46 protein-coding genes (1 of these 46 only partly in view) are annotated in these 57,671 nt (G+C 46.7%); 35 read left to right on the top strand and 11 right to left on the bottom strand.

The window, feature by feature from the left end:
• Positions 1–99 precede the first annotated feature (99 nt).
• The 7 genes from J2T16_RS24590 to J2T16_RS24560 all read left to right on the top strand — a co-directional run bounded on the left by J2T16_RS24590 (position 100) and on the right by J2T16_RS24560 (position 10,255).
• A complete protein-coding gene (locus tag J2T16_RS24590; protein ID WP_154984848.1) occupies positions 100–969 on the top strand; it encodes a carbohydrate ABC transporter permease in 870 nt (289 codons plus the stop codon).
• Positions 970–984: 15 nt separating this feature from the next.
• Positions 985–1,866, top strand: a complete 882-nt coding sequence (locus J2T16_RS24585; RefSeq protein ID WP_222592195.1) for a carbohydrate ABC transporter permease — start codon at positions 985–987, stop codon at positions 1,864–1,866.
• Between the two features lie 158 nt (positions 1,867–2,024).
• A complete protein-coding gene (locus tag J2T16_RS24580; protein ID WP_418792701.1) occupies positions 2,025–2,642 on the top strand; it encodes a polysaccharide deacetylase family protein in 618 nt (205 codons plus the stop codon).
• 165 nt (positions 2,643–2,807) lie between these two features.
• Positions 2,808–5,624, top strand: a complete 2,817-nt coding sequence (locus J2T16_RS24575) for an AAA domain-containing protein (protein WP_336121372.1) — start codon at positions 2,808–2,810, stop codon at positions 5,622–5,624.
• Between the two features lie 115 nt (positions 5,625–5,739).
• A complete protein-coding gene (locus J2T16_RS24570) occupies positions 5,740–6,993 on the top strand; it encodes a mechanosensitive ion channel family protein (RefSeq protein ID WP_090924269.1) in 1,254 nt (417 codons plus the stop codon).
• Positions 6,994–7,335: 342 nt separating this feature from the next.
• The gene (locus J2T16_RS24565; protein ID WP_499019431.1) at positions 7,336–9,282 is read left to right on the top strand and encodes an AraC family transcriptional regulator; all 1,947 of its coding nucleotides are present in this window, start codon (positions 7,336–7,338) and stop codon (positions 9,280–9,282) included.
• Positions 9,283–9,403: 121 nt separating this feature from the next.
• A complete protein-coding gene (locus J2T16_RS24560) occupies positions 9,404–10,255 on the top strand; it encodes an aldo/keto reductase (RefSeq protein ID WP_499019430.1) in 852 nt (283 codons plus the stop codon).
• A gap of 198 nt (positions 10,256–10,453) precedes the next feature.
• Here the strand turns inward: J2T16_RS24560 and J2T16_RS24555 are convergent, their stop codons facing one another.
• Positions 10,454–13,627, bottom strand: coding sequence for an alpha-mannosidase (locus tag J2T16_RS24555; RefSeq protein WP_499019429.1), 3,174 nt, complete (start codon positions 13,625–13,627; stop codon positions 10,454–10,456).
• A 373-nt stretch (positions 13,628–14,000) separates the two neighbouring features.
• Here J2T16_RS24555 and J2T16_RS24550 point away from each other — a divergent pair, with 373 nt between their 5' ends.
• Both J2T16_RS24550 and J2T16_RS24545 read left to right on the top strand, forming a co-directional pair.
• Positions 14,001–14,933, top strand: coding sequence for a helix-turn-helix domain-containing protein (locus J2T16_RS24550; protein WP_336121368.1), 933 nt, complete (start codon positions 14,001–14,003; stop codon positions 14,931–14,933).
• Positions 14,934–15,301: 368 nt separating this feature from the next.
• The gene (locus J2T16_RS24545) at positions 15,302–15,550 is read left to right on the top strand and encodes a galactose oxidase (protein WP_499019428.1); all 249 of its coding nucleotides are present in this window, start codon (positions 15,302–15,304) and stop codon (positions 15,548–15,550) included.
• 93 nt (positions 15,551–15,643) lie between these two features.
• Here J2T16_RS24545 and J2T16_RS24540 read toward each other — a convergent pair whose 3' ends face one another.
• The 4 genes from J2T16_RS24540 to J2T16_RS24525 form a co-directional block, all read right to left on the bottom strand.
• Positions 15,644–16,330 carry an ABC transporter ATP-binding protein gene (locus J2T16_RS24540; protein ID WP_336121367.1) on the bottom strand — a complete coding sequence of 229 codons (687 nt, stop codon included), beginning with the start codon at positions 16,328–16,330 and terminating at the stop codon, positions 15,644–15,646.
• Positions 16,330–17,451 (bottom strand): ABC transporter permease, encoded by a 1,122-nt coding sequence (locus J2T16_RS24535; protein WP_499019427.1) that lies wholly within the window; start codon positions 17,449–17,451, stop codon positions 16,330–16,332. Before J2T16_RS24535 ends, J2T16_RS24540 begins: the two co-directional genes overlap by 1 nt.
• 113 nt (positions 17,452–17,564) lie before the next feature.
• The gene (locus J2T16_RS24530; RefSeq protein WP_499019426.1) at positions 17,565–18,131 is read right to left on the bottom strand and encodes a TetR/AcrR family transcriptional regulator; all 567 of its coding nucleotides are present in this window, start codon (positions 18,129–18,131) and stop codon (positions 17,565–17,567) included.
• A gap of 186 nt (positions 18,132–18,317) precedes the next feature.
• Entirely contained in the window at positions 18,318–18,653 is a 336-nt protein-coding gene (locus J2T16_RS24525; protein WP_499019425.1) for a winged helix-turn-helix transcriptional regulator, read from the bottom strand.
• Positions 18,654–18,758: 105 nt separating this feature from the next.
• Here J2T16_RS24525 and J2T16_RS24520 point away from each other — a divergent pair, with 105 nt between their 5' ends.
• The 3 genes from J2T16_RS24520 (at position 18,759) to J2T16_RS24510 (ending at position 19,929) form a co-directional block, all read left to right on the top strand.
• Positions 18,759–19,145 carry a RidA family protein gene (locus tag J2T16_RS24520; RefSeq protein WP_499019424.1) on the top strand — a complete coding sequence of 129 codons (387 nt, stop codon included), beginning with the start codon at positions 18,759–18,761 and terminating at the stop codon, positions 19,143–19,145.
• A gap of 220 nt (positions 19,146–19,365) precedes the next feature.
• Entirely contained in the window at positions 19,366–19,605 is a 240-nt protein-coding gene (locus J2T16_RS24515) for an AbrB/MazE/SpoVT family DNA-binding domain-containing protein (protein WP_240037094.1), read from the top strand.
• Positions 19,606–19,929, top strand: coding sequence for a type II toxin-antitoxin system PemK/MazF family toxin (locus J2T16_RS24510; RefSeq protein WP_445647553.1), 324 nt, complete (start codon positions 19,606–19,608; stop codon positions 19,927–19,929). It begins immediately after the preceding gene.
• A gap of 112 nt (positions 19,930–20,041) precedes the next feature.
• Here J2T16_RS24510 and pdxA read toward each other — a convergent pair whose 3' ends face one another.
• The 4 genes from pdxA to J2T16_RS24490 form a co-directional block, all read right to left on the bottom strand.
• Positions 20,042–21,043 carry a 4-hydroxythreonine-4-phosphate dehydrogenase PdxA gene (gene pdxA / locus J2T16_RS24505; protein ID WP_221790122.1) on the bottom strand — a complete coding sequence of 334 codons (1,002 nt, stop codon included), beginning with the start codon at positions 21,041–21,043 and terminating at the stop codon, positions 20,042–20,044.
• The gene (locus tag J2T16_RS24500) at positions 21,040–22,335 is read right to left on the bottom strand and encodes a four-carbon acid sugar kinase family protein (protein ID WP_221790124.1); all 1,296 of its coding nucleotides are present in this window, start codon (positions 22,333–22,335) and stop codon (positions 21,040–21,042) included. The genes pdxA and J2T16_RS24500 overlap by 4 nt, the downstream gene beginning before the upstream one ends.
• 273 nt (positions 22,336–22,608) lie before the next feature.
• Positions 22,609–23,595, bottom strand: a complete 987-nt coding sequence (locus J2T16_RS24495) for a 2-keto-3-deoxygluconate permease (protein ID WP_221790126.1) — start codon at positions 23,593–23,595, stop codon at positions 22,609–22,611.
• A 236-nt stretch (positions 23,596–23,831) separates the two neighbouring features.
• The gene (locus tag J2T16_RS24490) at positions 23,832–25,520 is read right to left on the bottom strand and encodes a PrpR N-terminal domain-containing protein (protein WP_221790128.1); all 1,689 of its coding nucleotides are present in this window, start codon (positions 25,518–25,520) and stop codon (positions 23,832–23,834) included.
• A gap of 230 nt (positions 25,521–25,750) precedes the next feature.
• On the opposite strand from J2T16_RS24490, the gene J2T16_RS24485 reads away from it, so the two are divergent.
• From J2T16_RS24485 to J2T16_RS24440, 10 genes are all read left to right on the top strand, one after another.
• Entirely contained in the window at positions 25,751–25,969 is a 219-nt protein-coding gene (locus tag J2T16_RS24485) for a hypothetical protein (protein ID WP_090924252.1), read from the top strand.
• A gap of 87 nt (positions 25,970–26,056) precedes the next feature.
• Positions 26,057–26,764 carry a PspA/IM30 family protein gene (locus tag J2T16_RS24480; RefSeq protein ID WP_221790190.1) on the top strand — a complete coding sequence of 236 codons (708 nt, stop codon included), beginning with the start codon at positions 26,057–26,059 and terminating at the stop codon, positions 26,762–26,764.
• A gap of 30 nt (positions 26,765–26,794) precedes the next feature.
• Entirely contained in the window at positions 26,795–27,826 is a 1,032-nt protein-coding gene (locus J2T16_RS24475) for a TFIIB-type zinc ribbon-containing protein (protein ID WP_154891530.1), read from the top strand.
• Between the two features lie 23 nt (positions 27,827–27,849).
• On the top strand, positions 27,850–28,623 hold the full coding sequence (locus tag J2T16_RS24470; protein WP_154891589.1) for a TPM domain-containing protein: 774 nt from the start codon (positions 27,850–27,852) through the stop codon (positions 28,621–28,623).
• 94 nt (positions 28,624–28,717) lie between these two features.
• Positions 28,718–29,764: an SPFH domain-containing protein gene (locus J2T16_RS24465; RefSeq protein WP_154891529.1), complete on the top strand. Its 1,047-nt coding sequence runs from the start codon at positions 28,718–28,720 to the stop codon at positions 29,762–29,764.
• Between the two features lie 349 nt (positions 29,765–30,113).
• The gene (locus J2T16_RS24460; RefSeq protein ID WP_090924289.1) at positions 30,114–30,341 is read left to right on the top strand and encodes a DUF896 domain-containing protein; all 228 of its coding nucleotides are present in this window, start codon (positions 30,114–30,116) and stop codon (positions 30,339–30,341) included.
• A gap of 179 nt (positions 30,342–30,520) precedes the next feature.
• Positions 30,521–31,480 carry a ring-cleaving dioxygenase gene (locus tag J2T16_RS24455; RefSeq protein ID WP_499019423.1) on the top strand — a complete coding sequence of 320 codons (960 nt, stop codon included), beginning with the start codon at positions 30,521–30,523 and terminating at the stop codon, positions 31,478–31,480.
• Between the two features lie 27 nt (positions 31,481–31,507).
• The gene (locus J2T16_RS24450) at positions 31,508–32,596 is read left to right on the top strand and encodes a low temperature requirement protein A (protein ID WP_154891527.1); all 1,089 of its coding nucleotides are present in this window, start codon (positions 31,508–31,510) and stop codon (positions 32,594–32,596) included.
• Between the two features lie 303 nt (positions 32,597–32,899).
• Entirely contained in the window at positions 32,900–35,683 is a 2,784-nt protein-coding gene (locus J2T16_RS24445; RefSeq protein WP_499019422.1) for a glycoside hydrolase family 3 C-terminal domain-containing protein, read from the top strand.
• Between the two features lie 241 nt (positions 35,684–35,924).
• Entirely contained in the window at positions 35,925–36,116 is a 192-nt protein-coding gene (locus J2T16_RS24440) for a hypothetical protein (RefSeq protein WP_090924244.1), read from the top strand.
• A gap of 328 nt (positions 36,117–36,444) precedes the next feature.
• Here the strand turns inward: J2T16_RS24440 and J2T16_RS24435 are convergent, their stop codons facing one another.
• Positions 36,445–36,645, bottom strand: a complete 201-nt coding sequence (locus tag J2T16_RS24435; RefSeq protein ID WP_221790134.1) for a hypothetical protein — start codon at positions 36,643–36,645, stop codon at positions 36,445–36,447.
• Between the two features lie 9 nt (positions 36,646–36,654).
• On the bottom strand, positions 36,655–37,359 hold the full coding sequence (locus tag J2T16_RS24430) for a hypothetical protein (protein WP_221790135.1): 705 nt from the start codon (positions 37,357–37,359) through the stop codon (positions 36,655–36,657).
• A gap of 719 nt (positions 37,360–38,078) precedes the next feature.
• On the opposite strand from J2T16_RS24430, the gene J2T16_RS24425 reads away from it, so the two are divergent.
• The 13 genes from J2T16_RS24425 to J2T16_RS24365 all read left to right on the top strand — a co-directional run.
• The gene (locus J2T16_RS24425; RefSeq protein ID WP_221790136.1) at positions 38,079–39,098 is read left to right on the top strand and encodes a sialidase family protein; all 1,020 of its coding nucleotides are present in this window, start codon (positions 38,079–38,081) and stop codon (positions 39,096–39,098) included.
• A 76-nt stretch (positions 39,099–39,174) separates the two neighbouring features.
• Positions 39,175–40,050 carry a copper homeostasis protein CutC gene (locus J2T16_RS24420; RefSeq protein WP_221790137.1) on the top strand — a complete coding sequence of 292 codons (876 nt, stop codon included), beginning with the start codon at positions 39,175–39,177 and terminating at the stop codon, positions 40,048–40,050.
• A 160-nt stretch (positions 40,051–40,210) separates the two neighbouring features.
• Complete coding sequence (locus J2T16_RS24415) at positions 40,211–41,689, top strand: alpha-L-fucosidase (protein ID WP_336121359.1); 1,479 nt, start codon at positions 40,211–40,213, stop codon at positions 41,687–41,689.
• A gap of 1 nt (position 41,690) precedes the next feature.
• The gene (locus J2T16_RS24410) at positions 41,691–43,502 is read left to right on the top strand and encodes a glycoside hydrolase family 35 protein (RefSeq protein ID WP_499019421.1); all 1,812 of its coding nucleotides are present in this window, start codon (positions 41,691–41,693) and stop codon (positions 43,500–43,502) included.
• A gap of 109 nt (positions 43,503–43,611) precedes the next feature.
• On the top strand, positions 43,612–44,478 hold the full coding sequence (locus tag J2T16_RS24405; protein WP_221790191.1) for a sugar phosphate isomerase/epimerase family protein: 867 nt from the start codon (positions 43,612–43,614) through the stop codon (positions 44,476–44,478).
• Between the two features lie 266 nt (positions 44,479–44,744).
• On the top strand, positions 44,745–45,803 hold the full coding sequence (locus J2T16_RS24400) for a Gfo/Idh/MocA family protein (protein WP_499019420.1): 1,059 nt from the start codon (positions 44,745–44,747) through the stop codon (positions 45,801–45,803).
• Between the two features lie 356 nt (positions 45,804–46,159).
• Positions 46,160–47,572 carry an alpha-L-fucosidase gene (locus tag J2T16_RS24395; protein WP_221790141.1) on the top strand — a complete coding sequence of 471 codons (1,413 nt, stop codon included), beginning with the start codon at positions 46,160–46,162 and terminating at the stop codon, positions 47,570–47,572.
• A gap of 314 nt (positions 47,573–47,886) precedes the next feature.
• Positions 47,887–48,864: an ABC transporter permease gene (locus tag J2T16_RS24390; RefSeq protein ID WP_221790144.1), complete on the top strand. Its 978-nt coding sequence runs from the start codon at positions 47,887–47,889 to the stop codon at positions 48,862–48,864.
• A 15-nt stretch (positions 48,865–48,879) separates the two neighbouring features.
• Entirely contained in the window at positions 48,880–49,788 is a 909-nt protein-coding gene (locus J2T16_RS24385; protein WP_090924237.1) for a carbohydrate ABC transporter permease, read from the top strand.
• A 102-nt stretch (positions 49,789–49,890) separates the two neighbouring features.
• Positions 49,891–51,525, top strand: a complete 1,635-nt coding sequence (locus J2T16_RS24380) for a type 2 periplasmic-binding domain-containing protein (protein ID WP_090924236.1) — start codon at positions 49,891–49,893, stop codon at positions 51,523–51,525.
• A gap of 172 nt (positions 51,526–51,697) precedes the next feature.
• Positions 51,698–53,923 carry a helix-turn-helix domain-containing protein gene (locus tag J2T16_RS24375; RefSeq protein ID WP_336121357.1) on the top strand — a complete coding sequence of 742 codons (2,226 nt, stop codon included), beginning with the start codon at positions 51,698–51,700 and terminating at the stop codon, positions 53,921–53,923.
• A gap of 43 nt (positions 53,924–53,966) precedes the next feature.
• Positions 53,967–56,294: a glycoside hydrolase family 3 N-terminal domain-containing protein gene (locus tag J2T16_RS24370; protein WP_499019419.1), complete on the top strand. Its 2,328-nt coding sequence runs from the start codon at positions 53,967–53,969 to the stop codon at positions 56,292–56,294.
• Positions 56,291–57,671, top strand: partial view of an alpha-mannosidase gene (locus J2T16_RS24365; protein ID WP_499019418.1) — the 5' portion only. Its footprint extends 1,910 nt past the window's final position; only the first 1,381 of its 3,291 coding nucleotides appear in the window; its start codon is at positions 56,291–56,293; its stop codon lies off the right edge, out of view. The genes J2T16_RS24370 and J2T16_RS24365 overlap by 4 nt, the downstream gene beginning before the upstream one ends.

The following is a 57,671-nucleotide window of genomic DNA, read 5'->3' as shown; positions in this document are numbered from 1 at the left end:
CGTAGGCTTCCCCCGTCTGCACCTGATAACCATCAAAATAATGCCCAAACGAGGCGTGATCCGGGAGTTTCCGGTCACGCCTTTGAGAGGAGAAGAGTCATGAACTCTGTATTTTCCAATAAAGGTACGATTGCCGTTTTTGTACTACCTACACTGATTTTGTTCTGCGGCATTGTACTGATTCCGATCTTTGTCTCCAGCTATTACAGTCTGCTCGATTGGAATGGCGTGGGGAAAGGCGCGTTTATCGGTCTGGACAACTATGTGGAGATGTTCAAGGATACCCGAGTGATTAACTCGATCAAAAACTCCCTGCTATTTGCAGGAGCCTCCGTATTCATTCAGTTGCCGATCTCACTGGTGCTCGCGTTGATTTTGGCATCCAACGTTAAGGGAGAGGGTTTCTACCGAACGGTGTATTTCATTCCCGTACTGATCTCTACGGTCGTTATTGCCCAGTTATGGTCGAAAATTTATAATGCCGATTACGGTCTGCTCAACGTGATGCTGCAAAACATTGGTCTATCCAGCTGGGCGCAGGATTGGCTGGGTCAGAAGGAGACGGCCCTGACGGCCTCCTTCATTCCAACGCTCTGGCAGTACATGGGATATCATATGTTGCTGATGTACGCTGGGGCAAAATCCGTTTCCCAGGATGTCTTAGAGGCGGCACGAATCGATGGTGCTTCCCGGATGCGTGTGGCGTGGTCCATTATGATCCCGTTGATGAAGCCGATTCTGAAGGTATGTCTTGTATTTTCGGTAATTGGGGCGTTTAAGGTGTTTGACCTGATCTATGTGCTGACAGGCGGCGGGCCATTTTACAGTACAGAGGTGCCGAGCACGCTGATGTACGCTACCATTTTTGACACGTTCCGGTACGGATACGGCAGTGCTATTTCTGTTTTTATCATCGTGGAATGTCTGGTGTGCACCATCCTTATTAATTCATTGTTCAAGACAGAGTAGAGGGAGGGAAGACGTATGAGTACGGTTAACAATATCATGTTGCAAAAAAAGCCCCAGCCTCGGCGCTCCCTCACCGGAGCTATCGGCAAAGTGTTATTGCAGGCGTTTCTGATCCTGATCGCCGTCATTCAGATCTACCCACTGATCTGGCTGGCACTGTTTTCCCTGAAGGATAACAGTGAAATTTTCAGCGGTGACGTGGCAGGGCTACCCAAAGCCTTTCTGTGGAGCAACTATACCAAGGCACTGTCTGATGGGCATGTCCTGAACTATTTTATGAATAGCGTGCTGGTCACGGCGGTCTCCATTATTCTGGTGCTGATCCTGTCCTCGATGACGGGATACGCGATTACAAGAATGAACTGGAAGCTCAGTGGGCTGACGATGACGTTGATTCTGCTCGGAATGATGGTGCCGATTCATGCGGCGCTCCTGCCGTTATTTATTATTTTGAAAAACCTGAGTCTGCTCAACAGCTACTGGGCCTTGATCATTCCTTATGTAGCCTTCGGCATTCCGATGGCGGTCTTCATCCTGGGTAGCTTTTTCAAAGGTATCCCGAGAGAGATGGAGGAGTCTGCCGTTATAGACGGATGCGGGATTTACCGCACGTTTTTCTCCATTATCCTGCCTCTCGTAACTCCTGCGATCTCCACGGTAGCGATATTTACATTTTTGTCGTGCTGGAATGAGCTGATGTTTGCGGTCACGTTTATTAACAATACGGCGTATCAAACGCTGACGGTGGGCATGATGTCCATGGTTGGAACGTACATTACGCAGTGGGGCATCATTGGCGCGGGTCTAATGATTACAACCGTACCGACGGTTGTGATCTATCTGCTCCTGAACAAACAGGTGCAGAAGAGTATGATTGCTGGTGCGATTAAAGGCTGACCCGTGTGGCGAGTTTGCTTCGCGGGAAAGAGGCAGAGGACTCAGTGGTATTCAGAGAACGACTCCATAAAAGTGACGACTACACTAGACCCCAGCTTCCAGCCGTGGAATAATAAGGGGGAGTTGAACTGAGCAGTCAGAGAGGGGATTGTGGTTACATGATGGCGCAGTTAGTTGAGCAGGTATCTGTACAGGAAAAGGTTGTAGCTTTTACGTTTGATGATGGCCCGCATCCGGTGTATACCCATCAAGTGCTGGACATTTTCCGCCGTGCAGGCGGGCATGCAACGTTTTTCATGATCGGCAAGGAGATGGAGGCATACCCGGACATTGCGGCACAGGTGCACCGTGAAGGCCATGAGATTGCCAATCATACATACACTCATCCGAACCTGACCGAGCTTACGCTGGATGAGGTCGGCGAAGAATTGCGGCAAGCAGAACGCCTTGTTCAAGAAGTCACGGGCAATGCTGCCCGCAGCTTCCGTCCGCCTTATTTTGGCGTGAACGGGGACATTCTAGCTCTGGCTGCGGAACGTGGTTACCGGACGATCGGTGCGGTGAACGGCGGTGCACAGGATTGGGACAATCCCGGGGTGGAACACATTTTGGAACATACCCGTTCCGTGGTAAAACCCGGTAGTGTGTTGATCTTCCATGACGGATACGGGGAACGTTCCCAGACTGTTGAGGCAGTGCGTGTGCTGGTGGAAGAACTGACGGCAGAGGGGTATCGCATGGTCACGGTGAGTGAATTGTTAAGAATGGCCGAGTGACATAATGTAGGCTGTAAAATGAAGTGTCATAAAATAGAGCAGACCCGTCATTCTATAGATTGATGGGTCTTTTTGTTAGAGAGTATTTTGAAAAAGGAATATAAGGTTGATTTGTAGAAATTTTAGATATAACTTTAGAACAACATAGAATGTAGTGAGGATATTATGAATCAGGAAAAAATCATGATTATCATTAAAGGTAAAGAAGAGACAGAGCAGGTTGCAGATTTTGAGGTAGGTCCTTCTGTAGTAAGAATAACGTTTAAAACTTCAGATAAAATTTATACATATAAAATTCAAGACGTACTCATTTTACAAGAGCCAGATGTAGTGCAGGTGGAGAACGATTCTATAATCTATCACGACAGTATTCCGTTCAATAATGTTAAACAAGTCTTGGATTTTGGTATTAAAATTCGAGTGGTATTTGAAAATGGAAGTATGCGTACCTATGACAAAGATCGAATTCGGCTGGAGCAGAGTGTTTCAGGTCGGCCGGAAGCCAAAGCTGTTTTAGAATACTGGCGTGAAATATCGAAATACGTAAAAAGTAAAAGCGAGGATGAAGAAGAGGAGCAAGAAGATGAGAATCACAAGGATAAAGAGTCATTCCTGTCCAAAGAATTCGCCAAAATGAATTATGTTGATCCGAATAGTGTTTTAGGACAGATTATTCAAAAAAATCCGATCAAGCGGGAGAGCAGATTTACGAATAATCCTATTTTCCCATTCAATTTTAATCTAAGTCAGAAGACGGCTCTTGATCATGCTTTAACAAGCAACATTAGCATTATAGAGGGTCCACCGGGTACAGGAAAAACACAAACGATCTTAAATATCATCGCTAATTTGGCAATAATGCAAGACAAAAAAGTGGCAGTGGTATCCGGTAATAATGCAGCGGTCCTAAACGTGCAGGAGAAGCTGGAACGTAAAGGATATCAATTTTTTGTAGCTAGTCTGGGGAATCAAGAGAATAAAAGGAAATTTTTTGCGAATTTGCCGAAGTTGGACATGAGCGATTGGGAGACGGATATCTCGGAGGTCGCTTGTATGGATAGGATTAAAGAGCTTGATGATCAGATACAGCGTTTGATGGAACGTGATAGAGAAAAAGCACAGTGCAAGCAGAAGCTTTCAGCGTATCTACTTGAACAGGAGCATTTTGAAAATTATTTTGCTCGACAAGATGTCTCTCTTATGGAGAAGCTGTCATTCTACAAACAAACACCTAATAAAATTTTGGAGTTTATGAAGGACAGTTTTTTGGCCGCAGAGATTAAGAAAAGCTACAAGTTGTTTTATCCATTTAAGTTATTTTTCAAGCACGGTTTTACAGATTTTAAAAGGTTGAGAAAACAAGGTATTGAGGTCATATTAAATTATCAAAGGCAATTTTATGTTCTGAGGATAGCAGAGCTTTCAAGTCAAATTCAGAAGATTGAGGAAGAACTGGAATCGCACCATTATCAGAACCTGCTGGATGAACATCAGCATTGCTCAGAGACTCTCTTTAGACTTAAATTACATAAGAAATATCATCATAGAGCTGTCATTCAGTGTGACGAAAAATCGTATACTCGATTAGACATTTTTAGAGAGTTTATTGAGTGTTACCCGGTTGTACTAAGTACGACACATTCATTGAGAAACTGTGTACCACCTAACTATATGTTTGATTATTGTATTATAGATGAGTCTTCCCAAGTGGATTTACTATCCGGAGCCCTTGCTTTGTCCTGTTGTAAACATGCCATCATTGTAGGAGATACAAAGCAGTTGCCACATATCGTTGATTTTAAAATTAAAGAGAAACTCAAAAAAGGTCCATATCCTAACATGGATAAAGCATATGATTATTTTGATCATAATGTGTTATCATCCCTGCTGGCCTTATATAGAGATGAGATTCCGAGCGTTATGCTACGAGAACATTATCGTTGTCATCCCGCAATTATCGAATTTTGTAACAGGAAATATTACGATGGGGATTTGATTACGTATACAGATACCCAAATGTCTGATTCTCCGCTGCTGATTTATAGGACAGTATTGGGAAATCATATGAGAGAGTTGACGCACGGAAAGAAGGGGAAGTTTAATTCAAGAGAACTTGAAGTTATTGAGCAGGAAGTTCTTCAGGGTATGTCAGAAATTGATAGTGTTTACCCGGATATTGGCTTCGCCACACCTTATCGCAAGCAATTGGAAAAGGCATTGGAGCATTTTACAGTGGATATTGAGAGTGACACCATTCACAAATACCAAGGTAGAGAAAAGAAGATCATGATTATGTCAACCGTTCTTGACCAGACAAAGTTGGGTAATATGGGGATGAATTTTGTTAATAATCCTAGTTTGATTAATGTTGCTGTATCACGTGCTCAACATCAATTTATTCTTGTGACTGATCACTCAGCATTTCGTAAATACGGTAATGAAGTGGGAGATCTTATGCGTTATATGGAATATAGTACGCTGGATGACAATGTTGTGGATAGTGAAATAGTATCCATTTTTGATCTTTTATATAGGGAATATTCAGATAAGCTAAGAGATTTTAGAAATCATGCTAGTAGGTTTAACAGGTCGATACACAAAAGTGAAAACTTGATGGAGGCACTACTTTCTCAAATAATGGAGAGGCCCAAGTTTAAAGGGTTCTCCTTATCAAGTGAGGTATATCTAATGAATCTCTTCACTGATATTGATCGTTTAAGCGAAGAGGAGCGAAAGTTTATTAAAAATCGTTCTTCCGTTGATTTCGTGATTTACCACAAAATGGACAAATCATTTGCGATGGCCATTGAAGTTGATGGATTTAAATTTCATGAGAATAATCCGGAGCAGATAAAAAGGGATAAGTTGAAAGAATCTATATTCAAAAAATTTGGGTATACTCTGAAAAGATTTAAGACAAATGAAAGTGGAGAAGAAGAGAAGATCATCACCTCTTTGAATGATCTTATGGATTCAAACTAAAGTTTTTTCTACTTTATCTGAATATGAGCTGGATAAACCATTTTCTGTCCTTTTGCCTCAACCTCTAATCTACTCTATAATAGTAGGCTAAACTAGACTGCGTCAGGAGGAAGTTATGGATTTTATCAAAAAACAGTTAACGGAACTCGGTATGACTGAGCCTTCCCTTGGATACTTTTCCAGTGTAATTATGATTATCTTTATTGCGCTGATCTCGATGATTGCTAATTATATCGCCAAACGACTTGTGCTTAAGGCCGTGCATCGGATTGTGAGTCATAACCGGTTCAAATGGGGGCATATCGTTGTTCAGAAAAAGCTGTTCCAGCGACTATCACACCTTGTACCGGCTATTATCATCTATTATACGGCTTACATTTTCCCGGGTTATCAGGCTTTGATTGAAAAAGCGGCCATGACCTACATGATTGTTATCATGATTACGGTGCTGAATGCATTGCTGAACGTGTTCGATGATATCTATCGTACCTATGAAGTGTCTAAAATCCGCCCGATCAAGAGTTATATTCAGGTGGCTAAAATAGTACTGTTTATCATTGGCGGTATCATTGTGATCTCCAGTCTGGTCGGACAGAATCCGTTAATCATCCTCAGTGGACTGGGGGCTTTATCAGCAGTATTGATGCTCATCTTCAAAGATTCCATTCTGGGTCTGGTTGCGGGTGTGCAACTGTCATCCAATGATATGGTGCGAGTAGGCGACTGGATTGAGATGCCGAAATACAATGCGGATGGCGACGTGATCGACATTACATTGAATACGGTGAAAGTCATGAATTTTGATAAGACGATTACCATGATTCCGAGTTATGCGCTGATCTCTGACTCATTCCGAAACTGGAGAGGCATGCAGGTTTCCGGCGGCAGACGGATTAAGCGGAGCATTTTTATTGATATTAGCAGTATCCGTTTTTGTGACGAAGAGATGGTGGCTGAGTTTGAAAAAATCCACTATCTCACCGATTATGTCACGTCGAAATTAAAAGAAATCGAAGCGTACAACGTAGAGCATCAGGTAAATCGGGAAAGCAACGTGAATGGCAGACAACTCACCAACATCGGTGTGTTCCGTGAATATATTCATCAATATTTGCGACATCATCCGAAGATCAATAAGGATATGACGATGATTGTGAGACAGCTTGCTCCGGAGGATCGCGGATTGCCTCTCGAAATTTATGCGTTCAGCAATGACACCAACTGGGCTGTGTATGAGAATGTGCAGGCAGATATCTTTGACCATATCTTTGCAGTTGCATCAACGTTTGGGCTGCGTGCCTTCCAGAATCCAACAGGGCATGACATTGTACAGCTCAAGGAAAATAAAGAATACGTGCGCGAATATTAATGGGGTATCCTATCCATCAAGCACTTTTTGGGAGTGACTCTCCAATTCTTGCATAGTTTCATGATGTAGCTATACAAATAGCTCCAGTAAGTAGCGCTAATATAGTTACACTACGTAGTTCAGAAGATATTTAGAATAGCCATGAACCTCTCCGGTTGATGGCTTTTTGTCTGTGATATAATAGGGCATATTTTAAGCACATAGTAATGAGGCGAGCATGGGAAGATGATGAGGAATGGTAACGTTTCCCCTGAAAATCGCTATTGCTTCAATACACAGGTGAAGAATAACTCACTTCATAGAATTCGAGATACAGTACACGTACAGACAGGGGGGATGTTGATGGAGAGGATAATAGATTGGAATGCTTATATCGAGCAGTGGAGTCGATCGGCAGTGCGGTTGCAAAGTATTCAGTCTTATCATGCACAACATGGGGCAGTTCCGGATCTGTCCGAGTTTGAAGCACATACTGGGTTTTTCTTTATTCTTACGCATGGAGAGATTGGAGTGAGGGTGTCCGGTGAATTTGTTCATTGCCGCTCACCTTACATTTTCTATGGAGGAGAGAACAAGAACACGATTTTTGAAGTGCCGGGTCACGATCAGGAATGGGCCGGATATCTGGTTTTATATACATTTTTACCTGTATCATCAGAGGGTCAGGAGAGGTTAACCCATTCTTATGGGTTTACACCAAACGCAATGCTGCCAATTCAGGAAAAATGTGAAGCGATGGAACGTCACTGGAATAGCAATGAGCTTTTAGATCGGCTACAAGCCCAATCACTCTTTTTACCGATGGTATACGAGGTTTTGAGCCAAAACCTCCAGACACTTGCACATACAGAGAGTGCTAAAATCAACATCGTGACCGACGCTATCAAATATATTAAAGCGAACTATATGGAGTCCATTACAGCGGAGAAACTGGCGGGCAGATATGATTGCAGCACGAGTTATTTATCGCGTTTATTCCGCAATCAGATCGGACTAGGGCCAATCGAATATCTGATTCATGAGCGTATTCACCGTGCCAAACAGCTGCTTCTGAAGTCGGATGCACGAATCCAGGACGTTGCCAGCAAGGTGGGTTATGCAGATGTATATTATTTCAGTCGATTGTTTAAAAAACACACTGGTCGTTCCCCACTTCAGTTCCGCGCAGAATATCAACAAGCAGCTCAGGTTCAGAATAATCCATTACATGGGTTGGAATCGTCCATTGTCTCCCCTCCTTTTGATTCCCATAATGAGAATGAGTCTTATTATCAATTGAGTGAGGAAGGGGATACATCCATGTTTCGATTTTCAAGGCCTGCTTTTGGAGCCATGATGGTATTATGTACATCGTTGATTCTTAGTGCATGTCAGGCAAGCAATTCCACAGGAGGGGCTGCGGCAGCTCAAGAGCCTGCAAGCCAAACAGCAACGGCGACCGCATCAGACAGTACTGCTGCGGAAACGAGAGTTTATAAACACTTAAAAGGCGAAACAGCCATCCCTGTGCACCCACAGCGTGTTGTTAGTTTCTTTCATCTGGGTGAGCTGATCGCACTTGGCGTGAAACCGGTGGGCACAACGACATATGTTCTGGACAACCCGCATATTAGCGACAAAACAGGCATTACCGATATTGGCATACCGCCAGATGCGGAGAAGATTCTGTCCCTGCAACCAGACTTGATTGTAACAACACCTGCATTAGCCGAGATTGTGGAGGGTGGGTATGATGCACTGAGCAAGATTGCCCCAACCATTGTGATCGAGCAGAATAATGAACCCATCAAAGATATAGAGATGTTTGGGGATATTCTCGGTAAACAGGAAGAAGCGAAGCAGTGGAATGAGAAGTTTACAGCCAAAATCGCAGAATACAAAGCAAAAATCAGCCCTTATGTTCGTGCGGATGAAACGTTCTCTATACTAAACGTACGTCCAGATGCCCTTTTTGTATACGGAGATACGAATATGGGGGGCAATATTATTTATAAATATCTTGGATTGAAGCCGGCAGCCAAGGTAGAGTCGGACGTCATTCATGGCGAAACATGGGAGGTATCCAGCGAGGTGATTCCCGAGTTTATCGGTGACCGTCTGTTCCTGGCTGTGAATAAGGGAGCGGAGGACAAGCTTAAAGACGTACAGAAGCTGGTCGATGCTTCACCAGCGGGGAAATCAGGCCATGTGTACTCTATTGATTTTGATCAGTTCCTTCCGAGTGACCCTATTGCGGTAGAGAAACAACTGGACATCATTACAGATCTAATTATAGGAGATGGCAGATAGAACGGGAGTTGCCTGAATTGATTCAAGCCGGCGTGAAGGGGTAGAATAACGAGAGAATGCTTTATATTTCCAGTGCTGTTCAGGAAAGATCATACCACCTTTTACAAAGGAGAGTTCTCGAATGAATCATATCCCGGAATACACGTTGAATGATGGCTTGAAAGTGCCTGCGATTGGATTTGGTACGTACAGTTTGAAAGGGGAAGCAGGGGTTCAGTCCATTGCGTCTGCGTTTGATGCAGGGTATCGCTTGATTGATACAGCGTATAACTATGAAAATGAAGCTACCGTGGGTAGAGCAATCAAACAAAGCTCCATTGCGAGAGAGGAACTGCTCATTACCTCCAAACTGCCTGGCAGATATCATGCCTATGACAAAGCGTTGGTCGCAATTCAGGAATCGCTGTATAGAGCCGATCTGGATTATTATGACCTATACTTGATCCACTGGCCTAATCCGAAGAAAGACATGTATGTGGAGGCATGGCAAGCTTTAATCGAAGCGAGAAAACGCGGATATATCCGCTCCATCGGTGTCAGCAACTTCCTGCCTGAACACAATGAGCGGCTGATTCAGGAGACGGGCGTCGCACCAAGTCTGAATCAGATCGAGCTACATCCGTTCTTCGATCAAGCGAAGCAGCGGGAGCAGGATGCGAAGCATGGCATTGTGAACGAATCCTGGAGTCCTATCGGACGTGGGAATGATGCTTTACAGGACATTTTGAAGGACGAGAATATTGTTCGCATTGCAGAAACGCATGGCAAAACGCCTACACAGATTATATTGCGCTGGCATATTCAGCTTGGCTCTATTCCGATTCCTAAGGCAGGTTCCTTAGAGCATCAGCAAGAGAACATTTATATTTTTGATTTTGAGTTGAACAAAGAGGAGATGCAGGTCATCGCTTCGTTTAATCGTCCGGATGGAAGGTTATGGAATCAAGACCCGAGTGAGTATGAGGAATTTTGAGAGACTACCGAGATTACTGAGCATTTAAAATAGAACACATAGAAAAGAGTGCCCTCGTCCATAAGGACAAGCGGCACTCTTTTACATATGGAACGATGTACCGGCCAGCATCTAACCAGATTCCCGAACAGAACACATCTATGCTTTTACATTTTTTGGCATTCACCGCTTTATGACAAGCCTGCTCAGCCAGATGCCTTATACGCGCGGAATACGGAACGTCAGAATCTCGTAAGGCTTGATATCAAAAGCAATGCGTGCATTCTCCACGCGGCACTCCGCTTCAATGTTCTCCAGCAAATCAGTTGCGTATGCTGTGACGCCTGTTCCCTCAGGCAATTGCAGGGAGGCACGGCTACGGCGGCCATGGGCTTCATAGACACGGATGATCATGTCATCATTGTCCTCGGCCTTTTTAATAACCTCTAGCACGACATTCTCCTGATCCACAGAAGCGAGCGACCATGTACCCGGCAATGTTCCAGTTTGTGAACCTACTTCCAGACCAACCAGTGGACGGTTGAGATCATAAGCTGCCTGGATAACTCGTCCCTCACGGAAATCACCCTGATGCGGATAGAGGGAGTAAGTGAACACATGCTGCTCTTTGTCGGCATTTTCGTTCGGATAGGTTGCGCTCTTGATCAGGGATAGACGCATCACCGAATTGTGAATGTCATATCCGTATTTACAGTCATTTAGCAGGGCAACGCCGTAGCCGCTCTCCGCCAGATCAGCCCACTTCTGACCACATACCTCAAAACGAGCCTGATCCCAGCTTGTATTGCGGTGTGTTGCGCGTTCTACGTTACCGTACTGGATTTCATAGACGGCTTTTTCACTCCAAATATCAAGTGGGAAAGCAGCTTTCAGCAACAAATGCTCCTGTTTCCAGTCTACGAAGGTACGGAAGTCGATCCGCCGTGTATGTGCGTAGAAAATGATAGTTTGTTCAACGACAGAGTCCAGGAATTGTCTTTTCACTTGAAGCACGGAACGTACCGGGCCGCTCTCTACCCATTCCATCGACTCTAGATCATTGATCTCCCACATATGTTGTTCGTAAAAATCATCAATGTTCCATGCCTCATACTCCGCAGGACGATCCTCGAATACTTGCAATACATTGCCGCGCTCACCGGATTGAAGCAGTTCACGCCCCTCCAGCTTGTCCCACACGGATACAAATTCAGCACTCTCATTCAGGCGAATATCATACCAAGGGGTCTCGATGGATTGCTGCTCCGACTGCCACTGGGCAACCGATACACCTGCACTGCCAAGATCAGCGGCGGCATCCGGTATGATGCGGAACGTTTTGTATCCTGATGCAGGCACGTTTTCGGCAAGGAACACCAATCCGCCTTCTGGTGTGTACTGACTTGGTACAGGACGATCTCCATCATGTACGGTTACTTTTTTCGCAAAAGCGGGCAGTTCCACCACATCTGTCCGCGCAAAGCCGGTACTGTTAAAGACAACAATGGCTTCACCATCCGACGTAATCTGGCTTACAATGCCGTTCAAGGCGCTGCTTTTCAACTCGTCCGTGACACGCAACACCTCTTCATATTGTTCCTGCGAATCGATGTATACCTGCTCAATGGAGCTGCCTGGCAAAATATCATGGAACTGGTTCAGCATCGTCAGCTTCCATGCGTGTTCCAATGCTTCGGTTGGATAGTCGGCTTGGGCATCCGCCTGACGTTGAATCATAGAGAACAGCTCGGCATCGGACAGTGCAAATTCACTGTGACGGTTATACTTTTTATTACGAGCCATGGACGTGTACGTACCGCGGTGATATTCCAGATATAGCTCGCCCGACCAGCGCGGAACAGAACGTACGCCTTCTAAATTCTGCTCTAACTTTTCAAAAAAATCACGCACAAATGTACGTTTCACCGTGGGTACGCCGGGGAGTCCTTTTTCAAGCCGTCTGCCGTGCTCGAGCATTTCCTCCGTTGGTCCACCGCCGCCGTCTCCGAAGCCGAAGCATTGCAATACATCGGTGTTGATGGTTTTGTTCTGGTATCGTTGCCATGTGCCTTTCACTTGTGAAGCGTTAAAACGTCCGTTGTATGTGGTCTCGAAACGGTGCTTTCCAAATTCCGGATGTGGAATATAGTCTTTGGCCGTGATGAAATGTGTCAGAACCTCCGAACCGTCAATGCCTCTCCAGTACATCGTATCGTTTGGAATCTGGTTAGTGTCATTCCAGGCAATCTTGGTCGTCATAAAATAGTCGATCCCGCTCTTGCGCATAATCTGCGGCATCGCTGCGCTATAACCGAATACATCGGGCAGCCAGAGCACACGGTTCTCTACGCCGAATTCTTCCTTGAAGAAACGTTTGCCATAGATAATCTGACGGATCATCGATTCACCCGAGATCAGGTTACAATCCGCTTCCAGCCACATCGAACCTTCTGCTTCCCAGCGGCCTTCGGCCACTTTTTCTTTGATTTTCTCATATAAAGACGGGAAGTCGGCTTTCAAATATGCATAGAGCTGAGGCTGGGAGGACATGAAGGTGTACTCCGGGAATTTATCCATCAGATAAAGCACACTCGCGAAGCTGCGGATAACCTTCTCACGTGTCTGATCCAGCGTCCACAGCCATGCCACGTCAATATGAGTGTGACCAATGCAGTGAACGGTCGGGATATGATCACTGTCGGGGCGAGTTTCTCCATAGATATGGTTTTGCAGATACTTACGTGCTTTCAGTACGGATGCGTGAAAAGCTGCGCTGTTCTCTTGGCGTAAATCGAGCAAATTTACAGCTTCGTTCAGCTGTTCGATCAACTTCAGACGCTCCAGATCATCCTCGCGTAGCAGGTCTGCCGCATCCAGTGCAGCCTTCAGGTCATAATACAAATTCGAGACAGACTCATGATGCTCGGCAATATATACGTTCAGGAAAACATCGGCTGCGGACGTGCTACAGTAGGCATACAGCGCCAGCTCAAACTCTTCCCCTTTGACAGCGGATGGCGTCAGGTCAATCTCGGTATGATTCACATCCAGACCACAGATCAGTTCTCCGTTCAGGAAGGCCAGAAACTGCGGGTTATCATAGTTCCAAATATCTGTGGCACCGGTAACGATGGCGCAGACGACCTTTTTTCCCTCCAAATGGTCGGGAATGCGAATGCGGGTTTTGAAGCAGCTGTGTACATCTTTGCCGCCCCAGCCGTCGCCTTTGCGGAACACATTCCATGAGGAAGGGTCTTCATGCACGAGATCCCAGGTATGGTATCCACTCTCTTTATGATAAAGCTCGGGTATATATGTCTTTGACGTTAATCGTGCACTTTCCAAGTGTTTCACAATCGTATGGATTCGAGTAGACAAGGAATTCAATTTCATATGTGTTTCCCACCTTGGTATTTAGTAAGTACAGGCTGTAAGGGCTACTTCAACAACAATAGAAGCTTCATTATTGAAAACGCTGACATTTTAACTTTATCATATCAAACGAAAAATCCTAGAAACTACGTAATGTATGCTGGAAATGCCGTATTTTTATTGCATTTCATGCTAAAATAGACGTATGAATGATTAGGGCGTGTCTTGAAATCTACTGAAGTGCATCTTTTACCCCCTTTTCGCCCCCTGCTACGTCACTTCCCCTTGACGTGCCCCGGCACGCCTGCGGGAAACTTCCTTGCTTGGAACGAAAATTCGGCAAAATCTGCTTTCTTCAGCGTTTTCAGACACGCCCTAGGGAAGGAGCATGTCCATGACATCATCGGTTTTGACATATGAGAAGGGATATGCGATCCATGTGAACCAGCCAGGGGATTCGCTTTATTATTACCTGGATTACGACGAGCGTTCGCATGACCTCAATATGGAATTTCAGCATTTTCATGATTTTCATGAAATTTGCATTCTGCTGGATCGGACCGCTGCACATATTATTGAAGGCAGTTTATACGAGATGCAGCCCTATGATATTGTGTTGCTTCGGCCTGCTCTGCTTCATAAAACCCAATATCCGAAGGGTGTGCCACCCAAACGGTTAATGATTAATTTTGCTATGCCTCGCAGTGTGCCTGGACTTGAGAACGGTTACAGCGAGCTGTTTACGATATTTAATGCGCAGGTTCCCATTTTCCGCTTCTCGGAAGAACGGCGTAAGGAAATTCTTGCGCCCCTTAACGACATTTTTGCGATATCACAGCAGTTATCTTCTATTCAATCGGTTGCTATTCATCATAAGTTTGTCGAGTTTCTATGTGGTCTTCATCGCTATGCGGCTGAGAATAGTTATGTTCGCGAGGAAAAAGGATCATCCATGACTCAGCGGATGTATGCCATTGCTTCCTATATTCACAGTCACTATCAGCAGGAGATGTCGCTGGAGGACGTGTCCAGACGATTTTATGTCAGCGCACATCATCTATCGCGCCAGTTCAACAAAGTCACAGGCTTCACGTTTACGGAATATGTGCAGATGACCCGAATTCGAAATGCCCAACAAATGCTACTACATTCGAGTGAGAAAATTACGGATATTGCCGCCCAATGTGGCTTCACCAGCTTTTCGCAGTTCAATCGCATTTTTAATAAGCAGAATGGAATGTCGCCAAGTGCGTATCGGCGTAGCAGACCAGCACAGGATGAACGTCAGATGGTACTTGTAGGAGGAGGGAAAAGCGTAATAACCTAAGCGAGATGAAGAGAGGAATTGAATACAGAGTATCGTCTGAATTATGTGGAAGATTCGAATGAGGGGAAAATGATTAGCGTAAAAAAGGAAGAGTCAGCAAAGAGGTTATGATGCTGGCTCTTTGTTATGGAATGAAAAAGTTATACATAATCTTAATTTTATTTCACACATCAAAATTTACAATATATTCCATCTTATGTTTGGACAAAGGAGGACATGAAGGATAGTATGATGTTTATAAAAAAAATGGAGGTTTCGTAATGTTAAAGAAATTAAAAGGTTTCATTGGTCTAACGTAAGGGGCATCTTCCAATGAGGTTTCTGCCTCCCTTTTAATCATTCGAGAAAGAGCACTATTAACAATCACGTTGAACACGGGATTAGAGAAGGAATTTGATCTATCTATGCCCCAAGTAAATGCTTTTATTAATTGGTATGAAACAAAAGCTTCGGGTAATGGCCCCGTAATGTTTGCAGTCGATAAAGGCAAAAATAATATCGGGCCGTTTAAGAGTAGAAAAGACTATATCATTTTCGATAGAATCCTTACGTTTGAGGTTAATGAATATGTACCGACCCACAGAATAAATAACAATAATAAAGAGCAGCAGAACTGAAAATAGTTTCTGCTGCTTTTTATCTTGAAAATGCTAGATAGCTAAATGAAGCAGTTATCCTACTAAAATAGTAGTCATCGGTTAAAGTTCATTCTAAGACGTTGCAGCGAGCGTTAAAATTCCGTCATTCATTCGGTATACCTTATCGCAGTAGGCAAGCATACGCTCATCATGCGTGACCATAATGGCCGCTTTTTGGCGTGCTTTCACCTCTTGTGCCATGAGACTGACCACTTCATGGGCTCGCTTGGTATCCAGACTTGCGGTGGGTTCGTCTGCCAGAATCAGGTTAGGATCATTCATTAAAGCACGAGCAATGGCTGTCCGCTGTTTTTCGCCGCCTGACAATTCCTCTGGGAATTTCCGCAACTTCTGTCCGAGTCCTAGCTCTTCCAATAGCTTCATGGCAAATTGTTGATCCTCCTTACTGACGGTTCCGGACATTCGTTTTACGACAAGGAGCTGATCAAGAACATGCAGATAAGGAACTAGATTAGATGATTGCATGATAAAACCGATTTCTTTGAGTCGTATCGTGGACAACTGTTTCTCCGTAAGCGTCGAGATCAGATTTCCATTTAGTCTGACTTCTCCCTCAGATGCTTTAAGCATCGCCCCAGCGATCGACAAAAATGTACTTTTACCAGAACCGGATGGTCCAACGACAGCAGCAAATTCTCCTGGCTCTACGGATAAGGACACATGGTCAAGAGCCTTCATCTGATGACTTCCTTCACCGTAAACCATTGTGACTTCATTCATCTGCAGACCTGTAGTCATTATTCAACCCTCCCGAGCGCTTTGAGCGGATCAATCTTGGTAATTTTGCGAACAGATACCAACGAGCTTAACATTGCAATCACGAGCAGAATGATGGAATAGGTCACAACAAGACTAGTCTCCAGCTTGAATGGCATACCTTTAGGCATAATCGCAGCAGTTCCATAAGTCAGCAAAATACCGACCAGAATACTTGTTACCGACAGCACAAATACTTGCGATACGATCGTTTTACTCAGAAATTTATTGCTGGCACCTATGGCTTTCATAATGCCGAATTGATTCGTCTTTTGCATCGTGATGACATAAAAGAATACACCCAGTACAAAGGCAGATATAGCGAGCAAAAATGCTAACATCATTAGAATTGTACCGTTCTCTTCTTTATATCCTGGCATGCCTTGTACCGCTTCCGCCCGAGTAACGGTATCTGTGCCAGACAAGGTCGCATTGAGTTCAGCCTGATCGATATTTTCGCCCTGTAGCATGATGGCATTAACGGGCTCAGGCACTCCTTTATCGGAACCTGGAGCAGCAAAGGCAATCTTCCGCCATTGATCGATCGGTGTAAATACGGATGCAACGTGGTTATACGTCTCATTCTCCACAAAACCGATAATGGTTAGGGATTCGGTCGTACCATCTAATTGAAACGTATCTCCGATTTTGAAGCCCTCATCTTTAAGGGAAGTATTCACCACTACACTAGTAGGGTTATCCGAAGATAGAGGTTTACCTTCGACTACCTTCGGTTCTAGAAAACTTCCTGGAAGAATGCCTATAATCGCAATATCTACCTTATCTTCGTTCTTTGAATTTTCACCCTTCATTGCTGTCGCCATCGTGCTACCCATGGGTGCGGCAGCTTCAACATTAGGCAGCTTTTCAGCCTCCGGCACCCGTTGACCAGACAATAAAGACTTGCTCATGGAAGACTGGGAGCCTTCTTCAAAAATGACATAGTCCGCTTTCATATTCTTAAAGGTAGATGCAGCTAGCGTGGATAACCCATTGCCTAGACCGGATAAAATAAATACCAGCCAAGCGATCAATACAAAAATGATGATAATCATTAGAAATTTCAATTTACTGTGCATTAATTCTTTTACAGCTAAAAACACTCTCTCAACCCCTTTTATGACACTTGTGTCAGATTTGAAGTGTCGCGACACACGTTCTTATTTATTAAACAATATAATTGACACTTGTGTCAAATTAGTCCCAAGAAGAAAACTCATCTCTTGGCTCCTCCAATCCACGTTTGAAAAAGTAGTCTACCCCAATCAGCTGTAGGCAAATTCATCATGTTAGGTGTATTAAACAAGTTAAAAAAGACACCAATAAGTACAGGTAGAGGGATATCTTGGCGGAGAGATTTATCCTGTTGAGCACGTTCAAACAAACGTGATAATTGATGTTTGAGTGTCTGGTGCGCTTCTTCAATAAATTCAAGATCTCTTGCTGCTGCAGGAGAGTTGGAGGTATTAATTTTATTCGCATCCCCTAGAAGCTGATGGAGCGCAGCTTCTTCAACGTAAATAAGTAGCAGTTCTTCAAGCGCTTCTAATGGGTCGGACTCATCAACGGCTGATGCATGTTCCAATACATTAGCGATGACTCTTTTCATGCAAGCAGCCACAATCTCCTCTTTATTGGCGTAATACTGATAGATGGTACTCCGAGCTCCGGAGAGATGCTGCGAAAGCAGCTTGAGGTGGAAACCGTCGTACCCATGCTCAAGCACCAATTTTTTGGTCATATCCAGCAGCTCTGTTTCCGTAAACGATTGCTTTCTTCCCATGAACAATCTCTTCTTTCGTCTGATTTAAAACTAAAACGTGTCTTGTGGTACTACAATGGTGCAGCGACTGCAACACAATCTACTGAATATACTCAGTTTAGCATAAGATACCCGAATGCCGAATACAGACCATTGAAAATGACAGGGAATCCATCTTTATTCGTTGTCTCTAAAAGCTTTACCGCTTTAACGATTCTTTTCGCCCCACTCGCACAGCTGTTCCAGTACGGGTAAGAGTGTCTGTGCTTTCGATGTCAGTGAATATTCTACTTTGGGTGGAATCTGCGGAAACTCTTTGCGCTTAACTAATCCATCCGCCTCTAGTTCCTTGAGCTGTGCACTTAAAACTTTGTACGTGATCGCTCCAATCTGCCGCTGCATTTCATTGAAACGAACCGGTTGCTTGGCAGCGAGCAGATATAAAATAATCATCTTCCACTTACCACCGATGACAGACATGGTGTAGCCAAAAGGTGTATCTTGAATAGCTATATTCTCGCCGTCAAAGTCGGATATGCCCATGTTTACACTATCCTTTCAGATAGTACCTATCTTTATTGTGCGTACTATCCTAATCTTTTTGCCCAGTCTATACTAGCCTTAAATTAAAGTAAAGGGGCTAGGCATATGACCACAATTCAAACGTACAATCATAATCTCTGGGATCATGGTATCTCTCAAGGCTACCGCGTCAACAATACGCTGTACATCTCTGGACAATTTTCTCACAACGCAGAAGGCAGCTTTGTTGGGGAGGGGAATATTCAGGCACAAGTATTACAGACATTAGAGAACTTGGATATCGTATTAGCACAGTTTGGTGTAACTAAGTCTAATCTCGCCTATGTTGAAATTTACTTGACCCAGGCGCAGAAGCACGGGGAAATCGCCATCGAAATGTTTAAAGAGTATATTGGTGAGCATCGACCGGCAGGCAGTCTGATTGGGGTAAATTATCTGGCATTCCCTGAACAATGGGTGGAGATTCGAGGCGTTGCCCATGTTGGTTCATAAAAATGGGTGACAGAGGAATCGTAGCTGTTCTTTTCATTAGAGGTGTATGGATATAAAAAATAACAAGGCAAACCTTCGAATGAAGTAGGTTTGCCTTGTTTTATCTATATGATGTTTCATCTGTATCATTACCGCTTCAGGTGTATATACTATGTGTATACGGAAGGGCGGGGGGCGTGATATAATGAATCCAAAATCTCTGAATCAAGGAGGGTTTTCGATGTCGACTACTGTGCAGAAATGGGGAAATAGTTTAGGGATTCGAATTCCAAGCCATATTGCCGAAAAAATTGAGGTTTACCAAGGAACGGAAGTTGATTTAATTGTAAGTGATGATAACACACTTATCGTGGTACCTCAGAAGAAAAAGCCGACCTTGGAAGAATTGCTGGCACAGTGCAAACCAGAAAATCGCCATGATGAAATTGATTTTGGCAGAGAAGGGAAAGAATTAATCTAAATGAGTGCTGAACGAGGAGATCTGGTCTGGATCAATTTTAATCCACAAACCGGGCATGAACAGGCAGGCAGAAGGCCTGCTATTGTGCTGTCACCAGCAGCATTTAATGAAGCAACAGGATTTGTCTCGGTTTGTCCTATAACGCATACGGTAAGAGGCTGGGGGTTTGAAGTATTGCTGCCAGAAGGGTCATACTTTGATGGGGTTATTTTAACAGATCAAATTAAGAATCTGGACTGGAAAGCTCGTCAAATCGATATCGTTGCTAAGGCCTCCGATGAAGTCGTCAGAGAATGTCTGGATAAAATTCGTACGTTTTTGTAGTCATTTGAGTTATACATAGATTATATTCAGAAAAAGCAAACCCGCTAATCAACGGGTTTGCTTTTTCTAACTTACTCTGACTGTATAGGTGTACATGAAAATAGTACTCTCTTTACACCAAATCTTTCGGTGCAAGCTCAATGGCGGAACGAATGGCGGCCAGCATGCTTTTATCATCAGCGATGTTTTTGCCAGCGATATCAAAGGCAGTACCGTGGTCCACGGATGTGCGGATGATGCCGCCTTTCAGGCCTACCGTGATGTTTACGCCTTCCTCAATGCCCATCACCTTGATTGGGGCATGGCCTTGGTCGTGATAGCAGGCAACAACGATGTCGAAGTCGCCGCGGCCTGCGCGGAAGAAGAGTGTGTCCGCTGGCAGTGGACCAACGACGTTAATGCCTTCCTGCTGCGCACGCTCAATGCCGGGCTGCAACTTCTCTTCTTCTTCCCCGTTGCCGAATAGGCCGTTCTCTCCGGCATGAGGGTTAATCCCGCATACCGCGACGCGTGGATTGTCAAAGCCTGCTTTTTTCAACGTATCATGAGCCAGCTTCACAACCGTGTAGGTTCTTTCCGGGTTAATGCTCGCAATAGCATCAATCAGGCCCATATGAGTGGTCAAGTGAATGACGCGCAAGTTAGGCGTAGTGAGCATCATGGAGAAGTCCTCGGTGTCCGTCAGGTCTGCCAAAATCTCCGTATGGCCTGGATACAGATGACCTCCCAGATGCAGTGCTTCTTTGTTAAGCGGTGCTGTGCAGATCGAGTGAATCTGTTTCTTTTTCGCCAAATCAATGGCCTTCGCAAGAAACTGAAATGCCGCATCTCCCGCGACAGCTGACACTTTTCCGTACTCCAGATCAGCTGGAACAAAGTTCAGATCAATGACATCGACAGTACCGAATTTATACTTTGCTTCTTCTGGTTCCTGAATAGAATTCACTTTCAAGTTGGAGCCGATCACGGGTAGCACACGCTCCAAAATCTTTGCATCACCGATCACAAGCGGGTTGCACTGATCATATACCTCTTGATGTGCCAGTGCTTTCATAATAATCTCCGGTCCAATGCCTGCGGCATCGCCCATCGTAATACCTACTGTGGGTTTCATACGAGAATGCCCCCTTTTAATTTTTGAATCGCTCGGATAAAGACGTCCGGTTTGCCAAATCCGCCGGCTTTGGTAATCACATATAAATCTTCAATACCCATAAATCTGGAGATTGGCACGCCGATTTCGAGCTCGTCCAGCAGTTCGAATCCGCTAATATTCCATTTCAGACAAATCTGTTTGGCGGTATCACCGCCCGTCATGGATACTCCTTTGAAAAGTCCCTCTTCGAGCAATCTGGCGCATATTTCGCCTATCGCACGTACGATTTCGTTGCTGACTTGTGTGTGATTCAATCCGCGATTCTCACCTGTTGCCCGTGCCAGCTCAATATCGATGGATTCGGCAGTGGAGTAGAGCACAACATCTTCCCTCTCCAGCGCTTTGGTTCTAACCTCATCGTAGACACGTTCCATCTCCGCAGTACGATCTGCCTCTGCCGATACGGCTTTGAATGAATGAAACGATACGGACGCGATCCGAGACTGACGAAGCAAACGATACAACTGCTCACGAGAGTTTTTATTCACACTGCCCACGACGGTTAAGATGGGGCCGGTATTTTCCGGGATGGTGAGTGCGGCGGATTTGGATTCTAGCTCATAGTGAGCCGGTAGATAGTTCGCAATCCCTGCTGAACCCGCCCAAGCAAATGCATACGGCATGTCCCGTGTCATCTGCAAAATCTGCTCCAAATGTGCTTCCTCTGTGGAATCCACCAGTACATACGGAATGTTGTTTTGTTTGAACTGCTCCAGTTTGGCATGTAATTGCTTTTGTCCAGCTTCCAGATCACCAATTGTGATCTCGCCCACGCGGTATTCCGTCTGCTGTTTGAGCAGATCCGGCAGGTAAGAGAGCGTCACGGGTGTCTTCGGATCAAGAGCAATCTCTGTCTCCGCAAGTGGCACGCCGTTCAGATAATGAATACCCTCCCGAATGGTGCGGTTATTTTTCGGATATCCCGGGGCGATCATCATGAAATCAGGTTGTACAACATCATACACTGCATCGATCTCGATACCGATATTGCCTCGCATGGTGGAATCCATCTTTTTGAAAAGCGTATCGAACCCGTTCTCCGTCAGCAGCTTGGCTGCATGATACACGCGATTATAAGCTTCCTCTGCTGCAATAGAACGGCTATCCGTATCAAAAACAACGGTATCATAAGAGGCCAGTGAGGCCTCGTCCATATTAAATAGAACACTCGTCTTCAGGCCATGCCGGGCTAGCTGCACCCCGCTGTCATTGGCACCGGTCAAATCATCTGCAATAATGGCCAGTTTCATGCAGTCATCCCTCCTTTAGTTTTCGTTTGTTACATTAACCATATAAATTGAACCAAAGGTGTTTACACGGATCACTCCGATGACAGAATAACCTTCCAATCGCTGTTATCCCCAGATTTCTTGAATTCCTTTTCCAAAGGGGGAAATCCGGTGATAAAGGCGAACGCTTCGCTTCTCCAGGTTTTTTCTGTCCTCTCCGTTAATGTGTAAATAGATAGTTCAATTTATATGGTAAAAAATTCAAAAAAATTACTCAGTATTAATGCCCATTATTTATGTGGTCGGTCGTTCATTATATTTGGCGACCCCGCCTGATTTCTCCAGCCGTTTAGAGAGGAAACCGATAAAGATCGGCAACAAAATTGCCGTGGTCACAACACTTGCCGCAATCTGCACCGTAGCAATCTCCGCAATAGGGCCAAATGAAGCGTTGGCAGCTACGATGGCGGCTGGTGTACCTACCGCATTCCCTGCTGTAGAACCTTCGGATGCGCCAACAATGGGATTCCAGCCGATGGCTTTGAAGAGCAAGTATCCAACCCCGCCTGTAAGAATCACAGTCAGCACGCCGAGCAGAATTCCACCAAGTCCACCTTGGATAATGGAGGAGAAGTTGATGCCCATACCAAGTGCAAAGGCAAAAAACGGAACGAGCTTGTCACTGCCTTTGTGCAACCATTCAGCCATGTTACGATCCAGATTACCAATAATGACACCAACGATCAGTGGAAGCAATACCGCAACAAAGGACATCGGAGAGAACATACCGTTCGCAAAGCCCATCGCACCAAAGATCGAGAGCGCTACCATCGTTAGAAATGGACCGTCACTAAGTGCGAGGAACGGGTAGGCTGCTTTATCATCTTCTTTGCCATATTGACCTGCAAGTGCAATGTAGAGGCCGCCGTTGGAGTTCGTCATAGCTGCAATAATGGCAAGCGGAGCAAGTCCTAGAAATAAGCCGTTTGAGTCAGCGAGTAGAATAGCGATGAAACCAAGACCAGCACCGATTACCCACTTGAACGTAAGCAGGGTCAAACCTTTGCCGACAGAGGAACCAGCTGTTTTAAATGTGATCTGTGTACCTGCAATTAACAGGAATAATGCAATGAGTGTGCTCGCACTGTTTACAAAAAGAGCTTCTGTAAATCCACCGATGCGTAGAGCATTCGGGAAAAATGTATTGATCGTTGCACCTAGCAACAGGGGAACAACCATCATACCGCCAGGGATGCGATCGAGAGTAGCTTTAATGTTCATAGTCGTAGCTCCTTATGAAGTAATCGTTTTCTTAAGCGCTTGCAGAGACTATGTTAGCTTATGTTGTTTAAATTAGCAACAATAAATTATTGTAAATTTAAATTAAGTGCACTTATGTTTAAAAATGCAACACATTATCATACGTAGTCCAATATCCATTAAACGAGCATAAGGAGTGCTGCTTTTGAAAAAGAAACCCGCAAAAAAAGCCCATAAAAAAAGACGTAAACTTAAAGTTAATCTTTAAGTTTACGCCATAATGTGGCTCGGTTAATCCCCAGACGCTCAGCGGCTTTGGATTGATTATTATTTTCTTCCTGTAGCACTCGCTTAATGACTTCCTGCTCAATTTCTTTTAATGTGCCACCAAGCTTCATTGCACTTACATTTGCCGCAGACTGTTGATGAAGTAGACGGGTTAAAGTGCCCCTCGTAATGACATAATCCGGTTCATTCAGCGCAGCTTGTTTGATCAGATGTTTCAGTTGATTGACGTTCATCTGTGCGGCCTGATCCCGAATTATCTGTACTGCATCCTCCTTGATTCGTACAGCGGTAGTGCCGTATTTGTGATAATACCCCGTCAGGAAATGCTGCATCAACGGTTCAAGATCCTCCGTACGTTCGGCCAGGCTTGGCATCATGAGTGTGTTCAGCTTCAGCCGGAGTGTCCAATTCGGATCAGGCACTTGCTCACTTAGAATAAACAGACCGATGTTGTTTTGGAGACAGGTCTCGATGAAGGTAAGCAGCTCAGGATCGTTCAGGCGTGATTCGATCTGATTCAGCTCGACCGTTTTCACCTTGGTTAACGGGATTTTGTGCAAATGACCTGAAGGAACCTGGGAGAGATCAATTTGCAACAAAAGTCCACCGCCAGCATGTATCTGATGCATATGTTTGACCAGAAAGGATTTACCAGAGTCGGCTTCGCCCAATAAGTATATCGCTTCATTATGCGAATAGAGTGCGCGGATATTCTTTAATACAGCCTGCATGGCAGGTGATTCGGCAACGATGGGCTCCATCGAGGAATCGGTGAACGTGGTGATGCCGAATTGTGCAAATGCGTAAGGTTCTCCTTTTTCCAGCAGATACACCTTGTAGCTCTTGTTATCCAGCTTGGTTTCATAAGCCTGCACCGTCAATTGATAATCGTCTACCATAAACACGTTCTGAATTTTGGATTGATGGAACTCCAGACTTGTGTTCATTAGATACAAGTGATTTTCGGTGAGTGGATTATGATCAAAATCAGCCCAGTTTTCAAAAACTACTTCGTCCTGTTCGTCCAAAATCAGCAGATTCCGATGCTCTTGGGTCACGAGATCATGGAGTATGATGGAGACCGTCTGATTTTTGCTCAAATAACGGTAGACTAGCTGTGCATCCTCCATGGCTCTGAGAATGGATTCGGTGCCCGATTGAATCAATAAACCGTCCAGACCGTAGGCCTTTGCGGTATTCACGGTAATAACGTCACCCACAATCTGCTGGTACCCAGAGGCCTTCAACTCCAGTAGTAACCTGGCGACCTCTTCGGAGCTATGTATGGTGTAAACTTTGAGCGGCAGATCCATCAGGTCGATTATGGACTGTGCGCCAGATGTAATGTTGGAGAATCCAACGATAGCTGTATGTCCGTTAAACTGGCTTGCCAGTGTGAGAGAACGAATCATGTCATAGCCAGATAGCTGCACATCGATGACAGGAACGGCCACCGCCTGTTTAATAAGTTGCGCGGTTCCGCCGCGGCTAATAATAATTTCTGCACCGTTTTTCTCAGCTTGAATGGCCAGCTCTACCCCTTTTGCCAAGTCACCCACATCGGTCTGGATGGATAGCTCAGGATAGTGAGGTATGCATTCTTCTATAATAGGAATCATCGATTCATAAGGAGCGATGAAATGAACTCGTGTACGCATAGTTTTCCTGCCTTTTATAAAATCATTGATCCCTTTATTATAGCTAATTTGAAGAAGAAAGGCATCTTTGAAGAGGAGTGAAGCGAGGTATGAAGAACGATGTGACGAACTGCACTGAATCAAAACAACATGTATTTCAAAATTAAAGCATTGGGGAAGGGATTTACTAAGTGCATAGTTAGAGCGCGTTTGCGACATCAAAGCTAATTTATATAAAGGAGTCGAGACATATGCCCAATATACATAAAGCCGCTGATCCAGACCATATTATCCAGTGTGTGGTGGAGCGATTCCCTTGCAGAGTGCTGTGGAGCGAAGGCCGTCCGTGCCTGGAGTATCAGCGGCAAGAGGATGTGGCAGAGATTACAGAATACGTGCGGACTGCGTATGGTGTGGAGCTGCTGGATGTCTTTTTTACAGCGGTGGAGAGCCTGCCTGAGGAGATGTAGCCAGAGCTTAGAATCATTTTAATGAAACGTATGCGGTGTTATTCATGTATTATATTCATATGAACATACCCGAAGGAGGAACAAATGGTGGGAATCTTATCGAGGTTTAGAGACGTGATGAAGGCCAATGTGAATCATATGCTGAACCGGGCAGATGATCCGGAGAAAACGGTGAACGAGTACATGCGGAGCCTGAGCAGTGACTTGGGACAGGTGAAAGCGGAGACAGCCGCGGTACTGTCGGATGAAAATCGGGCCAAGCGGGCACTGGATGAGTGCCAAGCTGAGGTGAACAAGTTGCAACGTTATGCGGAGAAATCAGCGGAGTCAGGTGATGTGGACAAGGCACGCAGCTTTTTGGAGAAAAAAGTGAAGCTGGCTGACAAACGCAATGAATTACAAGCGGCATATGACCGGGCCTCCGCCAAAGCGCAGATGATGAAACACATGAACGACAAACTTGTTGCAGATTTGGGGACATTGGAGGCAAGACATGCAGAGCTGAAAGGCCGCATGGCTGATGCGAAGGCAAAGCAGCAGTTGAATGAACAAAATGCATCTGCGAGCCGTGCTGAATCTGCGTTTAAAGCGATGGAAGATCAAGCGAATCAGGCATTAAATGAAGCGGAAGCACTTGCCGAGCTTCGTGCAGGCACACAGGAAGATGATCTGGATGAACTTATTGCACAGCTGGAGCGGGATATGAACGCGGATGCGGGTAATAGGAATAGAGAGAATCCAAGTCCAAGTGCGGACGAGGAACTGGCAGCGATCCAGGAGAAACTAGGGAAGTAAGACATCCGATTTAGACACGGAGGTGAACAGATGCCGGTATTAGAGTATAAATGTCCGAATTGCGGCAGCGGCATGATTTTTGATAGTGTGTCCGGTGCATTATCTTGTCCGAGCTGCGGGCGGCAGGACAACATTGAACAGCTCCCTGATCCCTTGAAGAAGCAGGTGTTTACGGAGGGGGAAGTGAAGGAATATCACTGCAACAGCTGCGGAGCAGATATCGTGACCGAACCGGAGACAAGTGCAACGACATGCAGTTTCTGCGGTGCGGCGGTGGTGCTAAGTGATCGGCTGACGGGCAATTTGGCCCCGGCGATGGTGATTCCTTTTTCCATCAACAAAGATCAAGCGAAACAGGCGTTCAAAAAATGGTGCAGAAACGGTCTGCTCACGCCCGGTGGCTTCATGACCGCTGATCGCATCCAGAGCGTTACCGGCATATACGTGCCGTTCTGGCTTTATGATTTACATAACCGAATTGAGGTCCATGCTCAGGGTACCAAGGTACGATCCTATACGCAGGGTGACTACCATTATACGGAGACGCAGCATTTTGATATTTATCGTAAAATTCGGTTGGAATACGTGAATCTGCCCATCGACGCATCGGAAAAAATGAACGACGAGCTGATGGATAAGCTGGAGCCTTTTCCCTACAATGAGCTGAAATTGTTCAAAACCCCGTATCTGGCGGGATATATTGCGGAAAAATACAGTTATTCCGAAGATGAGCTTTTCCCACGGGCCAAGGATAAGACAAGATCCTACATTGATTCTTACATCGCCTCTACCGTATCGGGATATACAAGCGTGAGCTACACCAATAAACATATCGATACCACGCTCAAAAATGCAGACTATGTCCTGTTACCCGTATGGATGGTCAACTATGATTACAACCACAAACAGTACACCTTTGCCATGAATGGACAGACGGGTAAAGTGGTCGGCAAACCACCGATCAGTAAAGCCAAAGTGGCTGGATGGTTTACGGGTGTCGCCGCCGTTTCACTGTTGTCGCTGAAGCTGGTGTCGTGGATGATGGGAGGCGGATTCCTGTGAGCCAAAAAAGACCCGTAGTTGCGATGGCAGCGCTAATTGTACTTCTAGTGACCATGCTCGCTCCGATCTTTCCGATATCATCAGCATCCGCAGCCGAGAACAAAAACCTCATCTACGATGAGGCTAACCTGTTAAGTGAACAGGATCGAAATGAATTAAATGCACTGGCGAATCAGTATTCGGCGGAGCGTCAGACGGACTTGATCATTTACACGACTAACAACGAGGAACAGAAGGAAGATAAGCTTCTGACTCAGGAATTCTACGATAACCGAGCACCAGGGTATGATAAACCTCATGGGAACACCGTTATGCTGACATTGGATATGTACAATCGGAAGGTTTATGTGGCGGGTTTTTATAAAGGTGAAGAATACGTCGACAACGACCGAACCGCTAGAATTACAGACAAAATTTACTCGGATTTATCAGAAGGCAATTATCGGATCGCTTTTGAAAAGTTTCTGAACCTGTCTTACGAATATCTGGATCTCAAGCCTGGAGTGAACCCGGATAATATTTTATTCAAAACATGGTTTCAGCTTGCCGCATCTGTAGCGATTGGTGGTATTGTCGTTGGTGTCATGACCTATCGTTCGGGCGGACGTGTGACGGTGAACCGCGCTACTTATGAGGATTCGGATAACTCTCATGTGATTGATCGTCAGGATCGATATATTCGCACAACGGTCACGAAGACCAAAATTGAGAAAAACAATAACAACAGCGGAGGCGGCGGTGGTGGAGGTACGACCGCAGGTGGACATTCGCACAGTGGTAGTAGCCGATCGTTCTAACCGCAATAACCAGACATATCGTCAACATTTATTGAATGATGGCACAACGTAGATGAAGCTTGATAGGGTTACTATAGAAGGGACGGGATCGAACATGGGATTTTTCAGAAATCAGTTCTCCAACGTAGTGGAATGGGAAGAATTCAGAGATGATATGATCTTCTGGAAGTGGAACAACCGAGAGATTAAAAAGGGCAGTAAGCTGATTATCCGCTCGGGACAGGATGCGATTTTCCTGAATAACGGTAAGGTGGAAGGTATTTTTGAGGACGAAGGTTCGTTTAATATCGACTCGGAGATTATTCCGTTTCTGTCCACGCTAAAAGGATTCAAGTTCGGATTCAACAGCGGTATGCGGGTTGAGGTTTTGTTTGTAAATACAAAGGAGTTCACCGTCCGCTGGGGTACGCAAAGTCCGGTACTGATTCCGACACCGCAGCTTCCCGGCGGTATGCCGATTCGGGCGAACGGAACGTTTAACTTTAAGGTTAGTGACCATGTCACCCTGATCGATAAAATCGCAGGCATCAAACAGAGTTACCTGGTGGAGGATGTCAAAATCCGCATCACGTCTGTGCTGGATCAGCTACTGATGAAGTGGATTAGCCGTGAGGGCAAGGACATGTTCAATCTACAAGCGAATGCATCGGATATTGCACGCGGTATTCAAGAGGATCTGGATATGCAGATGATGGATATCGGGATTGGCATAACCGGCTTCCAGGTGATGAGCTTTAACTATCCGCAGGAAATTCAGGATATGATCACCAAAACGGCCTCCCACGAGATGATCGGCAATCTGCAAAAGTACCAGCAGGTGAGTATGACCGACGGGATCTCTTCCGGTAAAGTACAGGGCGGCGGTGCAGCTTCCGATATGGCAGGTATGATGATGGGTATGAACATGGCGAATGAAATGCTGAAAAACATGAACCAGAACAATCAGAACTCCAATCATCAAAATTCAAATAACCAAGGGAATAACCAAAGCAACCAGAATCAAAGTCAACAGCAGAATAATAATGCGGGTGCGCCTTCGTCTTCTGGTGAGGATGGCAAAAAGCCAAACTTCTGTCCGAACTGTGGTGCCAAAAATGAAGGAGCCAACTTCTGTCCGAACTGCGGACAAAAGCTGGCCTGATCGCTTGCTAAATCCGGATTCCCGAAGTAACGGGATACCTGAGGTTCAACTTCAATTTAAGCTTATCTAACTGTATGCTAAGCATAACTTCGAATAAAAGGTTAGTTCTACAGGAGATCATATCCGTAGGGCTAACCTTTTATTGATTTTAATTATATAGGAGCGATACGTTTGAATGCGAAGCAAACCCGCTTGATTTTTCATAAAAACAAAGTGTTGACAACCAAAACAAAATCAATTATCTTTATATTAAGATATTTAATTTGAATGAAAGTGACAGCAAGATTAACACAAGAATATACTCAAATAAATATCTTCAAATGATTGAACAGGAGGAGAGATCCAGATGATGATTCCAACATTGACGCGAATTAATGAACTCGCGAGAAAAGCCAAAGCAGGTGGGTTGACGGAGATGGAACAGGCTGAACAGACTCGCCTTCGCCAGGAATATTTGCAGACTTTCCGTGGTTCAGTCAACGACATTTTGCTGAATGCCACCATCTACGATCCAAACGGCGATGACGTGACTCCAGATAAATTGAAACAAGAACAGGCTTCCAGACAGAATCCATAGATTTTGTTGCAGAAGCAGAGGGGCACTAAACGTTCCCTGATTAGGGAGTTCACGATAAACTGTGCTACTCGTGCGGATGTTAGTCTCAATCCGGCACTAGTAGCACAGACCATATATCTTAATTTAAAGATAGTATGATTCCACTATAAATAAGCATACAAACCAAGGAGGAAATAATCATGAATATTCAAACGACAGGCATCCACCACATTACCGCTTTTGCTGGAGATCCGCAGGCTAACGTTGATTTTTACGCCGGAGTTCTGGGACTTCGTCTAGTGAAAAAAACAGTAAACTTCGATGCACCGGATGTATACCATCTGTACTTCGGAGATGAGCACGGCAGTCCAGGAACCATTATTACCTTCTTCCCGGCGGCTGGTTCACCACGAGGCCAGATTGGCGGCGGTCAGGTAGGCATCACTTCATATGTCATTCCACCGGGTTCTATGGACTTCTGGCAAAATCGTCTGGAAAGTTTTAATATCGAATTAACTCGCACTAACCGCTTTGATGAGGAATTGCTGCAATTCGAAGATAGCGAAGGCTTGCGTCTGGAGCTTGTTGAGCGGGAAGAAGGAGCGGCAAATACTTGGGTGCAGGAAGGTATTCCTGCTGAACATGCAATCAAAGGGTTCGGTGGAGCCGTACTGTTCAGTGTGAATCCGCAGCGTACGATGGATGCACTTGAGCGTATTCTCGGATTTGTGAAAGTGGGCGAAAATGAAGAATATGCCCGCTTCCGTTCCATCGGTGACATTGGCAATATCGTGGATGTGCCTGTTACCCGCGTGCCACTTGGTATGGGCGGCGCAGGAACGGTGCACCATATCGCATGGCGTGCAGTCGATGATGCACAGCACGCGCAGTGGAGCGAAGCCGTGCGCGAGTATGGCTACCAGCCGACTCCGGTACGGGATCGTCAGTATTTTAACGCGATTTACTTCAGAGAAGCTGGCGGCATCCTGTTTGAGATTGCGACCGATCCTCCAGGCTTTGCCAAAGACGAACCCGCCGAAGCGCTTGGACAGAAACTGATGTTGCCAGAGTGGTTTGAACAATACCGGACTCAGATCGAGGATAATCTGCAGCCGATTCAAGTCAGAACACTTACGCCTGTCACAGCTGTGACAGAGTGACTTAGAGAGATAAAGGAGCATTGAGGGATGATGGAGAAAAAGGTCACCTGGCTGGAGCTGTTCTATGATTTACTTTTTGTCGCGGCAGTCTCCAAAGCAGGCCATGTCTTGTTACATGCCGAGCATGGCGTCATTACATGGGAATATTTATTAAAGTTTGTGTTAATCTTCATCCCGGTATGGTGGGCGTGGGTAGGCCAGACCTTATTCATCAACCGTTATGGTCAGGATATTCTGAGCCATCGGATTTTCCTCATCCTTCAACTGCTGTCCGTACTCATTATGACGGCGAGTCTTTCGACTCATTTTGACGAACACTATCTGTCTTTCTTCGTAGGTTACATTGGTTCCAGAGCATTTACCGCGATTCAGTACCTGACGATCCACAAATCGAAAAGCGAGCATCAGCAGCAGGCCGCCCGTTTCCTGGGCCTCTCGTTTATCATTGGCATCGTGATCTCATCGGGTTCGCTGTTCTTTGATTCTTGGGTGCGGTATGTGATTTTGTATGCCGGAATTGCCGTGGATATTATTTTACCGCTGCTTGGTCGTAAAAATCTGGTGAAGGTGCCTGTGCAGACCCATCATCTGCTGGAACGTTTTGCTCTCTTTACGCTCATTCTGCTAGGTGAATCCGTTGTCAGCATTATCGCGGTATTGTCGGCCGACCACTGGGATTGGAAATCGATCTTGTTTGCTGTTTTTACGTCCCTGTTTGTCATCGCCATGTGGTGGCAGTACTTCGATAACGTGGAGAAAAAAGTGAGCAAAGAGATGCAAACCGCCGGGCAGGCAATTATCTACGGGCATCTATTTATCTACATCTCCCTGAGTATGATCGCTGCATCGATCCAACTGCTGTACCAGAACCTGCTGAGTTATGAGTTTATGCTTGCGTTTGTATTTGGCTCGGTGTTGTTGTATTTCCTGTCGACAACCCTTGTGTTTCATCGCTACAGACATCCGCATCTCCGTCTCCGTCCGACTCATATGGTGGTCATGGTGGGGCTGTTAGTGGCCTTTGTGGTGGTGGATCTAATCTACCGCGTTCCCGGATATGTCATCATGGGTGAGGATATGTTGTTCTTTTTGGTATATGCGAAGCTGACGACATGATCTACGTTTATATAAAAAAGAAGCGAGAGCCACGGACGACTTTGTTCGTGGCTTTCATTTTTGCTATAAGAACATAAATATTTCTCATATATTTTCATGTACGCAATCTGTTAAGATGGGACTAGGTACAAGTAAATCTGCCATATCCATGAAGTTCGTTCTATTTTTTAAATGAGCTTAGCTTGGGCAAGAGTAATTTTTAGATTATTTTTTCCATCGCAGAGAATTGGAGTACGATCTAATCTTGTTTATAAATAGCCGTTTCACACAGATATGGAGATAACATTTCAGGAGGGAAATCATTTGAGTACAAATCTAATTGGTGTTCCATTGGAAGGGTTTGCAGAGTTCAGCCGTACAGTGGCTGCCGAAGGAGCCGTTTTGCTTAAAAATGAAGGACAGGTGCTTCCACTTGGCCATTCCGAAAACGTTTCAATTTTTGGCCGGATTCAAGTGAATTATTATCGCAGCGGCACAGGTTCAGGGGGTAGTGTACATGTAGCGTATACAACGAACCTGCTGGACGGACTGCGCAGCAAAAAGAACATTACAGTCAACGAGGAACTGGCAGCGGTTTATGAGAAATGGATCGAGGAAAATCCGTTTGACGATGGCGGCAAAGTATGGGCGGCCGAGCCGTGGAATCAGAAGGAAATGCCGCTTACAGACGAGCTGGTCGCACAAGCTAGAAGTAAATCGAGTAAAGCCATTGTGGTCATTGGGCGTACCGCAGGGGAAGATCAGGATAATGCAGATGCACCCGGAAGTTATCGTCTGACAGACGATGAGAAGGCGATGCTGAAGCATGTGACGAACCATTTTGAACATACAATTGTAGTACTTAATGTCTCCAATATTATGGATATGAGCTGGCTGAACGAAACGGTTCTACATCCGGTTCAAGGTGTGATCTACTCCTGGCACGGGGGCATGGAAGGCGGTAACGCGATCGCGGACGTATTGGCTGGAGACGTGACACCAAGCGGTAAACTGACGGATACGATTGCCTACTCTATTGAAGATTACCCATCCACAAGCAACTACGGAAATGAGTTCAAGAACCTGTATCAGGAAGATATTTATGTGGGGTATCGTTTTTTCGAAACGTTTCGACCTGAAAAAGTACAATTTGAGTTCGGTTATGGCTTGTCTTACACCACTTTTGCCACACAAATCGAGGAAGCTCGCACGGTGACCGAGAACGGTGAGACATCGATCGAGGTTCGTGTGAACGTGACCAACTCCGGTACAACCTATGCAGGTAAAGAGGTCGTTCAGGTGTATTATGAAGCACCGCAAGGGGAACTGGGACAACCGGTGAAAGCACTTGCCGCTTTTGGCAAAACAGGACTATTGCAGCCCGGCGATTCCGAGCTGTTAACGATCCGTTTCCCGGTAAATCACATGGCTTCGTATGATGATGCGGGTGTAACGGGATATGCTTCCGCATACGTGCTTGAAGCTGGAACGTACCGTCTACATGTGGGTACGAGTGTGAAGCAGGTAGAGCATGTTGGCGTCGACGGCCAAGATGGCTACGTTGTGGACACGGTTCAACTGGTGGAGCAATTGCAGGAAGCGATGGCGCCAACGGAAGATTTTACACGGTTGAAACCGGGCATTCGCAAGGCAGATGGATCATACGAGTTGACTTATGTAGATGTTCCAAAGCGCAAAGTGTCTATCGCGGATCGCATCAAGCAGAACTTGCCGCAAACGTTGGAGCAGACGGGAAATCAGGGTTACAAGCTGAGTGACGTGAAGGCGGGTAAAGTGAGTCTGGAGGCCTTTGTAGCTCAACTGAGCGATCAGGATTTGGCAGCAATTGTACGCGGTGAAGGCATGAGCAGTCCGCTGGTTACTTCGGGAACGGCATCGGCTTTCGGTGGTGTGAGTGACAGCCTATTTAACTATGGCATTCCTGTTGCCTGTACGGCAGATGGCCCGTCCGGTATCCGTATGGATAGTGGGGAAAAAGCAACACAAGTATCTATCGGAACGCTGCTAGCGGCAACGTGGAATGCAGACTTGGTAGAAGAACTGTATGTGATGGAAGGACAAGAGCTACTTCGCAATCAGGTGGACACCTTACTCGGACCTGGACTCAATATCCGCCGCAGTCCGCTGAATGGTCGTAACTTCGAGTACTTCTCGGAAGATCCGCTGATCTCGGGTGTATTTGCCGTTGCTTGTACGAAAGGTATTATGAAGGGCGGATCTAACGCCACACTGAAACACTTTGCCTGCAACAACCAGGAGAAACACCGTAGCAAAGTCGATGCTGTTGTATCCGAACGTGCGCTACGCGAAATTTATCTGAAAGGGTTCGAGATTGCGGTGAAAGAGGGTGGAGCGAACTCCATCATGACCTCTTACAATCCGATTAACGGACACTGGGCTGCATCCAACTACGATCTGAACACAACGATTCTGCGTGGAGAGTGGAACTTCGACGGCATTGTGATGACCGACTGGTGGGCCATTATGAACGATGTGGTAGAAGGCGGAGAAGCCGATCGCAAGTTCACGAACTGGATGGTTCGCGCTCAGAACGACCTGTACATGGTTGTGCCAAACTATGGCGCAGAGATCAACGGCTGGGACGATAATACAATGGAATCGCTCGAAAATGGAACTTTGACCCGCGGCGAGCTACAGCGCTCCGCGATCAATATCTGCAAATTCATCATGAACGCGCCGGTATCCTCACGCAAACATGAGATTGTAGAGAACGTGGCTTCGTTCCAGGCGAACGCGTCTCTGACTGCGGCAAACGCCCAGTCGCTGGCTGAGAATGCACAGATAAAACCTGCGGTAACTGAGCCTGTATATATGAAAGTGGATGAAGCAGGCCAGTACCGGATTATCGTGCAGATTATGTCACCTGAGCCTGAACTGGCGCAAAGTGCATGTAATGTACTGCTGAATGGTCAGCTTGCTACGACGATTCAAACGAACGGTACTGAAGGCAAATGGATCAGACAAAAGCTGGTGAAAGTGCAGCTGGAAGCAGGGCTGTATGAACTCAAGCTCGACTTTACCAAACCAGGACTGCAGATCGATTGGATCGAATTCAAGCAAGTGTAGGTTAGGTTTTAACGGTATGCTTGCGATATAAAAGGTGACATGTAAATGGATTGGCACATGCATGCATTCGGGCCTCTTTCTAAGTAGGAGTGTAATAGTGTGGTGCTAGAACCATTACTGGGATAATAACAAAGGACACTGCGTGCAGTGTCCTTTTGTTGTCACCGGAGGAGCAGACTGTTATGATCGAGTTACGGGATCGTGGTCAAACAGAATAATGGGGTCAGGGGTGTGGCAAACGATGAAAAGATACAATTACTTAAGTCCGATTTTGCTGATTGTTGTTGCATTGATCGTACGAGGACTGGTGACCAACGTATGTATGTTGTTTGGCTTGTCGCAAGAGGTGTCCAGCAATATTGCGATGCTTGCCATGATTATTGTGGCTTTGATTATGTTCAACCGTATGACAAAAGCCCGGCGTAACAAGTAGATAGGTACGATATGCGATGAGTTAAGTAGATATAAAATAAGTAATTTTGAAAGCCCTTTATTTTATTTAAGGGTGAGGAACATGGAGGACTGGAACAGGTCACCAATACGGTAGATATGATACAAAGACGATGCAGAGATTCTTTTGCCTCGTCTTTTTTGCGTCATATGTGAGAATCTCTTTATACACAAAAAAAACGGCACAAGATATTTCCTATGCCGCTTCACGATTCAGATTTCATTTTTATGTTAGTTCTGCGTGTGAACTAAACTTATGACATTATTCTTGAAAACCATTTGTCTTGGATGGAGAAAGTAGTGTGATTATATTAAGTTCTTTTCTCATGATCTAACCGCCGACGAAATACCAAAGCCGAGACAGCAAATATAATAAAAGATAATGTTGAAGCAGCAGTAACCATCTTCAACACATTTCCTATCGGTGGATTAAACCATAGAGCAACAGAGAAGATTAAAACGGCACCAGTTAAACCCATTCCCAAAATTGAAAATGCTAAAATTTTGTTCATCAAATCACCTCACAGGTAATTGAAACAAGCTACTGCTCCAGCGATACCACCAGCACCAATAACTGCATATGCACCAATACATGCAGCACATATCGGAGCAGTCACTGGTGTCGGTACTGCACACGAACTGCCGCACGCCACCGCAATAATATAAGCTGCCGTACCACCAATACCAAGCACTGCCCCAAGACAACCTGCCACTGCGCCAAAACCATTCGGTTGAATTCCAGAGTTAACCGGTTCTTCTGCAAGCATTTCTTCATCTGTGATATAAGGTCTGTCAGTGTCCACAGATTTAACAACGGATCCATTCAGATACGTCTCAACTCGGAAGTTTCCTGCCTCATTCTTGGTCACCAACATTTCATTTGTCTGTAATACGGTATCGTCCTCATTGAAGAAAACTGTTACGTTACTAGGAAGGCTATACTCCCCATGTACAGGAACTGTGACAACCGTAACCCCACCGCCAACCGTGTACACACTTGATTTTTCCAAATCAAAAGCAGACACAGGGGCAACATTCCTTATCTCACCTTTTTCCACTCCAGATAGTGTTGCATTGATCAATTCCTTGGCTTCATTACCTATAACTACACTAATATTTTGGCTGTTATCCGCTTTTGCTGTAATACTCAAATTTGGAGATAAACTTAAACTGAAAATAGACAAAATCAATAATAATGGCAAAAAGACTTTTTTAGCCTTGGACATAATAAAACCTCCTATTTTATAAAAATTCATAGTAGTATTTCCTTTTCAAGATCGATATCGTCTGTAAGCAAATGCTTAGATACCAGCTCGATCATATATGCAAGTTCAACGGGGGTGCTTTCTCATTTTTCGGTGTAACCAGGAATGTCATAATCGAAAGAAATACTGCTAGCCTGAATCTGATTTCTTCCTCCTGACCTTATGTGGGTCTTAGCCTGACAAGTTGCTCATTAAGTTGAAGTTTAGGGCATACATACGTGGTTGCAATCAATAGAGTCTTCTTAAACATCAATAACATTCACGCTCCTTATAACAGGTTTTAGGATTAACCCTACATATATAGACGCGAAAAAAGGAAAATAGTTTCCTTTTTATCCAATATTTTGTTTAAAAGTTCGAAAAGATCGATTAATTGCCTCTAAAGATAATACATCATAGCAACGAATTTCATATCCTAAGTACGAGAACCCGTCTTAACCGATTGTTATGACTCCGCTCTTCAAGCATGCATCAAAATGAAAAAGTCCCTTTTAGGAACGCAAGCCCGAGCGGAATCCAAAGAATCCCCATTGCAGCAACCAAATTTAAAAGAGGAAGCCTCATATACGAGTATTGACGTTCAATACCTAACGTTTTAGACTGAATGTATAATTTAATAACAAATTAAATAACAAAAATAACAAATGAACTGTAGAAATGATAAGGGAGGAGGCTCACTCATGACGATTAAGGCCGGCAAACAATACGTTTTTCAAGCTGGGCAGCATTTTCAGAGCAGTCATGCATCTACGCTTGCTGTTTTGCCAACTGGTTTAGTTATTGCGGCTTGGTTCGCAGGCTCGTATGAAAAATCCAGCGACACTGCCATTTGGATGGCTGTTCAGGAGCAAGATGGCTTGTGGTCAGCGCCGCGCAAAGTAGCGGATGAAGAAGGTATTGCCCATTGGAACCCGGTGCTGTATGCACATGGGTGCTCACTTGTCCTCTTTTACAAGGTGGGACACGAAATTACAGACTGGCATACGCGCATCATGCGCTCGGAGGATGGCGGGCAGACGTGGACGGCTGCTCGTGAGTTGGTTCCCGGTGATGTGGGGGGCCGTGGTCCGGTGCGCAATAAACCTGTACGACTAGCGGACGGAACGATTTTGGCTCCAGCTTCTATTGAGCGAATGGACACGGAGAATCCGGGCAAGCAGGTGTGGGAAGCTTTTGTTGATATTTCAACCGATGAAGGCATGACATGGACGAAAAGTAAACCTGTGCCGATGAACCTGTCTGTTTATGTGGGGGCGGATCATTGGATTGCGAAAGGGCTGATTCAGCCTACTCTATGGACTTCAAGTGCTAATGATGTACATATGCTGCTTCGCAGTACGGAGGGGAAGATTTTTCGTAGCGACTCGGTGGATGGCGGCAGGACATGGTGTGAAGCTTACCCGACAGAACTGCCAAACAACAATAGCGGAATCGATGTCACACGCCTAGAGAGTGGCTTGCTTGCGCTTGTTTACAATCCCGTGAGCGGATATGCGACAGAGAGTCCCCGGACACCACTGGTGGTTGCTTTTTCGAATGACAATGGTGCGAGCTGGGGAAATGAATGGGTGCTTGAAGATGAGCCGGGCGAGTATTCTTATCCTGCCATCGTATCTCAGGAGCAGAACCTGTACATCTCGTATACGTGGAAAAGAGACCGAGTTGCGTTCTGGAAACTGAACGTTCACACATCGGAATAAAGCAAGGACCGCAGAAACGCTGATCAGGCGTTTAATCGGTCCTTTCTGTCGTGGTTACTTGTGAGGAGGTGTTCCTATGAATAGGCACGTCATTAAGAGACAACCGACTTTGGAAGTCATTGCGGTAGACGCAGCAGATGCCCAAGCGGCTGAGCAGGGGGGAGCCGATCGGATCGAGCTGGTATCGGCTATGAGCGAAGGTGGTCTTACGCCCAGTTATGGGCAGATTGAACAGGTTGTATCCAAGGTGTCGATTCCAGTGTATGTCATGATAAGACCCCATAGCCGCTCGTTCTGCTATAGCGTTGATGATCTTCATGCGATAATCCAAGACATACGTGTGGCGAGGGAGCTTGGTGCCGCAGGCATCGTGATTGGAGTTCTCACCAATGAGGGAGAAGTAGATCGCTCCTTTTTACAAACTTGTCTGTTAAGCGCTCAGGGGATGGGAGTTACGTTTCATCGCGCCATCGATTCGAGTGCACATGTGGTGAGAGCACTGGAGAGCATTGGTAGCGTCAATGGAGGGAACGAGGGCAAGGGCAGGTATGAATATGAGAGGGAGATGAAGAACAAGAGTGAGAGTGTTAGTGAAAGTAAGAACAGGAGCAGTAGCAAGAGTAACAGCAAGGACAAGTGTGAGTGTGAGAGCAAGAGCGAGGAGAGTGTCGTTGAGCGTGTACTTACATCGGGAGGGAAACTTACAGCACCTGAGGGTTTGCTCGAACTACAGCAGTTGCAGGAGATAGGACAGACGTTGAATATATCGATTATGGCGGGTTCGGGTATCACGATTGAAGGGATTCCAACCATCGTGAGCCGAACGGGGATTACCGAAATTCATATGGGATCGGGTGTGCGGCACAGAGGGAGTTTTGATCATCCTGTAGATGCTCAGCTTGTCGCTCAGGCCAAAGCAATGTTGATTCGTTCAGTACAAGAGTTGCAGTAATGGTAGCCATTGTGTGGGTGCTGTTAGAAACAGCCAACATAGCGGTAGTTAAAGAAGCGGATGGATAGCTATATCAGTTGGTGTAAAAGAATAGTTCAACTTATATAGAACAAAAAGCAACAAAAGCATAGTGCACTTTTCATATAAGGGAGTGTGGGCCATGAATTCAAAGCTTTCACCAGAATCAGCAGATTGGATTAAAACAGCGGCACAGGTCAGCCCATCCGAGCACCAAATGAGATGGCAGGAGATGGAGTTTTATGCTTTTATCCATTTTACCGTGAACACATTTACAGATCGGGAGTGGGGGACGGGTGAGGAAGACCCGGCAATCTTTAACCCTACTGAACTACATGCAGGGCAATGGGTGGAGGCATGTAAAGATGCAGGCATGAAAGGGTTTATTTTGACATGCAAGCACCATGACGGATTCTGTCTATGGCCCAGCCGTTATACAGATCATACAGTCGCAGCAAGTCCATGGCGGAATGGCTCTGGTGATCTGGTTCGAGAAGTTGCGGATACCTGTCGTGACGCCGGGTTGAAATTTGGGGTGTATCTCTCACCCTGGGATCGCCATGAAGCATGTTATGGAGATTCGGAGCGGTATAACGCCTTTTTTCTTCATCAACTGCGCGAACTGCTGACGAACTACGGTGACATCTTCTGTGTATGGTTTGATGGAGCTTGTGGCGAAGGGCCCAATGGGAAAAGGCAGATCTATGACTGGTCCGCCTATTATGCGCTCATTCGTGAGCTTCAGCCAGAAGCGGTTATTTCGGTCTGTGGCCCAGATGTGCGCTGGTGTGGCAACGAGGCGGGACATACGCGGGAATCGGAATGGAGCGTTGTGCCGGCGCATATGCAGGATAATGAGAAGATTCAGGAGCAGTCACAGCAGGTGGATGATGGAGCGTTTGCGAGGAAAATTAACACACAGGACCGTGATCTGGGGAGCCGGAGCGTCATCCGTGATTATGCTGATCAGCTGGTGTGGTATCCTGCCGAGGTGAATACCTCGATTCGTCCAGGCTGGTTCTATCATGCGAGTGAAGATGATCAGGTCAAAACGCTGGAGGAACTGCTTTCCGTTTATTATGGCGCCGTGGGCGGCAACGCCTGTTTTTTGCTTAACCTGCCCCCAGACAAGCGTGGTCTGATTCATGAAAATGATGTTCAGCGACTGCGGGAGTTAGGTTCAGCGCTGCGTACCACGTTCAGTGAAGACTTGGCGCAAGGCGCACAGGCGAAGGCTTCGGAGACGATGGACGAAGCACATGATGCTTCACAAGTGCTAAATCCGTATGGAGAGCGCAAACCAAAAGCTTATTGGTGCCCACGCGAAGGAACAGAGCAGGCGTGGATTGAATTGATTTTGCCGGAAGAAAAGACCTTCGACCGTGTGATGCTGATGGAGCACATCCAATCGGGGCAACGGATCGAACGATTCACGCTGGAAGTATGCGGTGAGGATGGTCGGTGGCAGGATATCTATGCCGGAACGGTGGTTGGGTATAAGCGAATTTGCTGTTTTCCAAAAGTGACTGCACGCCGGGTTCGAGTAACCATTCAGGAGTCCAGATGGTTCCCGACGTTATCTAGATTCAGTTTATTTTACAGTGAACGGGAGGACGTGTGAGATGGCGGTACTGACGGCTCGGGGGTCTCAATTTATGCTGGATGGAGAACCTTTTCAAATTCTGTCGGGTGCGATTCATTATTTTCGAGTGGTGCCCGAGTATTGGGAAGATCGGCTGCTGAAGCTGAAGGCCTGCGGGTTTAACACGGTGGAGACCTACGTGCCATGGAACATGCATGAGCCACAGCCGGGGATGTATTGTTTCGAAGGCATGGCGGATGTGGAGCAATTTATTCGACTTGCGGGGAGCTTGGAGTTGCATGTGATCATTCGTCCAAGTCCATACATCTGTGCGGAGTGGGAATTTGGCGGCTTGCCTTCATGGCTGCTTGCAGATGACCATCTGCGGCTTCGTTGCAATGATTCGGCGTTTCTGGCGCATGTGGATCGGTATTACGATGTACTTTTACCCACATTAAAACCTCTTTTGAGCACCTCTGGCGGCCCCGTTATTGCATTGCAGATTGAAAATGAATATGGCAGCTTCGGGAACGATGCGAGTTATCTGCAATATTTGCGAGATGGCATGGTGAGGCGGGGCATGGATGTGCTCCTGTTCACCTCGGATGGGCCAACGGATCATATGCTGCAAGCCGGTTCCGTGCCAGGACACTTGGCAACAGTTAATTTTGGGTCGGGGACAGAGTGGGCGTTTGCCAAGCTGCGTGAATATCAAGCAGAGGAACCGCTTATGTGTATGGAGTTTTGGAATGGCTGGTTCGATCACTGGGGCGAATCTCATCACACTCGGGAAGCAGAAGATGTAGCTAAAGTGCTGGAGGAAATGTTAGAAGCAGGCGCCTCGGTGAATTTCTACATGTTCCATGGCGGTACGAATTTTGCATTTTATAATGGAGCGAACTGTCAGCAAAAGGATCAATACGAACCAACCATTACGAGTTACGACTATGACTCTTTGCTTAGTGAATCGGGAGAACTCACAGCGAAATTTCATGCAGTAAGGGAGGTTATCTCGCGGTATAGCCTTTCTAAAAAACAGGATCATGGCTCTGAGCCGGGAGATTTAGTTTTACCGGAACCTATAGGGACGGCCGCTTACGGCAGGATCGAGATGAGGCAACATGCTAGTTTGCTTCAACAACTGAATGCACTGGCTATTCCAATGCACCGTACAAACCCGGAGCCGATGGAGAAGCTGGGGCAGGATTATGGGTTTATCAGCTACCAGACACGGATATCCGGGCCAAGAGAACGACAGGAATTCGTTGTTCAGGAGGTTCGTGATCGGGCAATGGTGTTTGTAGATGGCCTTTTACAGGGAGTACTGGAACGTGGGAATCCCACGGCGACAACGATATCCTTTGAAGTACCCGCGGAAGGCACGGAGTTGCTCATTCTCGTTGAGAATATGGGGCGAATCAATTATGGTCCGTACCTGAGAGATCCGAAGGGAATTACGGAGGGTGTGCGGCATGGATTTCAGTTTTTATACGATTGGACGATTCATTGTTTGCCGATGACCGATCTTTCGGGTTTATCTTTTGCTGTGCTGTCTGAGCTTGAGAGTAGCGTAAGAACAGTAACAGAGGAGCCATTTTTTTATCGAGGAAGTCTTCATATTGAAGATGTGTTGGATATAAAGGATACTTTCCTTCGTCTGGACGGCTGGACAAAAGGAGTTGCATATGTAAACGGATTCAATCTGGGGCGCTACTGGAATAAAGGCCCGCAACAGACGTTGTATGTCCCTGCGCCTCTTCTCCGTCTAGGGGAGAACGAGATCATCATATTTGAGCTTCATGGGACGGCAGATGCCGCCGTCATGTTCGTGGATCAGCCGGATTTGGGCTAGAAAAGGAAAATCGGTGAGCCATGCGATTATTGGCAATTGCTCTATGGACTGGAACAAGGTATACGTTGGGTATGGACACCCATCACAGGAGAGGGAGAGGATGAGGAAGATGAAAGTTGGACTCAGCACATACAGTTTGCAGCAAGCGTTGGATCGTAAGGAGCTGACTGTGCCGGATGCCGTTCGGTGGATTGCGGAGCAGGGCGGGCAGCATGTGGAGATTGTACCGATGGGCTTCAGTTTGATCGATAATCCAGCGTTAATTGAGGAAATCAAAGCTACGGCTCGGGAGGTTGGTGTCGACATCTCGAATTATGCCATTGGAGCAAACTTTGCGGTTCAGGAGAATGCCGAGACTTTGGAAGAAGAAATTCAGAGTGTTATGCGCCACGTGGATGTCGCCGCTGCCCTGGGTGTGAAGCTGATGCGCCACGATGTGGCTTTCCGGCCTGCACCGGAGGGGACTGTAGCACAGTTTGAAGCCGACCTGCCTGTGCTGGTCAAAGCCTGTCAGCGAATTGCCGAATATGCCGCAGGCTTTGGCATTACAACAAGTGTGGAGAACCACGGATATTATGTGCAATCGAGCGAGCGGATTCAGCGGCTGTTACATGAGACGGGTCGGGAAAATTTCAAAACGACACTGGACATCGGCAATTTCCTCTGTGTGGATGAAGATCCGGTGAGTGCGGTGAAAAATAACATTGCTCACGCGTCTATCGTTCACGCCAAAGACTTCTACTGGCGTCCTTCCACCCGGAATCCCGGCGAAGGCTGGTTCCAGACTTCCCATGGCAATTATCTGCGTGGTGCTATCGTGGGCCATGGTGATATCGACATGCCTGAGGTGTTCCGTGTGATGAAGCAGTCCGGTTACGAGGGATATATCTCGGTTGAATTCGAAGGCATGGAGGATTGCCGAACCGCCTCGCGCATTGCAATGGATAACGTGCGACGTTTGTGGGATGAGGCGTGAAACCGTGTCGGTATGTGTCTTGCTATGATATGGGATCGCTATGCTATCCCGTGTCGATTGGTTTAGTGCTGTGAGGTGCGGTTTAGGGCGTGGCGTATGTTTAAATAGAGTTCATCCAAAAATCGGCTGTTGAAAGCAGCCGCAGTCAATGTGATTTTTCAAAGTTTAACAAATATTAGCGTGATTTGCGGATCGTAAGACTTTTATTTCAAAGATGGCTCTGCCGAGCTGAACGGTATTCATTTTTAACACTGGAGGGGTAGTAAATGTCCAAATTAAAAGTCGCTGTCATCGGTGCCGGTTCGATATCCGATTGCCACCTGCAAGCGTATGCCAGTAATCCGGAAGTAGAGATTTATGCGATCTGTGATCTGAACGAAACGCGTGCCGCCGATGTGGCGAAGCAGTATGGAGCAACCCATGTGTTTACGGACTATAGAGACTTGCTCGCTCTGCCGGAAATCGATTCGGTTAGCATCTGTACCTGGAATGACTCGCACGCGGAGATCAGTATTGCTGCGCTTGATGCGGGCAAAAACGTGCTCTGCGAGAAACCCCTCTGCCAGACTGTGGAGGATGCATTAGAGGTAGAAAAAGCCGTTCATCGCAGTGGTAAGCTGCTACAAGTAGGCTTTGTTCGCCGCTATAGTGACAATGCTCAGATTTTGAAAAAATTCATCGACGAAGGTGAACTTGGCGAAATCTATTATGCCAAAGCCTCCAGTCTGCGCCGTCTGGGCAACCCTGGTGGCTGGTTTGCGGATAAAAGTCGCTCCGGCGGCGGCCCGTTAATTGATATCGGCGTACATGTTATCGACATTTGCTGGTACCTGATGGGTAGACCGAAGGTGAAATCCGTTTCCGCTAACGTCTCCAATCGTCTCGGCAACCGGGCAAACATTCGCAATCTTTCGTTCTATAAGGCTGCCGATTACGATGCAGAACAGAACACCGTGGAAGATATGGCGAATGCATTGATCCGTTTTGAAAACGGAGCAAGCCTGCTGGTCGATGTCAGCTTCACCCTGCATGCAAAGGCTGATGAAACAGCGGTTAAGCTGTATGGCGACAAAGGCGGAGCCGAGCTGGAGCCCGAGATTTCAATTGTTGGCGAGAAGTTCGATACCATTCTGAACATGACACCGCAGGTCGATTTCAAATCCTTTGACTTCATGGGCTCGTTCCGTAATGAAATCAATCACTTTATCGATAGCACGCAGGGCCGAAAAGAAACCCTTAGCCCCGTCGAGGACGGTGTAGAGGTAATGAAAATGCTGTGCGCCATCTACGAATCCGCGCGCGAGGGCAAGGAAATCACGTTGTAAAAATTCAATTTACACGAAAACGGAGTGACCAGTGTAAATCCGCCAATGATCTTAAATCATTTGTTCTACCCAAAACGGAGGAAAGAGGTAATCCGACGTAACCAGTTACCCCATCGACGAGGTGAAACCGTCTTTGGACGTTGTATCAGCATTTATTTACACGAAAACGGAGAGGACAGAAATAAGCCGAAGAAGCGAAGCGTGCGCCTTTATCCCGGGATTTCTCCATTAGGGAAATAGTTCAAAGAAATCCGGGGGTAACAGCGCTCGGAGGATTGTTCTGACCGCGGAGTGGCCTAGTGTAAATTTTAACTCGTTACAACGTCAGAAATTTCAACTAAAGGAGATGCTTTATTTTGACTCAAACCAATTCCCCCCTGCCAGAGCAGGAAGAGCACATCGTTGAAGCAGGCGTACACAACTTTAGTAAAGAGGATGAGTGGGTAAAGCCGGATGATCCACTGCTACTAGAGCGGCTGGAGTGGTTCAAAGATCAGAAGCTCGGTTTGATGATGCACTGGGGGCCGTACTCGCAGCTCGGCTTGGTGGAATCATGGGCGTTGAGTGATGAGGATGGCGACTGGTCACGGGATGATGTGGACTGGACGGACGATATGGAGGACTTCAAGCGTGAATATTTTGACCTGAACAAAACCTTCAATCCGATCCGGTTCCAGCCCGAGGAATGGGCACAGATGGCCGCCGACAACGGCTTCAAATACTTCCTGTTTACGACCAAGCACCACGACGGTTTCTGCATGTGGGATACCAAAACAACCGATTACCGGATTACGGGCAAGGATACGCCGTTCCACAAGCACAAATATGCCGATATCTGCCGTACGCTATTTGACGCCTTTCGAGCGAAAGGGCTCGGTATCTCTGCGTATTTCTCCAAAGCAGACTGGCACACCCCTTATTACTGGGCACCGGGCATGGAGCGTGGACGGCATATGTGGCGCGGGCCCTCTTATGATCCACACAAGTATCCATGGATGTGGGAAAAGTTTGTGGAGTTCACCCATGAGCAGATCATGGAACTGCTGACGAACTACGGACGAATCGAGTGTCTGTGGCTTGATGCAGGCTGGGTACGTGAAGGCCGCCACGGTCAGGATATTCGGCTTGGCGAAGTGGTCGAGCGGGCGAGAAAGAGCACGCAGCCTTGGCTTCTGTCCGCAGATCGCACCGTAGGCGGGCCGTATGAAAACATCGTCACCCCGGAGCAGACGATCCCCGAGCATCCGATGAATATCCCGTGGGAGAGCTGTATTACCGTCGGGCATTCGTTTGCTTTTGGCTTCGATGATCAATATAAATCGGGACGGCAGCTTGCACACATTTTGCTCGAGGTGGTATCTAAAGGAGGTAACTTGGCACTGAATGTCGGGCCGCAGCCGGACGGACGTCTACCCAAAGGGGCTATTCGAGGCATCCAGGGCCTGGGCGAATGGCTGAACACACACGGCGAGGGCATTTATGGCACCCGTATTTGCGCACCGTATTACACGAAGGAGTGGGCATTCACACAGAAAGAAGACATCCACACCGTCTATGCCTTCCGCATGTATCGCAACGAGAGCGAGACCCCGGAAGAGCGACTGATCATTCCTTATGTGGAAAAGGTGGAGCGTATTGAACTCATCGGTACGAATGACGTACTTTCGTTTCAGCAGACCGAAGAAGGGCTGCTCGTGGAGTTGCCACGATCCGCTACAAGCAACCAAGCACCGATCACTCATACATTTAGATTGATCACCAAATCATAAAAATGCATGTCAATTCCGGGGGAGATATCAGGGCCTCCGGAATTTTATTTTTGTACATATAAACATACAGAACCCCACAGAACATGGCTTTAAACACTTGCTGCACAAGGGTTTTTGGAATAAAGAGAGGTCAGAGAAAATTGCAAATTGATCAAAAAGACCTCGGCAAGGTACTATCAAATTAAGAAAGCGCTACCTGATATGATTGTTAACATTGATTAGATTAAGGGCAGCGGATTAGCATCAAAAACGAACGTTAAAGGGTTGTAAATGTAATGTATTATTACACTTGAGGCTGAGAAGGAGTGACGCAAATGAGTCGAGGTACAGATAGCATACCTGCGGACATAGAGCTGCAGCAATTACGTCAGACAGCGCCCAAGAAGCAGCATCCGTTTATCAAAAGCTTCAAAAAGCACTGGGAGCTGTACCTGCTTGTGCTACCTCCGGTGTTGTATCTATTGATCTTCAAATACATCCCGATGGTGGGTGTGCAGATTGCCTTTAAAGATTTCAGCGTAGTCAAAGGCATCTGGGGTAGCCCATGGGTGGGGCTCAAACATTTTGAAGCCTTCTTTAATTCCCCGAACTTCTGGCTACTGATCAAGAACACCATTGGCATCAGTTTCTATTCCCTCATTGCAGGTTTCCCTATACCGATCTTGCTCGCCTTGGCACTGAACGAGATTCGAACGGGTTATTTTAAAAAGACCGTACAGATGGTCACGTATGCACCGCATTTTATCTCCACCGTTGTCATGGTATCCATCATCATTCTAATGCTCTCGCCACATGTAGGCGTCGTAGACAAGTTATTTACCTGGTTGGGTTTCCCGATGACTAACTTTATGGGGATTCCCGAATATTTCAAATCAATCTATGTCTGGTCCGGGGTATGGCAGGGCATGGGGTATTCCTCCATTATCTACATCGCGGCCTTGGCGGGAGTTGATCCATCCCTGTACGAAGCGGCCAAGATGGATGGCGCCTCAAGGTTGCGGAAAATCTGGCACATCGACCTTCCCACCCTTGTTCCGGTGACCGTAATCATGTTGATTCTAAGTCTGGGTAGCATTATGGGCGTTGGCTTCGAAAAAATATACCTGATGCAGAATCCGCTGAATACAAGTGCTTCGGAGGTCATCTCCACGTACGTGTACAAGGTTGGTCTGATCGGAGCAAATTTCAGCTTCTCTGCGGCTGTCGGATTCTTTAATTCCATCATCAATCTGATTTTATTGGTCATCGTTAACAGCATTTCACGCAAAGTATCCGAGAACAGCTTGTGGTAAAGGAGGAGCATGTCCATGTTTAATCTGATCAATCGGAACCGAATCAAAGATCCCATTGGCGACCGTATTTTCATGACCATCAACTATATCTTTCTGATTGCCATTCTGTTAACGGTGTTCTACCCGCTCTTGTACATTGTCAGTTCCTCATTCAGCTCGTCACGTGCCGTAACATCCGGCCAGGTGTGGCTGTTCCCGGTTGATTTCAACATCAAGGCATACATCTCCATTTTCAAAAGCCAGCAGCTCATGCTCGGGTTTTACAACACGATCATCTACACCGTGGTTGGTACGTTCATAAACGTCGCTCTGACGGTTATGCTAGCCTACCCGCTCTCCCGTAAGTCGTTCTATGGACGGGGAGCGATCATTATTTTCATGATGATTACGATGTTTTTTGACGGGGGTCTGATTCCGACCTACCTGCTGATGAAAGACCTGCATCTGCTGGATACCCGCTGGGCGATGTGGCTGCCCGGAGCGCTTGCCGTGTTCCAGGTCATCGTTGCTCGCACCTTCTTCCAGTCGTCGATCCCCGAGGAGCTTGGTGAAGCTGCCGAGATGGACGGGTGCCGGGATATTCGCTACCTGATCAGCGTGGTGCTGCCACTCTCCAAACCGATTCTGGCGGTCATGACGCTGATGTACGCAGTAGGCCACTGGAATGCCTACTTTGATGCACTCATTTACCTCCGTTCAGAGAAACTGTTCCCATTACAATATGTGCTTCGCAACTTGTTAATTCTGAATGCGGCTGACCCGGCCATGCTTGCGAATACAAGTCAGCAGATGCGGGATCAGGGCTTCGAGCAGGTGCTGAAATATGCGCTGATTGTGGTCGCAAGTATTCCGATTCTGATTATGTATCCTTTTGTGCAAAAACACTTCGTCAAAGGGGTTATGGTCGGTTCACTTAAAGGATAGATGGTAGCCGGTTTATGAAAGGAGGTGGGGGCACACGCCGGCTATATCAACCCAACAGCTTAACCAAAGGTTTGTCGTTATGAATAAAAAGGAGGAGTCAGCTTGAGAAAATCCTGGATTTCAATTTTGTGTCTGATCTTAGCTTCGATAACGATATTATCTGCATGCAGTTCATCTGAAAAAGCGGGTACAGGTAGCGAGGGGAGCGGCGAGAGCGGCGGCCCGGTGACGATGACTTTTTTTGCCCCACAAGGTAAAGCACCGATGGAAGACAATGAATTCACCAAGTTTATCGAAAAAAAGTTCAACGTGACCTTGAAATGGGATCTGGCCCCGACAGACGCTTTGCAGGATCGCAGACAATTGCTGCTAGCCAGCGGGGATTATCCTGAAGTATTCCTGCACGGCAAATTCACCACTTCGGATCTTCAAACCTATGGTAAACAAGGCGTGTTCCTCCCGCTTCAAGACCTGATCAAGCAATACGGCCCGAACCTCACCAAAGTGATGGAAGAGAAGCCTTATTTCAAGGATGCCATAACGGCACCGGACGGTAACATCTATGCATTGCCTATTTTTAATGAATGTTACCACTGTACGTATGCGCAGAAGTATTGGATCAACCAAGAGTGGCTGGATAAGGTGGGGCTGAAAATGCCAACGACGACGGATGAACTGTATACCGTTCTGAAGGCGTTCAAAACCCAAGACCCGAACGGCAACGGCAAAGCCGATGAGATTCCGCTCACAGGTGCACCGAACAAATATGTGTGGAACGGCAACATCGATGCCTATCTGATGAACAGCTTCATATACAACGATAACGATAAATACCTGATCGTGAACGATGGCAAGGTGAGTTTTGCCGCCAACCAGGAGGGATGGAAGAAAGGGCTGGAGTACATGCACAAGCTGTACGCGGATGGCCTGATCGACCCGGCTTCCTTCACACAGAATGACCAGGCGATTGGTCAACTGGGGAACAAAGAAGGAGATGAAGTGGTTGGTTCCATTACAACGGCACTGGTGAGCTATCTGGTGAATACGTATGACAAAAAAATTACCCGTCACCAGCACTGGGAGATCGTGCCCCCACTCAAAGGACCGGATGGTGTGCAGACGACTGGAGCAACGCAAAGTGTAGGTGAGTTTGAATTTGCCATCACCAACAAAGCGACCGAAGCACAACAGATCGCAGCGATCAAAATTGTAGATTACATGTTCAGTGAAGAGGGTGCACTCTATGCAGAGTACGGCCCAACGGAAGGAAAGGGCTGGAAGAAAGCAGGCCCGGATGAGAAAAACATCAACGGCGAACCTGCCAAATACAGCTATTACAACCTGCCTGAACGTGATCCCAACGTGGTTGTGAACGAGAGCTGGTCACAGATCGGTGCGCATGATTTGTCCAATACGTTCCGTAATCTGTTTGCAGAGGGTCAAGATCCACTGTCTGCTGAAGGATACGGTACAAGGCTTGCTCAAGCGACGAAAGTATATGCACCGTACGCTCCAAAAGAAGTATATCCAGCCAACGTATTTATTCGTCCAGAAGATACCGAGACAGCAGCTCAACTGACCACCGCGATCAAAGATTATGTGCAGACGAATATGGCTCAGTTCATCATTGGCAGCAAGAGCATTGATAAGGACTGGGATTCATACGTCAAAGGTTTTGATGGACTTGGATTAAGCAATTATCTGGATATTTATCAGCGTGCAATTGAGAAAAAGTAAATCTAATACAGACTGTCCCGCCTGTCACCCGTGACCGGGGCAGTCTTCTCCTATGACAACCCCACGTCATTCGATATAATGAACGCATAATTATGAAAACTTTGTGAACAGAGGCAAGGTGCAAGTGGTTTGTCGTCATGCAACATGAAATGGATTGGTGGGGGGCGCGGAGATGAACAACAATTGGTTCAGACGTTTGCTGTTATCGTATTTGCCTATTTTTTTTATTGTGACGACGATTTTATTTTTTATTTTCTTTCAGGTATTTAATGAGCAGAACCGGAGAGAAGCGCTCAAGGCTAATGAATTTTTGGCTTCACAGGTGACACAGTATCTGGATAACTCTTTGCGGTCCATTGATTTCAAAGTACTGCGCGAGATTTTGACCAACTCGAATCTGAAAAATTATTTCTCGGTATCTGGCAGCGAGGATGTCTATGCCGGCATTCAGGCCGTTAAGGTCATCGATGAATTGAAGATAGAATATCCGCTGATCGACTCGGTCTACCTGGTCAGGTACAGCGATAACACCGTTTTTAGCAATGGCAAGTCCGTTCCGATCAACGAATTCCCGGATGCAGCCTTTATTGCAGACAGCCGGACGAAGGATGAGCAGAAGTGGGTCGGCGCACGATCATTCAAGGCGTTTCCTTCCCAATCGGCGGAGCAGGTCATTACGATTGTGCGAAATGTCGGGAACGGCAGAGGTCTTGTAGTGACCAACGTTGAGTTGAATACGCTGCAAAAGTCCATTATGCAGATGTACGACCCTGAATTTACGTTTGTGAACATCTATAACCGATCCGGGGGAAGTCTCTGGCATGGTGGTACGCCTGATGCTGAGATGCTTGCTTCCAAGCCAGCTTCCGCTTCGGGAGAGGTTTTCTCTGAATTCACATCCAGCTATAGTGGCTGGAAGGTGCAGACGGGGCTAAATAACGGGAAAATCATCAAGTTTACGTTGCAATTTTATAATATCTGGTTTATTTTCGCGGTCGCTGTTGTACTGATCGGGGTTGTGTGGGTCGTCTATGTGACGCGTAGAAACTATAAACCGATCCAGCAGATTGTTACCCTGATTCAGACGGTCTCCTCACAGAAACCGTCTGCACTGAACTATGGCAAGGAGAATGAATTCCGTTTCATTCATACCACGCTGGAGCGCATGATCGACCAGACGAAGCAATATCAGGAGGAGCATGAAGAGAATCTGATTTTGCAAAAGAAGGTCTTCTTTCAGGAACTGCTGGAAGGTACGCGGGATTACACATGTCATGAGTTATCTGCGGAGATGAGCAAGTTCAAGCTACCGGCATTAGAGCATCGCTGGGCGGTGATGGTGGTGGAGATGGATCGATACGACGTGTTTGTGGATGAGTATCATCAGCAGGATCAAGCTCTCCTGAAATTTGTGCTGTCGAGCATTTTGCAGGAAAGTGCAAGGCAAGAAGGAACCGAGGTATGGGCAGAGTGGGTCTCGAGTCAGCGATTGTATGCCATCCTCTGGTTGCCTGAGACGGAACAGTCCGAAGAGACAGAGCAACGCTTGCTCAGTGGTTATCTGGATCAGGTGGGTCAGTATTTGAACTTTACCGTCACGATTGGTGTGGGCCGGGTTGCTGTGGATATTCGCGGGCTTCGAGCTTCGCTTAAAGAGGCTGTGCACGCGCTGGAGTACAAGGCGGTTCTGGGCACCAATCGGATCATACCGTGCGGAGATGTACCGAGTTCGACGAATGACGTGTATGAGTTTCTTAAGACCATCTCCTTGCTCGTGCAGGCAATGCGGCTATCAGACGATGTTTGGGAACAGCACTTCGAACGGCTGTTTAAGCAGATTCGTCAGTCTGTTCTGTCTCGTCAGGAGATTATGAACACGGTTCAGCTGTTGTTCCAGCATTATAATCGTGAGTTTGCCGAGCTTCCGCGTGAATATCAGGAGTCATGGGCAGCGATATTTACGCCATTGTTACCACGGCTAGAAGGTTGGGAGACGCTGGATGATCTGCGCGAGCTTTGCCTGGAAGGGTTCCGTGAGTTGGCGAAGCAGATGGAGACACTGCAATGCTCTCGTAAACATCGGTCACATATTCTGGAGATTCGCAAATATATCGAAGAGCATTACAACAATCCCGATCTGTCGCTGAATTACCTTAGTGATCTGTTCGATATCAATCCGAAGTATCTGAGCAAGCTTTTCAAAGATGAGATCGGGGAGAAATTCGTGGATCTGCTCATCAGTCACCGGATCGAAAAAGCAAAACAGCTCATGCAACAGACGGACAAAGCCATTCAGGAGATCAGTGAGGAAGTGGGATATACCAATTACAATTCCTTCAATCGTGCTTTTAAAAATGTGGTCGGCATGGCTCCAAGTGACTATCGCAAGGCGATGTAAGCTCCACGTATGACCAACTCACAGGCAGGAGGAGAATGTGAACATGCAAACGCAAACGGGCTACAAAGATGCATCACTTCCCATTCAGGAGCGGGTACGGGATCTGCTCGAACGAATGACTACCGCAGAGAAGATCGGACAGTTGATCCAACCTATGGGGTGGAAAACGTACAAGAAAACGGCAGACGGTACGGTACAGGTAACCGAAGAGTTCGAGGCGGACATGGCGGAGGGTGGTGTCGGCTCGTTGTATGGTGTACTCAGGGCTGATCCATGGACAGAAGTTACTTTGGATACAGGACTGACGCCGCGGCAAGGAGCAGTAGCCACGAATGTGATTCAGCAATATGCCATAGAACATTCCCGGTTAGGCATTCCGATTCTGTTCGGAGAAGAATGTTCCCACGGCCATATGGCTATTGGTGCAACGGTCTTTCCTGTGCCGTTAACGGTAGGTAGCACATGGAATGCCGATCTATATCGCAGGATGTGCGAGGCGATCGCTGTGGAAACTCGGAGTCAGGGCGGCGCAGCTACGTATTCTCCAGTGCTGGATGTTGTACGTGACCCGAGATGGGGACGAACGGAGGAATGTTTTGCCGAAGATGCTTATCTCATCGGAAAGTTTGCCGTAGAAGCCATCTATGGATTGCAGGGAGAGCGTCTTAATTCAGACCGGACGGTGATAGCGACACTTAAACATTTTACAGCGTACGGCAGTTCAGAGGGAGGACGCAATGCGGCGCCAGTGCATATGGGGATGCGTGAGTTGCATGAAATTGACCTGCTACCGTTCAAACAAGCAGTAGAAGCCGGGGCCTGCTCGGTCATGACGGCCTATAATGAGATCGATGGTGTGCCTTGTACGTCCAGTACGTACCTGCTTCATGATCTTTTGCGGGAAGAATGGGGTTTTGACGGATTTGTCATTACTGATTTTGGGGCGATCCAGATGCTGGTGAACGGACACAACACGGCAGAGAATGGAGAGCAGGCTGTGACACAGTCCCTTCGGGCAGGTGTAGATATGGAGATGTCCGGATTCATGTACCGCAAACATCTGGCACAAGCGCTCGAACAGGGTTTACTGGAAGAGAAGGAGCTGGATGTGGCGGTACGACGCGTGTTGGAGATGAAATTCAAGCTCGGTTTGTTTGAGCGGCCTTATGTTGATCCTGATTTTGCAGAAAAGGTTATCGGGTGTGAGGAACATGTTCGGCTCGCACGGGAGGTGGCACAAGAGGGAATCGTCCTGTTGAAAAATGAAGGCCATGTGCTTCCGCTTGCTACTCAGGGAGCCAAATTGGCTGTGATCGGGCCGAACGCCAACCATATCTATAACCAGCTTGGAGATTATACCTCTCCGCAGCCAAGAGACCAGATTGTGACGGTGCTGGATGGTATCACGCGCAAACTCGGTGGGACGGATTCTGCTCAGGTGCTGTATGCACCCGGATGTCGGATTAAGGGGGATTCGAGAGAAGGTTTTGCGCAGGCGCTGGCATGTGCGGAGCAGGCCGATGTCATCGTTATGGTGATGGGTGGATCGAGTGCGCGTGATTTTGGCGAAGGTACAATTGATCTGCGAACAGGGGCATCCGTGGTAACCGACGATCCGTGGAATGACATGGAGTGCGGGGAAGGCATAGACCGTTCTTCGTTGAACCTGATGGGTGTGCAGCTAGAACTGGTGCAGGAAATACATAAGCTGGGGAAGCCGGTCGTTGTGGTGTATATTAACGGGCGCCCTATTGCCGAACCGTGGATCGACGAGCACATTCCAGCCATTCTGGAAGCATGGTATCCGGGGCAGGAAGGAGGCAATGCCATCGCCGATGTACTGTTTGGGGATGTGAATCCATCGGGACGACTGACCGTATCCATTCCCAAACATGAAGGTCAGCTTCCCGTGTACTATCATGCGAAACGGACGCGCGGCAAACGGTATTTGGAGATGGATCTAACGCCGCAATATGCTTTCGGACATGGGCTTAGCTACACGGACTTCAAGTACGACAATGTTCGAGTGACACCGGAAGTGATTGGACCGGACGAGGAGGCACAGGTGCAGGTCGAAGTGACGAATGTGGGTGCTGTGGCAGGCAAAGAGGTCGTGCAGCTGTACATTAGCGATGTGACGGCTACCGTTACCCGGGCTGAAATTGCCCTGAAGGGTTTTAGCAAAATCCATCTGGAGCCAGGAGAGACCCGAACGGTAACATTTCCAGTGCAAAAAGAACATCTCGCACTGATCGACTCCCGTCTCCAGTCTGTGGTGGAACCGGGTGAATTCAAGCTGATGGTTGGACGCAGCTCTGTGGACTGGACGGCTTGCAGTCTGCATGTACAACAGGTGGAGGTGAAGGTATGATCCGAATGCAGCGGTTTATCGAAGATTTGAAGCAGAAGCAGTGGCTGGAAGTCGTTGAGCTTCCCGAGTGGCAGATGCAGCGAGCCCGATATATTCGGCCGGGAGAATACGAGTATGAGCAGGGATATGCACATGAGCAGGGATATGCGTATGGTCAGGATCGAGCATCTGAACAGGAAGGGCACGAGGTAATCCAGCATTCCCTTAATCCCTTAAACAGCACACACGGAACGACGTATTTTCTGAGCAAAAGAGTGCAGATTCCTGAGACGTGGCAGGGTGAGGCTATCGGATTCATTTTTGAAGCGGGTGGGGAAGGGTTGATGAAGGTCAACGGTGTTCCGTATCACGAGCTCGATCGCAATCATACCTTCGTACCTCTTCCAAGAGAACGTGTGGGAATCTCGCCACAGCTGGAGATCGAGCTGTATGACCCTATCCCTGAACCGCATGATCCCTTGAATCGGCAAGCGGTAATTCAGCCCCCGATTCAGGGGATACGAGCGGCGCTGGTGCATGTGAATCAACCGTTGCAGAGCCTGATGTACAGCATAATGGTACTTTCAGAATCGCTGCAGGCTTTACCGGAGAAAGATTTGAAACGCACAACACTGGTTCGGTCTGTCCATCAGGTGATGGATGAGATGTACCATGATCCGGGACGCTGGCAGGATGGTGTATGGCTGCATGAGCTGGAGCAGAGAATCGTCCAGACCGTGGAGCGGCAAGATCCGGAGCAGCATCGAAGCGGGTTTATGCATCTGGTTGGACAGTCTCATATTGATGTGGCTTGGCTCTGGCCTGTGCGGGAAACCGTGCGCAAATCGAGCCGAACGTTCTCTACGATGTGTACGCTTATGGACACATACCCGGATTTTGTGTACTCCCAGAGCCAGCCTCAACTATATGCTTTTGTTAAGGAGCATTATCCTGAGCTGTATGAAAGGGTGAAGGCACGTATTGCCGAAGGGCGTTGGGAACTGGTTGGTGGCATGTGGGTGGAGCCGGACTTGAATATCCCAAGTGGTGAGTCCCTGGTGCGGCAGATTTTGTACGGACAGCAGTTCTATCAGTCGGAGTTTGGCAAACGTTCGAACATTGAATGGCTGCCGGATACGTTTGGATATTGTGCTTCACTGCCTCAGATTCTGAGGCTTGCCGACATTCCTTATTTTATGACGACCAAACTAAACTGGAATGATACGAATGTGTTCCCGTATGATCTGTTCGACTGGGTGGGGATTGACGGTACCTCCGTGCTGTCTTACCTGAATCATGGTGTAAACGAACATACACGTCCCAAAGATGTGCATGAACACTGGCAGTCCTACAAGCAAAAAGACGTTCATGCAGAGCAGATGTTGCTTTATGGACACG

The organism is Paenibacillus intestini (assembly GCF_030803945.1).
Taxonomy (GTDB): domain Bacteria; phylum Bacillota; class Bacilli; order Paenibacillales; family Paenibacillaceae; genus Paenibacillus; species Paenibacillus polysaccharolyticus.
This window is presented reverse-complemented; position numbering and strand designations above follow the sequence as displayed.

Excerpts from the sequence above, each read along its gene's own strand:
- J2T16_RS24565 (WP_499019431.1), top strand. The coding sequence starts at position 7,336 with ATGGAGAGGATAATAGATTGGAATGCTTATATCGAGCAGTGGAGTCGA.
- J2T16_RS24385 (WP_090924237.1), top strand. The coding sequence starts at position 48,880 with ATGTTTAATCTGATCAATCGGAACCGAATCAAAGATCCCATTGGCGAC.
- J2T16_RS24540 (WP_336121367.1), bottom strand. The coding sequence starts at position 16,330 with ATGACTACAGGTCTGCAGATGAATGAAGTCACAATGGTTTACGGTGAA.
- J2T16_RS24420 (WP_221790137.1), top strand. The coding sequence starts at position 39,175 with ATGAATAGGCACGTCATTAAGAGACAACCGACTTTGGAAGTCATTGCG.
- J2T16_RS24580 (WP_418792701.1), top strand. The coding sequence starts at position 2,025 with ATGATGGCGCAGTTAGTTGAGCAGGTATCTGTACAGGAAAAGGTTGTA.
- J2T16_RS24440 (WP_090924244.1), top strand. The coding sequence starts at position 35,925 with ATGAAAAGATACAATTACTTAAGTCCGATTTTGCTGATTGTTGTTGCA.
- J2T16_RS24495 (WP_221790126.1), bottom strand. The coding sequence starts at position 23,595 with ATGAACATTAAAGCTACTCTCGATCGCATCCCTGGCGGTATGATGGTT.
- J2T16_RS24575 (WP_336121372.1), top strand. The coding sequence starts at position 2,808 with ATGAATCAGGAAAAAATCATGATTATCATTAAAGGTAAAGAAGAGACA.
- J2T16_RS24370 (WP_499019419.1), top strand. The coding sequence starts at position 53,967 with ATGCAAACGCAAACGGGCTACAAAGATGCATCACTTCCCATTCAGGAG.
- J2T16_RS24515 (WP_240037094.1), top strand. The coding sequence starts at position 19,366 with ATGTCGACTACTGTGCAGAAATGGGGAAATAGTTTAGGGATTCGAATT.
- J2T16_RS24460 (WP_090924289.1), top strand. The coding sequence starts at position 30,114 with ATGATTCCAACATTGACGCGAATTAATGAACTCGCGAGAAAAGCCAAA.
- J2T16_RS24450 (WP_154891527.1), top strand. The coding sequence starts at position 31,508 with ATGATGGAGAAAAAGGTCACCTGGCTGGAGCTGTTCTATGATTTACTT.
- J2T16_RS24530 (WP_499019426.1), bottom strand. The coding sequence starts at position 18,131 with ATGGGAAGAAAGCAATCGTTTACGGAAACAGAGCTGCTGGATATGACC.
- J2T16_RS24410 (WP_499019421.1), top strand. The coding sequence starts at position 41,691 with ATGGCGGTACTGACGGCTCGGGGGTCTCAATTTATGCTGGATGGAGAA.
- pdxA (WP_221790122.1), bottom strand. The coding sequence starts at position 21,043 with ATGAAACCCACAGTAGGTATTACGATGGGCGATGCCGCAGGCATTGGA.
- J2T16_RS24375 (WP_336121357.1), top strand. The coding sequence starts at position 51,698 with ATGAACAACAATTGGTTCAGACGTTTGCTGTTATCGTATTTGCCTATT.
- J2T16_RS24555 (WP_499019429.1), bottom strand. The coding sequence starts at position 13,627 with ATGAAATTGAATTCCTTGTCTACTCGAATCCATACGATTGTGAAACAC.
- J2T16_RS24400 (WP_499019420.1), top strand. The coding sequence starts at position 44,745 with ATGTCCAAATTAAAAGTCGCTGTCATCGGTGCCGGTTCGATATCCGAT.
- J2T16_RS24590 (WP_154984848.1), top strand. The coding sequence starts at position 100 with ATGAACTCTGTATTTTCCAATAAAGGTACGATTGCCGTTTTTGTACTA.
- J2T16_RS24405 (WP_221790191.1), top strand. The coding sequence starts at position 43,612 with ATGAAAGTTGGACTCAGCACATACAGTTTGCAGCAAGCGTTGGATCGT.
- J2T16_RS24415 (WP_336121359.1), top strand. The coding sequence starts at position 40,211 with ATGAATTCAAAGCTTTCACCAGAATCAGCAGATTGGATTAAAACAGCG.
- J2T16_RS24490 (WP_221790128.1), bottom strand. The coding sequence starts at position 25,520 with ATGCGTACACGAGTTCATTTCATCGCTCCTTATGAATCGATGATTCCT.
- J2T16_RS24455 (WP_499019423.1), top strand. The coding sequence starts at position 30,521 with ATGAATATTCAAACGACAGGCATCCACCACATTACCGCTTTTGCTGGA.
- J2T16_RS24510 (WP_445647553.1), top strand. The coding sequence starts at position 19,606 with ATGAGTGCTGAACGAGGAGATCTGGTCTGGATCAATTTTAATCCACAA.
- J2T16_RS24475 (WP_154891530.1), top strand. The coding sequence starts at position 26,795 with ATGCCGGTATTAGAGTATAAATGTCCGAATTGCGGCAGCGGCATGATT.
- J2T16_RS24520 (WP_499019424.1), top strand. The coding sequence starts at position 18,759 with ATGACCACAATTCAAACGTACAATCATAATCTCTGGGATCATGGTATC.
- J2T16_RS24425 (WP_221790136.1), top strand. The coding sequence starts at position 38,079 with ATGACGATTAAGGCCGGCAAACAATACGTTTTTCAAGCTGGGCAGCAT.
- J2T16_RS24560 (WP_499019430.1), top strand. The coding sequence starts at position 9,404 with ATGAATCATATCCCGGAATACACGTTGAATGATGGCTTGAAAGTGCCT.
- J2T16_RS24435 (WP_221790134.1), bottom strand. The coding sequence starts at position 36,645 with ATGAACAAAATTTTAGCATTTTCAATTTTGGGAATGGGTTTAACTGGT.
- J2T16_RS24485 (WP_090924252.1), top strand. The coding sequence starts at position 25,751 with ATGCCCAATATACATAAAGCCGCTGATCCAGACCATATTATCCAGTGT.
- J2T16_RS24465 (WP_154891529.1), top strand. The coding sequence starts at position 28,718 with ATGGGATTTTTCAGAAATCAGTTCTCCAACGTAGTGGAATGGGAAGAA.
- J2T16_RS24550 (WP_336121368.1), top strand. The coding sequence starts at position 14,001 with ATGACATCATCGGTTTTGACATATGAGAAGGGATATGCGATCCATGTG.
- J2T16_RS24525 (WP_499019425.1), bottom strand. The coding sequence starts at position 18,653 with ATGGGCATATCCGACTTTGACGGCGAGAATATAGCTATTCAAGATACA.
- J2T16_RS24470 (WP_154891589.1), top strand. The coding sequence starts at position 27,850 with ATGGCAGCGCTAATTGTACTTCTAGTGACCATGCTCGCTCCGATCTTT.
- J2T16_RS24430 (WP_221790135.1), bottom strand. The coding sequence starts at position 37,359 with ATGTCCAAGGCTAAAAAAGTCTTTTTGCCATTATTATTGATTTTGTCT.
- J2T16_RS24390 (WP_221790144.1), top strand. The coding sequence starts at position 47,887 with ATGAGTCGAGGTACAGATAGCATACCTGCGGACATAGAGCTGCAGCAA.
- J2T16_RS24585 (WP_222592195.1), top strand. The coding sequence starts at position 985 with ATGAGTACGGTTAACAATATCATGTTGCAAAAAAAGCCCCAGCCTCGG.
- J2T16_RS24570 (WP_090924269.1), top strand. The coding sequence starts at position 5,740 with ATGGATTTTATCAAAAAACAGTTAACGGAACTCGGTATGACTGAGCCT.
- J2T16_RS24500 (WP_221790124.1), bottom strand. The coding sequence starts at position 22,335 with ATGAAACTGGCCATTATTGCAGATGATTTGACCGGTGCCAATGACAGC.